The 46,654-nt window shown below is 60.8% G+C and carries 36 protein-coding genes and 1 pseudogene; 15 read left to right on the top strand and 22 right to left on the bottom strand.

Annotation, left to right across the window (positions count from 1 at the left end; genetic code table 11):
* From BSU04_RS00025 to BSU04_RS00040, 4 genes are all read right to left on the bottom strand, one after another.
* On the bottom strand, positions 1-2,885 hold a 2,885-nt coding region (locus BSU04_RS00025; RefSeq protein ID WP_256981929.1), incomplete at its 3' end, for an ESPR-type extended signal peptide-containing protein.
* Between the two features lie 654 nt (positions 2,886-3,539).
* Entirely contained in the window at positions 3,540-5,669 is a 2,130-nt protein-coding gene (locus BSU04_RS00030; protein WP_089158684.1) for a TolC family protein, read from the bottom strand.
* Between the two features lie 6 nt (positions 5,670-5,675).
* Entirely contained in the window at positions 5,676-6,953 is a 1,278-nt protein-coding gene (locus tag BSU04_RS00035) for an HlyD family type I secretion periplasmic adaptor subunit (protein ID WP_089158685.1), read from the bottom strand.
* The gene (locus BSU04_RS00040; RefSeq protein WP_089158686.1) at positions 6,950-9,259 is read right to left on the bottom strand and encodes a type I secretion system permease/ATPase; all 2,310 of its coding nucleotides are present in this window, start codon (positions 9,257-9,259) and stop codon (positions 6,950-6,952) included. Before BSU04_RS00040 ends, BSU04_RS00035 begins: the two co-directional genes overlap by 4 nt.
* 640 nt (positions 9,260-9,899) lie before the next feature.
* On the opposite strand from BSU04_RS00040, the gene BSU04_RS00045 reads away from it, so the two are divergent.
* Complete coding sequence (locus BSU04_RS00045) at positions 9,900-10,676, top strand: copper homeostasis protein CutC (RefSeq protein ID WP_089158687.1); 777 nt, start codon at positions 9,900-9,902, stop codon at positions 10,674-10,676.
* 124 nt (positions 10,677-10,800) lie between these two features.
* On the opposite strand, the gene BSU04_RS00050 is transcribed toward BSU04_RS00045, so the two are convergent.
* The 9 genes and pseudogenes from BSU04_RS00050 to BSU04_RS00090 form a co-directional block, all read right to left on the bottom strand.
* Positions 10,801-11,217 (bottom strand): CopD family protein, encoded by a 417-nt coding sequence (locus BSU04_RS00050; protein WP_089158688.1) that lies wholly within the window; start codon positions 11,215-11,217, stop codon positions 10,801-10,803.
* 19 nt (positions 11,218-11,236) lie between these two features.
* Positions 11,237-12,553, bottom strand: a pseudogene (locus BSU04_RS00055) (glutamate-5-semialdehyde dehydrogenase); the annotation flags it as partial.
* Positions 12,554-12,606: 53 nt separating this feature from the next.
* Positions 12,607-13,710 carry a DNA polymerase III subunit delta gene (gene holA, locus BSU04_RS00060; RefSeq protein ID WP_089158690.1) on the bottom strand — a complete coding sequence of 368 codons (1,104 nt, stop codon included), beginning with the start codon at positions 13,708-13,710 and terminating at the stop codon, positions 12,607-12,609.
* Positions 13,711-13,730: 20 nt separating this feature from the next.
* Positions 13,731-14,282 carry an LPS-assembly lipoprotein LptE gene (locus tag BSU04_RS00065; RefSeq protein WP_089158713.1) on the bottom strand — a complete coding sequence of 184 codons (552 nt, stop codon included), beginning with the start codon at positions 14,280-14,282 and terminating at the stop codon, positions 13,731-13,733.
* A 92-nt stretch (positions 14,283-14,374) separates the two neighbouring features.
* Positions 14,375-16,969 carry a leucine--tRNA ligase gene (gene leuS, locus BSU04_RS00070; RefSeq protein WP_089158691.1) on the bottom strand — a complete coding sequence of 865 codons (2,595 nt, stop codon included), beginning with the start codon at positions 16,967-16,969 and terminating at the stop codon, positions 14,375-14,377.
* Between the two features lie 363 nt (positions 16,970-17,332).
* On the bottom strand, positions 17,333-17,764 hold the full coding sequence (locus tag BSU04_RS00075) for an ExbD/TolR family protein (protein WP_089158692.1): 432 nt from the start codon (positions 17,762-17,764) through the stop codon (positions 17,333-17,335).
* A gap of 48 nt (positions 17,765-17,812) precedes the next feature.
* Positions 17,813-18,517, bottom strand: a complete 705-nt coding sequence (locus BSU04_RS00080) for a MotA/TolQ/ExbB proton channel family protein (protein WP_089158693.1) — start codon at positions 18,515-18,517, stop codon at positions 17,813-17,815.
* 66 nt (positions 18,518-18,583) lie between these two features.
* Positions 18,584-19,387, bottom strand: coding sequence for a 4-hydroxy-tetrahydrodipicolinate reductase (gene dapB / locus BSU04_RS00085; protein ID WP_089158694.1), 804 nt, complete (start codon positions 19,385-19,387; stop codon positions 18,584-18,586).
* 149 nt (positions 19,388-19,536) lie between these two features.
* Positions 19,537-20,391 (bottom strand): outer membrane protein assembly factor BamE, encoded by an 855-nt coding sequence (locus tag BSU04_RS00090; RefSeq protein ID WP_089158695.1) that lies wholly within the window; start codon positions 20,389-20,391, stop codon positions 19,537-19,539.
* A gap of 201 nt (positions 20,392-20,592) precedes the next feature.
* Here BSU04_RS00090 and fur point away from each other — a divergent pair, with 201 nt between their 5' ends.
* Positions 20,593-21,021 carry a ferric iron uptake transcriptional regulator gene (gene fur / locus BSU04_RS00095; RefSeq protein ID WP_089158696.1) on the top strand — a complete coding sequence of 143 codons (429 nt, stop codon included), beginning with the start codon at positions 20,593-20,595 and terminating at the stop codon, positions 21,019-21,021.
* 139 nt (positions 21,022-21,160) lie between these two features.
* On the opposite strand, the gene gap is transcribed toward fur, so the two are convergent.
* Together gap and tkt are read right to left on the bottom strand one after the other, a co-directional pair.
* Complete coding sequence (gene gap / locus BSU04_RS00100) at positions 21,161-22,171, bottom strand: type I glyceraldehyde-3-phosphate dehydrogenase (RefSeq protein ID WP_089158697.1); 1,011 nt, start codon at positions 22,169-22,171, stop codon at positions 21,161-21,163.
* Positions 22,172-22,256: 85 nt separating this feature from the next.
* Positions 22,257-24,287, bottom strand: coding sequence for a transketolase (gene tkt, locus BSU04_RS00105; RefSeq protein ID WP_089158698.1), 2,031 nt, complete (start codon positions 24,285-24,287; stop codon positions 22,257-22,259).
* Positions 24,288-24,646: 359 nt separating this feature from the next.
* On the opposite strand from tkt, the gene BSU04_RS00115 reads away from it, so the two are divergent.
* Together BSU04_RS00115 and BSU04_RS00120 are read left to right on the top strand one after the other, a co-directional pair.
* Positions 24,647-25,060 (top strand): VOC family protein, encoded by a 414-nt coding sequence (locus tag BSU04_RS00115; protein ID WP_089158700.1) that lies wholly within the window; start codon positions 24,647-24,649, stop codon positions 25,058-25,060.
* A gap of 122 nt (positions 25,061-25,182) precedes the next feature.
* Positions 25,183-25,920 carry a 16S rRNA (uracil(1498)-N(3))-methyltransferase gene (locus BSU04_RS00120; protein WP_089158701.1) on the top strand — a complete coding sequence of 246 codons (738 nt, stop codon included), beginning with the start codon at positions 25,183-25,185 and terminating at the stop codon, positions 25,918-25,920.
* Positions 25,921-26,098: 178 nt separating this feature from the next.
* Here BSU04_RS00120 and BSU04_RS00125 read toward each other — a convergent pair whose 3' ends face one another.
* Both BSU04_RS00125 and BSU04_RS00130 read right to left on the bottom strand, forming a co-directional pair.
* The gene (locus BSU04_RS00125; RefSeq protein WP_089158714.1) at positions 26,099-26,656 is read right to left on the bottom strand and encodes a barstar family protein; all 558 of its coding nucleotides are present in this window, start codon (positions 26,654-26,656) and stop codon (positions 26,099-26,101) included.
* 5 nt (positions 26,657-26,661) lie between these two features.
* Complete coding sequence (locus BSU04_RS00130; protein WP_256981931.1) at positions 26,662-27,180, bottom strand: ribonuclease; 519 nt, start codon at positions 27,178-27,180, stop codon at positions 26,662-26,664.
* 343 nt (positions 27,181-27,523) lie between these two features.
* Here BSU04_RS00130 and BSU04_RS45100 point away from each other — a divergent pair, with 343 nt between their 5' ends.
* Complete coding sequence (locus BSU04_RS45100; RefSeq protein WP_144021076.1) at positions 27,524-27,799, top strand: hypothetical protein; 276 nt, start codon at positions 27,524-27,526, stop codon at positions 27,797-27,799.
* 18 nt (positions 27,800-27,817) lie between these two features.
* Here the strand turns inward: BSU04_RS45100 and BSU04_RS00135 are convergent, their stop codons facing one another.
* Positions 27,818-30,124 carry an NADP-dependent malic enzyme gene (locus BSU04_RS00135; protein WP_089158702.1) on the bottom strand — a complete coding sequence of 769 codons (2,307 nt, stop codon included), beginning with the start codon at positions 30,122-30,124 and terminating at the stop codon, positions 27,818-27,820.
* Positions 30,125-30,369: 245 nt separating this feature from the next.
* On the opposite strand from BSU04_RS00135, the gene thiL reads away from it, so the two are divergent.
* The 4 genes from thiL to BSU04_RS00155 all read left to right on the top strand — a co-directional run bounded on the left by thiL (position 30,370) and on the right by BSU04_RS00155 (position 35,833).
* Entirely contained in the window at positions 30,370-31,374 is a 1,005-nt protein-coding gene (thiL, locus tag BSU04_RS00140; protein ID WP_089158716.1) for a thiamine-phosphate kinase, read from the top strand.
* Positions 31,364-31,900, top strand: coding sequence for a phosphatidylglycerophosphatase A family protein (locus BSU04_RS00145; protein ID WP_256981932.1), 537 nt, complete (start codon positions 31,364-31,366; stop codon positions 31,898-31,900). Before thiL ends, BSU04_RS00145 begins: the two co-directional genes overlap by 11 nt.
* 54 nt (positions 31,901-31,954) lie before the next feature.
* Positions 31,955-32,455, top strand: coding sequence for a CinA family protein (locus tag BSU04_RS00150; RefSeq protein ID WP_089158703.1), 501 nt, complete (start codon positions 31,955-31,957; stop codon positions 32,453-32,455).
* A gap of 72 nt (positions 32,456-32,527) precedes the next feature.
* Positions 32,528-35,833, top strand: coding sequence for a DEAD/DEAH box helicase (locus BSU04_RS00155; RefSeq protein WP_089158704.1), 3,306 nt, complete (start codon positions 32,528-32,530; stop codon positions 35,831-35,833).
* A 48-nt stretch (positions 35,834-35,881) separates the two neighbouring features.
* On the opposite strand, the gene purM is transcribed toward BSU04_RS00155, so the two are convergent.
* Positions 35,882-36,937 (bottom strand): phosphoribosylformylglycinamidine cyclo-ligase, encoded by a 1,056-nt coding sequence (gene purM / locus BSU04_RS00160; protein ID WP_089158705.1) that lies wholly within the window; start codon positions 36,935-36,937, stop codon positions 35,882-35,884.
* Between the two features lie 233 nt (positions 36,938-37,170).
* Between purM and hda the strand changes: the two genes are divergently transcribed.
* The 6 genes from hda (at position 37,171) to panB (ending at position 42,556) form a co-directional block, all read left to right on the top strand.
* Positions 37,171-37,896: a DnaA regulatory inactivator Hda gene (gene hda, locus BSU04_RS00165; protein WP_306427162.1), complete on the top strand. Its 726-nt coding sequence runs from the start codon at positions 37,171-37,173 to the stop codon at positions 37,894-37,896.
* A gap of 111 nt (positions 37,897-38,007) precedes the next feature.
* The gene (locus tag BSU04_RS00170; RefSeq protein ID WP_089158718.1) at positions 38,008-38,694 is read left to right on the top strand and encodes an HAD family hydrolase; all 687 of its coding nucleotides are present in this window, start codon (positions 38,008-38,010) and stop codon (positions 38,692-38,694) included.
* Positions 38,687-40,312: a polynucleotide adenylyltransferase PcnB gene (gene pcnB / locus BSU04_RS00175; RefSeq protein WP_179258143.1), complete on the top strand. Its 1,626-nt coding sequence runs from the start codon at positions 38,687-38,689 to the stop codon at positions 40,310-40,312. Before BSU04_RS00170 ends, pcnB begins: the two co-directional genes overlap by 8 nt.
* 76 nt (positions 40,313-40,388) lie before the next feature.
* Complete coding sequence (folK, locus tag BSU04_RS00180) at positions 40,389-40,916, top strand: 2-amino-4-hydroxy-6-hydroxymethyldihydropteridine diphosphokinase (protein ID WP_089158708.1); 528 nt, start codon at positions 40,389-40,391, stop codon at positions 40,914-40,916.
* A 58-nt stretch (positions 40,917-40,974) separates the two neighbouring features.
* A complete protein-coding gene (locus BSU04_RS00185) occupies positions 40,975-41,682 on the top strand; it encodes a deoxynucleoside kinase (RefSeq protein ID WP_089158709.1) in 708 nt (235 codons plus the stop codon).
* Positions 41,683-41,740: 58 nt separating this feature from the next.
* The gene (panB, locus tag BSU04_RS00190) at positions 41,741-42,556 is read left to right on the top strand and encodes a 3-methyl-2-oxobutanoate hydroxymethyltransferase (RefSeq protein WP_089158710.1); all 816 of its coding nucleotides are present in this window, start codon (positions 41,741-41,743) and stop codon (positions 42,554-42,556) included.
* Positions 42,557-42,612: 56 nt separating this feature from the next.
* On the opposite strand, the gene pabB is transcribed toward panB, so the two are convergent.
* From pabB to BSU04_RS00205, 3 genes are all read right to left on the bottom strand, one after another.
* Positions 42,613-44,406 (bottom strand): aminodeoxychorismate synthase component I, encoded by a 1,794-nt coding sequence (pabB, locus tag BSU04_RS00195; RefSeq protein ID WP_089158711.1) that lies wholly within the window; start codon positions 44,404-44,406, stop codon positions 42,613-42,615.
* A gap of 34 nt (positions 44,407-44,440) precedes the next feature.
* Positions 44,441-45,583 carry a molecular chaperone DnaJ gene (gene dnaJ / locus BSU04_RS00200; protein ID WP_089158712.1) on the bottom strand — a complete coding sequence of 381 codons (1,143 nt, stop codon included), beginning with the start codon at positions 45,581-45,583 and terminating at the stop codon, positions 44,441-44,443.
* Positions 45,584-45,916: 333 nt separating this feature from the next.
* On the bottom strand, positions 45,917-46,654 hold a 738-nt coding region (locus tag BSU04_RS00205), incomplete at its 5' end, for an Hsp70 family protein (protein WP_179258144.1).

Consider the following 46,654-nt stretch of genomic DNA (forward strand, 5'->3'; position numbering starts at 1 on the left):
ACGTTCAAACCTGCTGCCGTCAACTGGCCCAGGTTCACTGCGTCCGTTGCCGTCGTACCAGCAACCACTTGGTGAATCTGTGCGCCAACCGTGCCGTTGCCCAGCGTGACGCCGGTCTTCGATGAGTTGTCATAGGCAACGAACGAGTTCGTCACATTGCCGCTCGTGTCAACAGTGATGCCCGCTGCGGTCAACTGCGCCAGGTTCACTGCGTCCATGGCGGAAGCGCCCGCCTTCACGTTCGACAGCGTCGTACCAGCCGCACCGCCCAGCGTGACCTTGCCCTTGGTGGAGTCGTTGTACGCGACGAACGAGTTGGTGACGTGACCGCTCGTGTCGACGTTCAAACCTGCTGCCGTCAACTGGCCCAGGTTCACTGCGTCCGTTGCCGTCGTACCAGCAACCACTTGGTGGATCTGTGCGCCAACCGTGCCGTTGCCCAGCGTGACGCCGGTCTTCGATGAGTTGTCATAGGCAACGAACGAGTTCGTCACATTGCCGCTCGTGTCAACAGTGATGCCCGCCGCGGTCAACTGCGCCAGGTTCACTGCGTCCATGGCAGAAGCGCCCGCCTTCACGTTCGACAGCGTCGTGCCAGCCGAACCGCCCAGCGTAACCGTGCCCTTGGTCGAGTCGTTATAGGCGACGAACGAGTTGGTGACATGACCGCTTGTGTCAACAGTCAAGCCTGCTGCCGTCAGTTGGCCCAGGTTCACTGCGTCCGTTGCCGTTGTACCGGCCATCAGGTTCGAGATCTTCGTGCCTGCCGTACCAGCCAGCGTGACCTGAGCCTTGGTCGCGTCGTCGTAGGCCACCGCGTTAGCATCCGTACCGCCCGCGGCCGCCGTGATTGCGTCAGCAACGTCGTGATAGGTATTGCCATTGACCGTGTAGGTCGGCGCAACCACATTGCCGCTGCTGTCAACTGTCGCGTTGCCGCCCAGGAGGGTGGTGACGCCCTTCAGTTGCGCTACGTTCACTGCGTCCGTATCAGACTGGCCAGCAGCCATGTTCGTGACGCGACGTGTGTTGGCCTGATTCTGGATCGTGTATGGCTTGCCCGTTGCGTCGTACGCCGTGTACGAGCCCGTGCCGTCGCTACCCACTGAAACCGTGTTCGCTACGTTGGCAACCGATCCCGAGCCCAGTGCCACTGCGTCGCTTGCTGACGCATAGGACTGGACACCCACTGCCGTGGAGCTGGCGCCAGGGCTGAATGCGTTGGAACCAATCGCGATAGAACCTGCACCGGCAGCGCGTGCGACGTCCGAAGGCGGGGTCGAACCCGTGCTGTCACCCAGACCCGCGACTTGCGAATAGTACGCCGCTGTCTTGTATGCGATGGTCAAACCCGCGGTATTAACGCCAGAACTCGATGCACCTGCCGTCAAAAGACGCGTGGCCTTGACGTTCTGGACACCTTGCAGGCCCGAGTTGCCGTTCTCATTCATGATGTCGTAGACCTGGCCAACGTTGGCAGCGTCCGTGTCTTGCACGCCGTTTGCAACGTTGCTGATAACCGTGCCCTTAGGCAACAGACCTTCGGTACGATTGCCGTCCTTGAAGTACGCGCTGTTGCCTGTTCCTGCAGCAAGCGTAATCGCAGGAGATCCTGATGCGACCGAACCCGCTGCGTAGGTCACAGCTTGATTCGTCACGTTTCCGGTCCCGTCGAGTGTGAACCCTGCGGACTTGAGTTGGGAAACTGCGACCGCATCCGAACTATTGATACCGTTTTTCAGGTTGGTGATAGTCGTGCCTGCCGTACCGCCCAGCGAGACCATGCCCTTGGTGGAGTCGTCATAAGCGACGAACGAGTTGGTGACGTGACCGCTCGTGTCTACGTTCAAACCTGCTGCCGTCAACTGGCCCAGGTTCACTGCGTCCGTTGCCGTCGTACCAGCAACCACTTGGTGAATCTGTGCGCCAACCGTGCCGTTGCCCAGCGTGACGCCGGTCTTGGCCGTGCTGTCGTACGCCACGAATGCGTTCGTTGCCTTGCCGGTCGTATCGACATTCAAACCTGCTGCCGTCAACTGGCCCAGGTTCACTGCGTCCGTTGCTGTAGTACCAGCCTTCACGTTTGAAATCTTCGTGCCTGCGGTACCTTTCAGCGTTACCAGGTCCTGCGCCGAGGTGTCGTACGCTACGAATGTGTTCGTCACGTTGCCCGACGTGTCAACCGTGATACCCGCTTCCTTCAACTGCTTGACGTTGACCGCATCTGTATCCTGCGTGCCGCCGAGCACATTGACGACCTGACGCTCGGAGCCGGCTGCACCGACCGACACCGTATTTGAGCGGTTGGCAACCGACCCTGCACCCAGCGCAACGTTGTTGGAGTTGCTGGTCGTCGTGTTCGCGCCAAGGGCCAGTGAACCGACACCGCTCGCCGATGCATTTTCGCCAAGGGCCACTGCAAGCGTGTTGAACGAACGCGCATTGCGGCCGATCGCCGTGCTGCCACCCATGGCCGTCGCGCCGTATCCGAACGCCAGGCTTTCTGACGACGCCTGGGTATTTTCGCCAATCGCCACGCCCGAACCGGTTGCGTATGCGTTGTTACCGATTGCCAGACCGCCGTTTTCTACGCCTGGAAAGTGAATCGTGTCGGTCTCCACGTCCACGGTTGCGTCCGTGCCAATCGCAACGCCGTTGAGCACGCTAACCGATGCGCCCTGGCCGTTCACGACCTGATCGGGGGTGGCGGACATTGCTGCCGACATCCCGGCAATGCTCATACCGCCAACCGCGACTTGCGTCAGGATGGCTTTCGAGATGGCCGTCTTGGCACGCTTGCTTTTGCTACGACCCGTAGCGAGTTCTGAAACAGCGACCCATGATCCTGTCGATTCATTCCAAACTGATTTGTATGACTTGTTCATGCTGTGAGTACCTTTACAAAATAAGAAAATCGCCTTGCGGCTCGGCAGAGAGATCGATCGCCATCTTTTTTTCAGATGACCAATTCGGTTTGCAGCTTCCGCGTAACGCTCGGCATTCGATGCCTCTTTCGGTCACTTCGTACCGAAGCACTGAAACCGGGTTACTTGGGAAAGCCCGGTTGTTGTGAACGCAAACGAACTATAGGTTTTGCATCGAGGGGACTTAATGCGAAAACTCCTAATTCGAGTCTCACAAATCAAAGCGGCTTGTTACTGCAATGGAAATCTGTTCGGCTCAAACGCCGCGGTCTCTGTCGCTTACGATCAAACCCTTGCTGGATATGGATCTACCGAGGCCTTCTTATGAATGTTTCAGACAAAATCACTTGGCTCAGATTATTCTTATAAAGCGCATCTGTTGCATTGAGACAACCTAATTCACGAAATTTGAAATATAAATTCCGACACGATCGTTAAATATCCGACATATTCGTCGCTCGATCACTGGTCAGTTTTTACGTTCATAAACTTCACGGTGAAAATAAAAGAGCCATTTAACGCGGACGCGTTAAATGGCTCTTTGAAGAAGGGCAATTAAGGCCGATCTCGATTTCAATCACATTTGTCTATTGGGAGTTCTACGGTTAGATAATGTCAAGCACCCGACAACCAGCTATTCATCGTTCCATTATTAAGATGGACTTTAAGAACATCCTGATAGGCGTCGAACCGGGCAGTCGTCTCGCTGACCTGGTTGTTGTAGAAATCGCTTTCGGCCGACAGCACATCCAGCAACGTGCGACGGTTCAGGTGGTACCACTGCTCGAAGAACTGTTTGCGAATCAAGTCAGTCTCGACTGCCTGATCCTCGTACATCTTGGCGCGGGTGCTAAGCGCGATGGCATCGCGGTGGGCATCACGAACCTTGTACTCAGAATCAAGCACCAACTGATCACGCTTGTCGCTGCTCGAATCAGCGCGAGACAGCGCTGCTCGCTCAGCCGCACGCTGGCTGCCGCCCTGGAACGGCGTCCATGACAACTGAAGCATGGTTGACCAAGGCTGACGGTTACCGAACACATCCGGCGCCGTGTTCTTGTTGATGACCCAGTTCAGCTTGGGCAACCCGTCGGCACGCACGGATTTTGCGCTCAGCTTGGCGGCCTCGGCCTCGGCATTCAGCTGCTCGATCTGCGGATTCGTCGAGACGGCCGCCACTGCGTCGTCAAGACCGTCCAGCTGGAGTTGCCAGCGCGTGCCTCCCGGCATGGGCGTAGGTTCGGAACCCACCAGCTTGTTGACCGAGAGTTGCAACGAGCGAAGCTGCGCAGCCACGACTTCCTGCGACGTCTGCGCCTGCAGCAACCGGGACTTCGCCTGGGTCAGCTCACTCATGCGGCCCGGATCGATTCTTACGATCTCCACAAGCATGTCGACCAGCTGGGACATGCGCTTTACATAGCTTTCGCCAATGGCATAGATCTCACGGTTCTTGGCCAGTTCGACCAGACTCTGCGAGACGTCGTACGCGTTCTGTTGCGTGACTGTCTGGTAGTAGAACTCGGCGGCATCGGCAGTCTTTTTGCGGCTGTCGATGCTTTTGCTCGTCTTGCCCCAGTCGTAGATCATGGTCGTAATGGCGACGCTGGCGGTAGGCCGGTTGTACTGGTTGAAACTGGCGCTGTCGCCGGTAATGCTGGGCGAGTTCGCGCCCACCTGCACTTGCGGATAGCGCTGGCCCTTGACCTGATCGACGTCAAACTTCGCCGCCTCCCAATCGTTGCGCGCTTGTCTGATGGTCGGGCTACGCTCGGCGGCCGCATCGGCCGCGTTACGCAACGCAGCCCGCACCGCTTGTTCGGGAACCACGGCCTGGTTGTTGCGCATACGCGCGCCGGAGCCATCGTCCAGCCAGTCCGAGAAGCGGTCCGCCGGGCTCGCGCCGCCAGCCGTACGGCGAGTACGCGCCAGAGAACCGGCGGATACCGTGCCCGGCTGGCTGTCGAGTGCCTGCTGCTTCGAACCCGTACGTCCGGCGGACGCCGTAGCGGAATCAGTGGGCGACGTCGTGTAGTCGTCGTCGGCCACCGTGGCGACCGCTCCGGTAGCGAGCGATCCACGTAAAGATTGCAGATCGGCTTGCAGATTCGGCGCGCGGCCTCCCGCCAATGCGGGTACTGAAGCCGGAACTGAGGCACTGGTGGACCGGATCGGCCACGCCGGGGCAACCAGGCGCGGCGCTTCAACATCGCGCGCTCTTGCCGGTTCAACCGCGCTCTGGACGGGAGCGGCTGACGCCACGGTGACGGGCTGGACGGGATCGACCAGGCCCATGTCGCTGAAACCTCTGCTCCGCTGCGGTGCGCTCGACGCCGCAACCGGCGCTTGCGGCGCTGTATCGGCCATCTCCAGCTGTGGCTGCGGTGCGGCGCGGCGCTCGACAACAACCGGCGCCGCCACGGCCGCTACCGGCGTGCTCACGGCCAGCGGCTTTGCCACTGCTCCGGGAGTCATTGCGCGGGCAAGCGCCACAGCGCCGGCCATGCCATTGTCCGACGCGCTGCCTTGCGTCAAGGGAGCCTGCTGAGGCATCCACGCCATCTCGTCGAGTGCGGACTTCGCTTCAGCATCAGGCGCCGCGAACGAGAGCGCAACGACGCCCGTTGCAACCAACACGCCCATCGACGAAAACATGGTCCGGCTTGGGGTGATTTGATAGGGAAGCTTCACTTTGAGCCCCCCGTGGACACGGCTGAGCCGTGCCAGGTTTGTGGGATTAGACATGTTGGCTTATCTCTCGCGGAACGCTTCACGCGACTTGAAAATAGGTTTTAGCAAGTACGAGAGAACAGTCTTTTCCCCGGTACGAATTTCGACGTTTCCGGTCATGCCCGGAATGATCGGCAAGTGCTTGCCGGCAGCTACGAGCTCGCTCTTGTCAGTCAGGACCTGAACGCGGTAGTAGGTCGCATCCGGCTTGCCGGCGGCGGCTTTCTCGTCGGTCAGCGTGTCCGGGCTGACGTCGACCACGTGCCCCTTAAGGCCGCCATAAATGCCGAAGTCGTACGCCGAAATCTTGACCATGGCGGAAAGCCCTGGGTGAATGAAGGCCACGTCTGAAGGCTTGATACGAGCCTCCACCATCAACTGGTCGGCGTAAGGCACGATGCTCATGATCTGGGCGCCGGGCTGGATTACGCCGCCGATGGTCGTGACCTTGATGTCCTTGATCGTTCCCTTGACGGGCGCCAGCACCACGGTGCGCTTGAGCACATCCGCGCGGCCCACGAGGTTTTCCTTCGTTTGCGACATTTCCAGGTCGAGGCGCGACAGTTCGTCGTTAGCATCGGACTGGTATTTGTTGCGGCGATCAACAATCTGCGACTGCAGGTCATTGGCACTGCGCTTCATGCGAAGGATTTCTGTCACCGAGATCAGGCCGCGTTCAGCGAGCGGCTCAGTCATGTTGATTTCCTTCATGGCAAGCGAATAACTTGTTTGAAGCGATCCCACGGTATCTTCGAGTGCATGCCGACGCGCCTGATACGTCTGCGTCTCGCTCAGCACAATTGCCTTGTCTTGCATTACGTCAGCAGGAAACACGAGTGCGGTGTGATTTGCTTCGGCGCGCAGGCGCGCCACTTTCGCTTCGAGCCCGATCAGCTTCGCTTGTCCTTCGGCATACGAAGAATCGGCACGCTTTGGATCGATATTGAGCAGAAGTTGGCCCTTCTCCACCACATCGCCTTCCTTCACTTTCATGTCGGCGAGAATGCCGCCCTCAAGGCTCTGGATGATCTGTTCGCGCATGACAGGAATGACCTTGCCCTGCCCTTGCGTGACTTCCTCTACGTGAGCAAGCCTCGCCCATACCAGTCCGCCAACAATCACGGCGGCGACCAGATAAAGCACAGCCAGCGTGCCAGGGATCGACTGAGCGAGAAGCGACTCGCGCAGATCACTCAGATAGGCGAGATGGGCAGGATGAATCCCGATCTCGGCGTTCTTCCGGCGGCCCGCCGGGGTCAGCGAGCGCAGCGCGCGCACTAATTTGGTAGATAGCTTCATGACGGTTCCTTCACGGCGTTTTCAGCCCGTGTGTCGGGATGCTGTGTATGAGTGACCGCGGGTGCAGCAGCGGGTCCGCGCAAAGCGGCCAGCACAGCGTCCTTCGGTCCGTCGGTGGCGACTTTGCCGTCGTCAATGACGATGATTCGATCTACGAGCTGCAGCAACGAAGGCCGGTGCGTGACCACGACAAGCGTCGTGCCATGCGTTGCGCGGGCGAGATCGTTGATGAATGCGGCTTCAGTCTGCGTATCCATGGCGCTTGTCGGCTCGTCCATGAGCAGCAGGGCAGGACGGGCGATCAGGCAGCGGGCCAGCGCGACGAGCTGTCGTTGTCCGCCCGACAAACCGTCACCGTTTTCGCCAATCGGCATGTTCCAGCCAGCGGGATGTTTCGCCACCATGGCGTCGATGCCCGTGAGCTTGCCAACGCGCAGCAGTTCATGAATGGAGGCGTCGGGGCGTCCGATCATCACGTTTTCACGCAGCGAGCCATAGAAGAGGCGGCTGTCCTGCGCCACATACCCTACGTTCGCGCGCCAGTCGGCCGGGTCGATTTGCGAGATATCGAGGCCATCGTTGAACACTTGTCCGCTTGTCGGCCGATAAAGATTCGACATGACGCGAAGCAAGGACGACTTGCCGCTCCCTACACGGCCAAGAATGGCTACGCGTTCTCCGGCATTGATCTTGATGTTGATGCCCTTCAGGAACTCTACTTTCGGGCCATTCAATATTGGGTAGTGAAAACCCACCTGACGCAATTCGATCGAGCCATTGATGGCCGGGTTGTTCAGATAGGCGACTTCCGGGTCGCGCTCGGTCGGCAACTGCATGAGTTTGCTCAATGAACCAAGCGCGGCTTTCGACTGCTGAAAACGCACGGCAAGACCCGTAACCTGAGCCAACGGCGCCAGGGCGCGGCTTGCAAGAATCACGCTCCCGATCAGGGCGCCCTGAGTCATCTTCCCGTCGGCGATCAGGTACACGCCGGCCACCACGATCATCACTGTCTCGAACTGCGTAATCCACGAGACAAAGTTCATCGCCAGAGCGGAGAGACGCTTTGATTTCATCGACGTGTCGGAAGCTTTCGCCGAGAATAATTCCCAGCGCTCCTGCATGTAGCGCTCGCCGCCGGTTGCCTTCAGCGTTTCAAGACCTTCCACGGTTTCAATCAGGACACCTTGCTTAAGTGACGACTCACGCAGGTTCTCCTTCATTGTCTTGGCAAGAGGCCACTGAATGAACACGCTCACACCAATGATTACCGGGACCAGCAGCAGCGGAATGAATCCGATCACGCCGCCAATACCGAAGATCACCGCGATAAAAAGAAACGTGAACGGTAGGTCAGAGATAGTGGCGAGCGTCGCGGACGCCACGAAATCACGAACCGATTCGAATTCACGCAACTGGTTTGCAAACGATCCCGCCGATGCAGGCTTGTGCTCCAGGCGAATCGACACCGCTTTTCGGAACAGCATGGCGCCCATGATGAGGTCGGCTTTCTTGCCCGCAACATCCAGTACATGCGCTCGCACATTGCGTGAAATGAACTCGAACAGCATGGCAAGCGCAACGCCGATAGCCAGTGACCACAATGTCGTGAAAGCCTGGTTCGGCACCACGCGGTCGTAGACGTTCATGGTGAAGAACGTGCTGGCAAGCGCGAGTACATTGATGAGCAACGCGGCAAGCGCGGCGCTCCAGTAGTAACGTCGAAAACGCCACAAGGTGCTGAGCAGCCAATGGCCGTTGCTCTCTGCCTCCGGCTTTCCCGCGCGCTCGTCGGCTTGGCCGATCGGCTTGGCGAGCATGGCGAAGCCGGTGTAGTTCTCCTTCAACTGGCTCACGCCGATAGTCGTGACCTTCGAGCCCGACTCCGGCAGGATGACCAGGTAACCCGCTTCCATCTCATCCGGCTCGTCGGGTTTCATTTCGGTCGACGGCTTGATCTTCTTGACTCGTTCCGGCGCGCGGCCGATCAGGATGCAACCGCCGTGGTCCTTGCGAAACAACACGACCGGCAGCAGCAGCGGCGAAACTTCAGCCGGCTGGCGCTCGACGATCCCTACGGAAAAACCCGCTTGCTCCATGGCAAGCTGCGCTTGTTTCGGCGATATGAAGCGGCCTGCCGGCAGGCCCGACAGCATTGCGGCTTCGCTCGTGGGCTTACCGTGATAAGCGGTCATCCACACGAGGCTTTTCAGCAACGTGTCGTCAACCTTCGTGGTGAGCGTGAACTTTTCTTCGCCGCCATCGGGTTGAAGCGGCGACGTTGCGCCCGGTACATCTTTTTTCATGGCATTTTGACTTTTGAGCGTCCGGTAGGGAGGTCTGGCCTCCGGACCGGCCGGGGTGGATACGTCGCTCTGGACGACGTGAAAAGATTCATCGCGGGATGCATTTATTTCAGCGGGTGCATTATCTGCACGGGCTCGGACGCGGAAAATCGGAACCGTCTTAAATACAAACAGGGAAAGGAATCCGTAATTGGTGCTCTGCGCACCGTTTAATGCGATGAGTTGATTCTCGGCGTCAAGGCTTCAGAGAACCATGAGAATGGTCCTAATTAAACGGATGCCGGATTGGCGAAACGGTGGTGTTTTTTCACGCCGGATCGGCGATTTGGCGGGGAAATGCGAGCAGCGGCGGGAGTTCAGCGCGCGGGCATGGTGTGAAGCCGCTCTCCTGTCAGCGGCGTTTCGGTTATTGCAAGTATTGATCTGGATTAGAACGGCTTTCGATCAATCAAGGCGCGTGGATGAACATTGGAACCGGAAATCCACTTGCGATAAATAGCGGGCGCAGGAACGCGTGTTTTCGCGGCACGCAAACGCGGATTAACACGCGCACATGGCCAACTGCGATACCGCTTGAGCAATCAGGCGCCGCTTAACTGCTTTAAGCTGCCAGGCTAGAACTCAAAGGGAAGATCCTTCTATGTCCGTGCCCCCTCTCCTGCTGGAAATCTGTGCTGGTTCTGTTACGTCGTGTCTGGCGGCGCAAGAAGGCGGCGCAGGTCGTGTCGAGTTTTGCGACAACTTGCTGGAAGGCGGCACAACGCCGTCTTATGGCGCCATCGCCAGTGCGCGCGAGAAGTTGCACATAGCGTTGAACGTAATCATCCGCCCGCGCGGTGGCGACTTTCTCTATTCAGATGTCGAGTTTGATGTGATGAAGCGCGACATCCTCGCCTGTAAAAAACTCGGCGTGGACGGCGTGGTGATCGGACTGCTGAGCGCCGACGGCGACGTCGATGTGGCCCGTACCAAAGCGCTGGTTGAACTGGCCGCGCCCATGCCAGTCACCTTCCATCGCGCCTTCGATGTAGCGCGTGATCCGTTTAGAGCGCTTGAAGATGTCATCCTTGCCGGCTGCGTTCGGTTGCTCACCTCAGGTCAGGAAGCGAGCGCGCCCGAAGGCGCGGCGTTGATCAGCAGGCTGCGCGAGGTCGCTGGGGAGCGCCTGATCCTGATGCCCGGCGCAGGCGTGCGGTTGAACAACATTGCGCAACTCGTCTTTGAAACAGGCTGCGTCGAATATCACACTTCCGGACGTGCGCCCTTTTCCAGCGGCATGCGCTACCGCAATGAGCGCGTGAAAATGGGCGGCCCGGGGCTGGATGAATATTCAATCGTGGAGACTTCCGCTGACCTGGTGAAGCAGATCATCGCCAAGGCGAATCAAGGTTGGGAAGATCTGCACCGGGTTGGTTGATAACGCGGCGCCCGGACGTAGTCCAGCAGATCCCGGCTACGAGCGGTTCGGCCGAAGGCTCATCAGATGCAAAAACGCCGGCACGTGGGGCCGGCGATTCTTTCGTTGCAACACGCTTGTTTGCTTAGAACGGCTTGACCACGACCAGCAGTGTCGCGCCGAGCAGCCCGAGCACGGGCAATTCGTTGAACATCCGATACCACTTGTCCGAGCGCGTATTCTCACCGCGCGTGAAGCGGCGCAGCAATACGCCGCAGTAGGCGTGGTAAATAATGATCAGGACAACGATTCCCAGCTTGGCATGCATCCAGCCCTGCCCCTGACCAATGCCGACCACCAGCAACAGCCATAGACCACAAGCCAGCGCCGGCACGGCTATAAACGTCATGAACCGGAACAACTTGCGCGCCATCGTCAACAAGCGGGCCGTCGCCGCCGGCTCGGTTTCCATCGCCAAGTTGACGAAGATGCGCGGCAGGTAAAACAGGCCCGCAAACCACGAGGCCACTAATACTATATGCAGCGATTTGATCCAGAGCATCAGAGGTGTTTTCTCGCTGTTATGTTCGTACTTCGCCGTGACCTAAAACCACGTATTTCAGCGATGTCAAACCGTCCAGCCCAACCGGGCCGCGTGCATGCAGCTTGTCGTTCGAAATACCGATTTCAGCGCCGAGGCCGAATTCGAAACCATCGGCGAAACGCGTGGATGCATTGACCATCACGCTGGCCGAATCCACTTCGCGCAGGAAACGCATGGCGCGGTCGTGGTCTTCGGTGACAATGGCGTCGGTGTGATTCGAGCTGTATGTGTTGATGTGATCGATGGCTTCGTCGAGGTCCTTCACCAGCTTGATCGACAGAATGGGGGCGAGGTACTCGGTGCTCCAATCTGCTTCGGTCGCGTCAACGAGCGGGCCATCGAAGTTAGCTTTTTCAAGGACGGCGCGCGCTGCGGTGTCCACCCGCAACTCCACCTCCTTCTCCCGGAACGCCTTCGCCAATACAGGCAGCGCTTCTGATGCAATGCTTCGGGCGACCAACAGTGTTTCCATGGTGTTGCAGGTGCCGTATCTGTGCGTTTTGGCGTTATCGCAGACGTTGAGCGCCTTGGCCATATCCGCGCGATCGTCCACGTAGACGTGACAGATGCCGTCGAGGTGCTTGATCATCGGCACGCGCGCTTCGGCCATCAGGCGCGCGATCAGGCCCTTGCCGCCGCGTGGCACGATGACATCGACGTACTCGGTCATGGTGATCAGCTTGCCGACCGCCGCGCGATCCGCGGTCGCCACAACCTGCACCGCGTCCTGTGGCAAGCCGGCCGTTTCCAGCCCTTCGCCAATCAACTGCGCCAACGCGGTGTTGCACTCCAGCGCCTCGGAGCCGCCGCGCAGAATGGTCGCGTTGCCCGATTTCAGACACAGCGCTGCGGCATCGATAGTCACGTTCGGCCGCGATTCATAAATGATCCCGATCACGCCCAGCGGCACGCGCATCTGGCCGACCTGGATGCCGCTCGGACGATACTTGAGACCGCTGATTTCACCGATGGGATCTGCCAGCGTGGCCACCTGCCGCAGGCCTTCGATCATCGTGTTCATGGCTTTATCGGAGAGCGTCAGGCGGTCGATGAACGCGGCGTCAAAACCTTTATCGCGAGCGCGGGCGAGATCTCGCGCGTTCGCTTCCTTCAGCGTGGCGCGCTCGCGTTCTATTGCGTCCGCGACCGCTCCGAGCGCGGCGTTCTTCGCCACCGTCGAAGCACGCGCCATGGCGCGTGAAGCCCGTCGCGCGCGGCGGCCGAGGTCGGTCATGTATTCGTCGATGTCGGTCATCGTCATTCTCTTGGGTTTCGTTCGACGCGCGATGGTGCGCGGGTTTCGGTCTTCAGCGTTGCAGGACCGAGGGTATCGATCTTATGCCGGAGTCAGGCTGGGCGCTTGGCCGGTGGCGCCGTGCGTTGCAGCGGACTACCCGACGACGCGACGGTCATCGCCAGTTCGAACATGCCGTCCCACGGATCGGGCGGCGGATCGCCCGGGCTCGCGCTGCCTCGCGGGCCTGTGCCGCCCGACAGGCCTTTGACTTGCCGATCCAGCTTCGCCGCCAGCGACAGCGCCTTCTCCAGCGCCGTTTCCGACACTCGCGTGAGGGCAGGGCCAATCAGCCGTTCGCGCGGCCCCCACACGCGATTCTCGCGCAGCAGCGTGGCGAGCGGCTTGCCTGCCGCCACGCCACGTTTCATCCGTAGCAGCGTGCGTATTTCTTCAACCAGCGCCCAGATCACGAGCGTTCCGGCTTCGCCCTCGCCTTTCAGGCCGTCGAGCATGCGCGTCAGACGGCCGACATCGCCGGTGAGCATGGCTTCATTGAGCTTGAATACGTCATAGCGCGCGACGTTGAGCACGGCTTCATGGATCTGTTCGAATGTCAGCACGCCTGCGGGATAAAGCAGACCCAGCTTCAGGATTTCCTGATGCGCGGCGAGCAAGTTGCCCTCCACCCGTTCCGCGATAAACACCAGCGCCCGCCGTCCGTCCTCGCCGGGAGCCACCCGCTGGTTCTGCAATGTCAGGCGCTGGCCGATCCACATGGGCAACTGCGCGCGTTCAACCGGATCGATCTTCATCATCACGCCCGGGCCGCTCAGCGCCGTGAACCACCCGGACTTTTGCGTGGCGGCGTCGAGCCGTGGCAACGTGATAAGCGTGAGGACATCGGGGTTATCGGCGGCGAGGGTTTTCAGCGCCTCCCCGCCTTCCTTGCCGGGCTTGCCGGTGGGAATGCGCAATTCGACCAGTTGGCGGTCGCCGAAGAGCGACATCGACTGGCTCGCGCCCAGCAGCGAACTCCAGTCGAAGTAACGATCGACCACAAACACCGAGCGATCCGTGAAACCCTGCGCCCGGGCGCTCGCGCGAATCTTGTCGCACGCTTCCTGCGCAAGCAGATGCTCGTCGCCATAGACGACGTACAAGCCTTTCAGCCCTTTCGCGAGGTGCGCGTCGAGCGCGTCGAGTCGAAGTTGCATGGTTTGCGGCGTTTGCGCGCTTACAGCGGCGGCACAGGCAACGGCGCACGCGGCGCAATGCCCGGTAACGCCTCACTCGGCGCCGGATGCAGCGAACGTACGACGGCAAGCCGGCGCGTCAACTGGTCCACAGCGTCGAACTGCATGTCGCGATACAGCGTCTGCGCTTCAGTACCCTTCGCCAGCGTGAACTGATCGCTATACGTCAGCGCCCGGTTCAGCGAAATCACGCTCGGCGGAATCAGCAAGGTGCCGTCGGCACCCACCATCGAGTAATTCAGGTTGTAGTCGAGTTCGTACTCCTGCACGACGCCTTGCGCATTCAGGCTCAAGGTCTTCATGCCATTCCCGCCGGTCAGCGAGAGGATAGCGTCGGGTTTTTCCGACACCTTGACGATCACGGTGTCGCTGCCGCCTTCCACGACACGCTGGAGACGTCCGAGCATTTCCGGCGTGCCGCCGCTAATGGCTAGCCGCTTGAACGCGTAGTCCTGCTGCCCACGCAACTGGAAACCGCATGCCGACAGCAGCACCGCGCTGCACGCAAGCGTCAGGATGGAGCGCCGGCTGATCGCGCGCTTCGTCTTCGTGTTGGTCGAACTCAAGCTGACAGCTTTCCCGCTCAAAACGTCCTCCAGGATTTTCACGGCGCGCGATCTCCGGCTCATACGACCACGTTGACCAGTCGGCCCGGCACCACGACGACCTTCTTCGGCGCGCGCCCTTCCGAAAACTTCGCGAACATCTCATGCGCGACCGCCGCCTTTTCGATGTCTTCGCGCGACGCGTCCTTCGCCATGGTCAGCGACCCGCGCACCTTGCCGTTGACCTGCAGCACGAGTTCGATTTCGGCCTGTTCGAGCGCGGCTTCGTCGACTTTCGGCCAGGAGGCGTCGAGCAAACCACCGTGCAGTTCAGCGTAACCGAGTTCCTGCCACAACTGGAACGTGATGTGCGGCACGACCGGGTACAGGACGCGCAGCAGTACCCCAAAGGTCTCGCTGAGAACAGCAGGCGTTGCGTCCTTTGCACTATCCACAGCGTTGAGCATCTTCATGGCCGCCGAGACGACCGTGTTGTACTGCAAGCGGCCGTAGTCGAAATCGGCCTGCTTCAAGATGGTGTAGATCTCGCGGCGCAGCGTGCGGTCGGAGTCGTTGAACTTCGATGCATCGAGCTTGGCGTGCGTTTTCAGTAAGTCGGCACGGCCATGCGCGAGTTGCCACACGCGGCGCAAGAAGCGGCTCGCGCCTTCCACGCCCGTGCCCGACCACTCGAGCGACTGCTCGGGCGGCGCGGCGAACATCACGAACAGACGCGCGGTGTCCGCGCCGTAGGCATCGATCAGCAATTGCGGATCAACGCCGTTGTTCTTCGACTTCGACATCTTCTCCACGCCGCCGATCACCACCTGCTTGCCGTCGGCGTTCAGCACCGCGCCGACCGGACGGCCTTTATCGTCATGCGTGACGGTCACGTCGGCCGGGTTGATCCAGGTCTTCTTGCCCGCCGCGTCTTCGCGGAAGTAGGTTTCGTTCAGCACCATGCCCTGCGTGAGCAGGTTCTTCGCCGGCTCGCCGAACTTGACCAGGCCCAGGTCGCGCATGACCTTGGTCCAGAAACGCGAGTACAAGAGGTGAAGAATCGCATGCTCGATTCCGCCGATGTACTGGTCCATCGGCATCCAGTAATCGGTGCGTTCGTCGACCATTGTTGTTGCGTCGGGCGCGGCATAACGCGAGAAATACCAGGCTGAATCGACGAACGTGTCCATGGTGTCGGTTTCGCGCTTGGCCGGCGCGCCGCATTTCGGGCACGTGCAATTCACGAACGCTTCAGACTTGGCGAGCGGATTACCCGTGCCGTCCGGCACCAGGTCTTCCGGCAGCACAACAGGCAGATCCGCTTCCGGCACCGGCACGTCGCCGCAGGTATCGCAATGGATGATCGGGATCGGCGTGCCCCAGTAACGCTGGCGCGAAATACCCCAGTCGCGCAGGCGCCACGTAATTTTCTTGTCGCCCAGGTCCTGCGCTTTCAGGTCGGCGGCAATCGCCGTGGTCGCTTCTTCGAAATCAAGGCCGTCGTACTTGCCGCTGTTGATCAGCGTGCCCGTGCCCTTCTCGCCGTACCACTCTTGCCATTCGTCCGTGCTGTAGGTCTTGCCCTCAACGGCAACCACTTGCTTGATCGGCAGCGCATATTTCTTCGCGAACGCGAAATCGCGTTCGTCGTGCGACGGCACGCCCATCACCGCGCCTTCGCCATAGCTCATCAGCACGTAATTGCCCACCCACACTTCGACCTTTTCCTGCGTCAGCGGATGGGAGACGAAGAAGCCCGTGGGCATGCCCTTCTTTTCCATCGTGGCGACGTCGGCTTCAGCCACGCCGCCGCGTTTGCATTCTTCAATGAACGCTTGCAGACCGGGGTTATCGCGAGCAAGGCGCGTTGCCAGCGGATGTTCAGCAGCAACCGCGGCGAAGGTCACGCCCATGATGGTGTCAGCGCGCGTGGTGAACACGCGCAGCAATGAGCTTTCGCCGTCGATCTCGTACGGGAAGCCAAAATTCACGCCGAAGCTCTTGCCGATCCAGTTCTGCTGCATGACCTTCACGCGCTCGGGCCAGCCAAGGCCCTCCAGGTCGCCGAGCAGTTGATCTGCGTAGTCCGTGATGCGCATGTAGTACATCGGGATTTCGCGCTTTTCGACCAGTGCGCCCGAACGCCAGCCGCGCCCGTCGATCACCTGCTCGTTGGCCAGCACCGTCTGGTCTTCCGGATCCCAGTTCACCGTGCCGGTCTTCTTATACGCGATGCCCTTTTCCAGCATCTTCAGGAACAGCCACTGGTTCCACTTGTAGTACTCGGGCTTGCAAGACGCAATTTCCCGCGACCAGTCGATAGCCAGCCCCATCGACTGCATCTGCTTCTTCATGTAGTCGATGTTGTCGTAGGTCCACTTCGCCGGCGGTACGTTGTTCGCCATCGCGGCGTTTTCCGCAGGCATGCCGAACGCGTCCCAGCCCATAGGCATCAGCACGTTGTAGCCGTTCATGCGCAGGAACCGGTACATCACGTCGTTGATGGTGTAGTTGCGCACGTGGCCCATGTGCAGCTTGCCCGACGGATACGGCAGCATGGACACACAGTAGAACTTCGGCTTGTCGCTGGTTTCGCTCGACCGGTAGACGTCTTTCGCGCGCCAGTCGCTTTGCGCTGCGGATTCGACGTCGGCGGGTACGTATTTATCTTGCATGGTGTGGTTTTGGCGGTTTTGCCTTTCGGCGTTGCGGCAATGCTGCCTGGCGGCGAGCTTGCCTTGCGGCGGTGCTCGGCTGGCGTCGGTTCGCGGGTTTTGCCCAGGTTTTACAGGGTCTTACCGGGATCGCGGCCGTCGGGCCGCTGCCTCGCGCCATTCCAACCCCGATGGGCGCGCCCGCGCGGCCAAAGCGCAATTATACCGTTGAGGCAGAAGGTTCTGGCACTACGCGTGTCCGCTGCGTTGGACTGGCTTGAATGCGCGCAGCGCTCGATGCGAACCCTTTGGGCGAGTCCCGGGACTTTTATCCCGGCGAAGCGGTGCGCTCGCCGGTTTGGCTGGGAGCGTTGCGGGAACAGGTTATGGATGCGCCGGCTGCTTCACCTGATCCGTCACGAAGCCGATCTTGTCCAGCCCCGCGCCCTGCGCCGCCCCCATGACCTGCGCGATCACGTCATAACGGGTCGCGCTCGATGCCCGCAAGTGAATCTCCGGCGGCGTCGCGCGTTTTCCTTCAGCCACGAACTGAGTGCGCATCTGGGCGAGCGTAATCGGCTTGTCGTTCCAGTAAATCTTGCCCGTATCGTCGATGGAAAGCGTGATCGTCTCCGGCGTCTCGCGCGCCACTTGCGACGCGACCTTCGGCAAATCAAGCCGGATAGCATGCGTGAACAACGGCGCCGTGATAATGAAAATCACCAGCAAGACCAGCATGACGTCGATCAGCGGCGTCATGTTGATCTCGGCCATGAGGGCGCCGTTCGATTTCTTGTCCAGTCCGCCGAATGCCATGCTGTGCTCGTCCGGGTGCGGGGATTGAAGGGTCGGCGGGTGCCTTGATTAAACTACGCGATCTTCAACGGGCGCGCTCTTGACGCGGCGTGGCGCCACGCCGCTCGTGTAGGCGTGCAGGTCGTGGGCGAAACCGTCGAGTTCTTCCGATATCTGCCGCACCAGCCGTCCCAGCACGTTGTACGCGAGCACAGCCGGAATGGCGACGACCAGCCCGAACGCCGTCATGATCAGCGCCTCGCCCACCGGCCCCGCCACGTTTTCGATCATCGCCTGCCCACTCGCGGCAATGCTGCCCAGCGCGTGATAGATGCCCCACACGGTGCCCAGCAAACCGACGAACGGTGCCGTGCTCCCCACCGATGCCAGCAAAACCTGCCCGAATTCAAGCCGCCGTTGCGACGCGAGCAATGCATGCCGCAACGCCCGCAACACCCGTTCGCCGGGCTCCACATGAGCAATCAATGCGCCCGGCATTTCCGCCTCCGACGCCCGCCATGCAGCAACCGCGAGCGGCAGATACACGCGTTCCCTATCAGCTTTACGCAACTCCGCGATGCCTTCGGCCAGCGTCGGCGCCTGCCAGAAGCGCTGCACGGCGCGCGGCCCCTGACGTTTCGCGCGCACCAGGACCCACGCCTTCACGATGAGAAAACACCAGCTCGCCACCGACATGGCCAGCAGCACGCCCGCGACGCCATGCGTGATGCCGTCGCTGCTCTGCAAGTAATGGATGATGCCGGTTGTGGCCATCGGAAAATCCCGGGTTTGGGTGGCTCAGGCTCAAGCTCAGGCTCAAGCTCAAGCTCAGGCTCAGGCTCAGGCCAAGCGCAAACCGAGCACGTCCTGCATGTCGAAAAGCCCCCGCTCGCGGCCGGCCAGGAAGTGCGCAGCGCGCAGCGAGCCCTGCGCGTAAGACAGCCGATTGGCCGACTTGTGCGTGATCTCGATCCGCTCGCCAATGCCCGCGAACAACACAGTGTGATCGCCGACGATGTCACCGCCGCGAATGGCGGCAAAACCGATAGTGGAGGGATCACGTTCGCCGGTCACGCCTTCGCGGCCGTACACCGCGCAATCCTTCAGTTCGCGGCCGAGCGCGTGGGCGATGGTTTCACCCATCGCAAGCGCGGTGCCCGAGGGTGCGTCGACCTTGTGGCGGTGATGCGCCTCGATAATCTCGATGTCGTAACCTTCGGCGAAATGCCGCGCTGCGAACTCGAGCAACTTGAGCGTCACGTTCACGCCCACGCTCATGTTCGGCGCAAACACGATGCCGATTTTGTCACCGGCGGCACGCAATTGGGCTTTCTGTTCATCGTCGAACCCGGTGGTACCGACAACCATCTTCACGTTATGCCGCAACGCCGCTTCCAGATGCACGAGCGTGCCTTCCGGACGCGTGAAGTCGATCAGCAGATCCGCATTGGCGAAAACCTGATCGATATCGTCCGTCAGTAAAACGCCCGTCTCCTGGCCGAGGAACGCGCCTGCGTCCTGGCCGAGTTGCGGCGATCCGGTTTTGTCGAGCGCACCGGCCAGCGTGGCGTTGGCGTCCTTGAGAACAGTTTCTATGAGCATGCGGCCCATGCGGCCCGATGCGCCGGCGATGGCGATTTTCATGGCGTGTCTCGCGTGAGTTGGAGCGACGAAGTCAGAAACATGGAAGCGATGCGGCCGCCGCTTGGCTCGCGGCCGCCCGAACAGGATAGGTCATCGACGATCAAACCAGACAAAGCAGGCGGGCAACGTCTGTCGGCCCGCCGTTCTGCTTAGTTGGTAGTCGTCGCCGGCACGGAGGACGCGCCTAGACCGTTGCCCGTGTTCGCCGGGGCAGGCGACGTGCCTTGCGGACCCACAGCGGTGCTGTCCGGGATCGTGACGGGAGCCGGACGACGCTGCAACTGGATCTGCGAGTTGCCTGCGGCGCTGACGTTCGGCGGCAATCCCGGGTTCCCCGGCACAGTCGGCATGGCCGACGAGCGGGTGCGGCCCGTGGGTGCCTGCACGGCGTCGGTCGCGCGATTGGCGGCCTGGGCGGCTTGCTGGTTCGCGTCGCCGGCAAATGCGTTCGATGCATTCGATGCATCCGGCTGGATGCCCGGCGCACGTGCCGCTCCCGCGACCGCTGCGCCGCTGGCTGACGTACCCGCTGCCGCCGTTGCCGCCGCCGTTGCGCTGGCGCCGTCGGCAGAAGCGGCCGTGGCCGCAGCCGTAGCGGCGGTCAGCTTAACGCCCTTGTCGCCATCAATTTCAGCAAGCAATTCGAGATTCGACGGCAAATTCTCGCCGCCCGACCAGCTCGCCACGGTATTGCCCGCGAAGAGCACGACGAAATCACGCTGCTGCACGACCGACGTGGATCCGCGCTTGAAGTAGAAGACGTAGTCCCAGCGATCCGCGTGGAACATGTCGGCCAGCAAAGGCGTGCCGAGCAGCGTCTTCACCTGGTCGCGCGTCAGGCCGACCTTCATCTGGCTTGCCGCTTCCGCCGAAACGAAGTTCCCCTGTACCACCGTTATCCGATACGGTGTGATGTGCTGCGCGAAGCTCTGCGTAACGCTATCGTAAGTGGAACAACCGGCCAGGACGGTCATAGTGGCGGCAGCGATCAAAGTTCCGCGCATACGACGGCTCTCCCGGCTATTCAATAAAGATTTTAGAAACATTTCACCCTTCATTTCACCCTTCGCCTGGCCCATCGCCCGTAGGGGCGCAAGAATTTCGGAGTCTTTCGGAGATCGCGCCATTTCGTTCGGATGGTGACCGGAACGGTAAAAAACGCATTACTATGAGAACCTTGAATTGTACTCTAGGGATGCCTAGCGATGACCAATCCCGCCGATCTGAAAAATATCGGGCTGAAGGCGACCTTGCCCCGGCTCAAGATACTTGAGATTTTCCAGCATAGTCCTGTGCGTCACCTGACTGCAGAAGACGTGTATAGAAACCTGTTGCACGAAGAACTCGACATCGGGCTTGCCACCGTGTACCGCGTGCTCACGCAGTTCGAGCAAGCGGGCCTGCTGTCGCGCAGTAACTTCGAGTCGGGCAAAGCTGTGTTCGAGCTCAACGAAGGGACCCATCATGACCATCTGGTGTGTCTGGACTGCGGCATGGTGGAAGAGTTCTTCGACGCTGAAATCGAAAGCCGTCAGCAAGATATCGCGAAGGAACGCGGTTTCAAGCTGCACGAGCACGCGCTCGCGCTGTATGGCACGTGCACGAAGGAGCGCTGCCCGCACAGGAAGAACTGATTTTGATTGACCGTTCGTGCGTGTTATTCAGCGCGCAACGTGTGAAAAAGCCGCCGGTTCTTGCAAACCAGCGGCTTTTTTTCAGCCTGATTTCACCGCGTTACTTCGCGGCTTTACTTCGCGGCTTTACTTCGCTGCATTACTTGGCGTGAGCCAGCGCCACAGCCGTGTCCAGCATGCGGTTCGAGAAGCCCCACTCGTTGTCATACCAGCTCGACACCTTCACCAGACGGCCCGACACCTTCGTGAGCGTCGCGTCGAACGTGGACGAAGCCGGGTTGTGGTTGAAGTCGATCGACACCAGAGGCGCCGTGTTGTAGCCCAGGATGCCCTTCAACGAGCCTTCCGATGCTTCCTTCATGATCGAATTCACTTCGTCCACCGTCGTGTCGCGTGCAGCGATGAACGAGAGGTCGACAATCGACACATTGATGGTCGGCACGCGAATCGCGTAACCGTCCAGCTTGCCGTTCAGTTCCGGCAACACCAGGCCCACTGCAGACGCCGCGCCCGTCTTCGTCGGGATCTGGCTATGCGTGGCCGAGCGCGCGCGGCGCAGGTCCTCGTGATACACGTCCGTCAGCACCTGGTCGTTCGTGTACGCGTGGATCGTCGTCATCAGGCCGTTCACCAGGCCGATCTTGTCGTTGAGCGGCTTGACCAGCGGTGCCAGGCAGTTCGTCGTGCACGATGCGTTCGAGATCACCGTATCCGACGCCTTCAGCACATGGTGATTCACGCCATAAACGATGGTCGCGTCAACGTCCTTGCCGCCCGGCGCCGAGATGATGACCTTCTTCGCGCCACCCTTGATGTGCGCGCTGGCTTTTTCCTTCGTCGTGAAGAAGCCCGTGCATTCCAGCACCACGTCGACCTTCAGCTCGCCCCACGGCAGTTCAGCCGGGTTGCGGTTAGCCAGCACGCGGATGCGGTCGCCGTTGACCACGAGGTAGTCACCATCCACCGACACTTCGCCCGGGAACTTGCCGTGCGCCGTGTCGTACTGCGTCAGGTGTGCGTTCGTGGCAGCGTCGCCGAGGTCGTTGATCGCAACGATCTCGATGTCGTGCTTCTTGCCGTTTTCATAGAAGGCGCGCAGCGTATTGCGGCCGATCCGGCCGTAGCCGTTGATTGCAACGCGAATCGTCATGGTCTATCTCCTGATGGCTGAAAAAAAGTTCCAGTTCGCTGCTGCCGGGTTCGCTGGGTTTGCAACGCTTACGAAGCGCCCGATATCAGCCCGCGAGCGCGGCTTTTGCCGTCTCCACGACATGCTCGACGGTAAAGCCGAAATACTTGAAAAGTTCGCCGGCGGGCGCGGACTCGCCGAACGAATCAATACCCACCACGCCGCCTTCGAGACCCACATACTTGCGCCAGAAATCGGTCACGCCGGCTTCGATCGCCACGCGCACGACGCCCTTCGGCAGCACACGGTCACGATATTCCTGATCTTGCAGATCGAACGCATTCGTACACGGCATGGACACGATGCGCGCGCCAATACCTTCTTGCGCCAGTTTCTCACCGGCCTTCAGCGCCAGTTCGACTTCCGAACCCGTCGCGATCAGGATGATCTTGCGTGCCGGGATGTCGTCGTTCCAGTCGCGCAGCACGTAGCCGCCCTTTGCAATGTTCGCGATCTGCACGTCGTTACGCGGCGAGAACAGCAGGTTCTGACGCGTGAAGATCAACGCCGACGGCCCTTTGTGCTCAATGGCGTGGGTCCATGCCACGGCGGTCTCGACGGTATCCGCCGGACGCCACACTTGTAAGTGCGGAATCAGCCGCAAGCTCGATGTTTGCTCCACCGACTGGTGCGTGGGACCATCTTCGCCCAGGCCGATCGAATCGTGCGTGAACACGAAGATGGACGGCGCTTTCATCAGTGCAGCCACGCGCAGCGCGTTGCGGCTGTAGTCCGAGAAGGTCAGGAACGTGCCGCCAAACGGGCGATACCCGCCATGCAGCACGATGCCGTTGATGGCCGCGCTCATGCCGAACTCGCGCACACCGTAGTTGATGTGGTTGCCCCACTGGATCTCGTTCGTATTCTCACCAGCGCGCACCGGCTTCGATGCCTTCCAGTTGGTCAGGTTGGAACCCGTCAGGTCGGCGGAACCGCCAAGCAGTTCAGGCAGCGCAGCGGCGAGGCCGTCGAGCGTTTGCTGCGAAGCCTTGCGGGTGGCAATGGTTTCGCCCTTCTGATTCGCGGCTTCAATGATGTCCTTCGCGTCCTGCGCCCACTTGGCCGGCAGTTCGTCGTTCATCCGGCGCACGAATTCTGCGGCTTCGGTCGAATGCTTCGCGCGGTAGGCGTCGAATTGCTTGTTCCACTCCGCTTCCGCGTGCGCACCGGCTTCCTTCGCGTCCCATGCCGCATAGACTTCCTGCGGAATCACGAACGGTTCCCAGGTCCAGCCCATGCCGGCACGGGCATCGGCGATTTCCTTGGCGCCCAGCGGCGCGCCGTGCGAATCGTGGCTGCCTTGCTTGGTCGGCGCACCCTTGCCGATGGTCGTACGGCAGCAGATCAGCGTGGGTTTATCCGAGTTCTTGGCTTGCGCGATGGCGGCGTCCACCGCGTCCACGTTGTGGCCGTCTACCGCGCGGATCACGTTCCAGCCGTACGCTTCGAAGCGCTTCGGGGTGTCGTCGTGGAACCAGTGTTCAACGTGACCGTCGATGGAAATACCGTTGTCGTCGTACAGCGCGATCAGCTTGTGCAGCTTGAGCGTGCCCGCGAACGAACAGGCTTCGTGCGAGATGCCTTCCATCATGCAGCCATCGCCGAGGAACACGTACGTGTGGTGGTCGACGATCTTCGCGCCGTCCTTGTTGAACTCCGCCGCGAGCAGCGCTTCAGCGAGCGCCATGCCGACCGCATTCGCCAAGCCCTGGCCAAGCGGGCCGGTGGTCGTTTCAACGCCCGGCGTGATGCCGTATTCCGGGTGTCCCGGCGTCTTCGAATGCAGTTGGCGGAAGTTCTTGAGTTCGTTGATCGGCAGGTCGTAGCCGGTCAGGTGCAGCAACGAGTACAGCAGCATGGAACCATGACCGTTCGACAAGACGAAACGATCGCGGTCAGCCCAGTGCGGGTTGCTCGGGTTGTGCTTCAGGTGTCGCGACCAGAGCGCGACGCCGATTTCCGCCATGCCCATTGGCATGCCCGGGTGGCCGGAGTTGGCTTGTTGAACGGCGTCCATTGCCAGCGCACGGATTGCGTTGGCCATCAGGCTGGTCTGGCTGGAAGTCGGGGTCGTCATGTCGAGTCCGGTAGGTCCTGAAAAGATCCTGGGATGATTCTGGGCGACGCACCGGAGCAAACGATGAAACCACGTTTTCAACACCCGGAGCGACGAGAAACGAAGAGGATCGGAAGCCGGTTATTCTAGCAGACGACTTTGGAGCACTGCGGCGATGGCCGAAGGGCGCCCGGGCGGCGTCAAGAGGGGATCGTCCGCCGCAAACATAATCGTGACGAATACAGTCCGCAGGCACGCTCCCTGCATCAGCACATCGCGCGGGCGCGACGTAGCGCAGCAACAGAAATCCGCGCAGCCCTTCTGCCAAAGGGCGCCATGGCACAATGCATCCATCACGCCGAGCTCGAGGAGAAGCCCTTATGTCCGACCCCCGCCCCGCCGATGTGCCGTGGCTCACGCCTTACCTGACCGTGCGCGACGCCCGTGTCTCCACGGGCTTCTATGAACAGGCGCTGGGTTTTGCGGTGCGTGACAGCGTCAACGACGACGGCGCCGTGATCCACGTCGAGATGACGTATCGCGGGCAGTTGATCCTGATGTTCGCCCCCGAAGGCGCCTACGGTTCGCACGCGCAGACGCCGAAAAGCACGGGCCTGATGGCGCCGCAATCGTTCTATCTCTACGTCGACGATGTAGACGCCACGTTCGCACGTGCGATAGCGGTTGGCGCGAAGCCGCTGATCGAACCGCAAGACCAGTATTGGGGCGACCGTTTTGCGCAGTTCGAAGACCCGGACGGGTATCGCTGGGCAATCGCCCGGCATTTGAATTAGGCTCAGAGCGTCGCGTTCTGGATTGTTCGCCGAATCTTGAACGTTGAACGTTGATCAGGTAACGCTCAAGCATCCATCACTTTCCTGCCCGCGCGCTTCACAGCGTCCGGGCGAGTCACTTCATGCCACGTTTTTTTGTTGCCAGTCCGCTCGTCGCGGGCGAATTAATGTCCTTGCCGGACGATGTCGTCCGCCATGTTCACGTCCTGCGCCTGCAATCAGACGATACCGTTCACCTGTTCAACGGCTCGGGCGGTGAATATCGCGCGCGACTGGTTGAGATCGGGAAGCGGACGGCGATCGTGCAACTCGATGAATTCATCGACCGCGAAGCGGAGCCGCCGTATCGAATCACGCTGGCGCAAGGTGTGGCGGGCGGCGACAAGATGGATTGGCTGATCGAGAAGGCGGTGGAACTGGGGGTGTCATCCGTCGTCCCGCTCACTGCCGAGCGCGGCGTGGTGAGGCTATCGGGCGAACGCGCGGCGCGTCGGCAAGGGCATTGGCAGGCGTTGGTGCGCGCCGCGTGTGAGCAATGCGGAAGAAATCGGGTGCCGGACGTAGCGGTGCCTCAGGACCTGGATAAATGGCTCGGCAACCTGCCGCCCGCTGAAAACGGCGAGTTGCGGCTGCTGCTCTCGCCGCGAGCCCAGCTTGGGTTTGCCTCTTTGCCAACGAGCGCGCCCACCGCACCGGTGACCATCGCGATCGGGCCGGAAGCCGGATTTTCGCCGGCAGAGGAAGCGGCTATCGTCGATGCCGGTTTTGCCACTCTGGGTCTCGGACCCCGCGTCTTGCGCACGGAAACGGCCGGTATAGCAGTCCTTGGTGCGCTCGCCGCGCGCTGGGGCGGATGGTGACTTGACCGCCGCCTTGCTGCGATCCATCCCAAGTAAAACGAAAAAAGCCAGTCAGCGCCTGCGTTCAACAGACGACGACCGGCCTTCCAACTTCTTTGTGCCGACAAGGACGCAGCGCTTCGCGTGCGGAACCAGGTCCGGAACTTAAGCGCTTAGCGCTTACCTTCAGGCAAACGGCTCAGGCAAACGAGTAAAACACCCTGAACGCCACACGCCGCTCCGCCCAGAATTCCGACGCTTCACGAAACACGTCGAGCAAGGTCTCACGCCCTTCCTTGTCGAATTTCTGCGCAACTGGCAGCGCCTCCAGCACGATCACGAAACCCGGCTGCGAACCGGCTTTGTGCACGAGGTCGGTGAGACTGTCGTAGAGCGCGTCGTAGTTCTTCCCGAAGTGCTTGGGAAACAAAAAAGACGTGGCGATCGTTTCGAGCACTTCCTGCTTGCTCTGGGCCTGGCCGCAATAGGCGTAGAGAAAATGCTGACCCAGCTTGCTCGCTTCGTCGGCGAGATCCTGAACCCTGAAAGCGCGGATCGACTGCACGATATTCGATCGTACCGTCTTGAAAAGACTCATAGACCCCTCGTCCAATGATGACAGCGCCGCGCTCTGTTCGTCGTCGGGTCGATTTCCTTCTGTCGTGCGGAGTTGCAAAACTCGCTGGAACACGTTGCCATCGCCGGCGAAAAAATCACCCGCGACACCGTTGTCGTGCGCGTAGATGTTGTCGCTCATGCCGTTCATCCCGAAGTTAATCCCGCAATGCGTTTAAAACTCACGTAATGGTCGTCGGTATAGAAGCAGTTGTCGATCTGCCGACGGGCCCCGCCACATACGATCCGACGTGCACCGCGATCGCGGGCGCGCGGCGTAGGAACGGTGTATTCGTGGTAAAAGCCGCGTGGGTGCGGCGGCAGCATACGCTCGCGGTTGCCGAACACAATGCCGTCTTTCTCATACGGAAACGGCCCGCCAGCCTCGATCCGCCGCAGCGTCACAATGGCCTGTTTCGGCAATTGTGCTGCGTCGACGGTTGTCTGCGACGGTTCCGAACCCGTTGATGCGGCATCGCGCCAGCTCTCTGCGCGCGGATCGCTTTTCAGCTTGTCCTTGTCTTGCAACACGTGCGGCGGCGGCGCCTGCGACGCTCCTGCTGAGGCGTTCGCGGCCGGGCTTTGGACATCTGGCCCGCTTTTCCCGCAGCCGCTCAGCACCAAAGAAAGCGCCACGATGAACCCACAAAACCACGCGCGCTTCACGAAACCCATCCCCGCTTTGAACCCAGAAATATGACGACCATGAAAGACGTAAGGGTATCGCTAATGACACCGGGAATCAACGTTGGTTCGGAAGATGCCCGTTTTTCAGGCGCTTTTTGCCTCGCATCTGACCGTTACATGCGGCTCGCCAGCGCTTTTTCATTGATGATCTAAAAATAGGCCTCGATCACATTTAAGACCAATCTGAGATATTTTTATCTTTTTTTGGATAATAATAACTTCATGCATGGTTTGGGGAGTGGAACCAGCGTCGCCTCTCTCGAGAAACTCCCACGGTGTAAGAACCGGCACCATCGCTGTTTGGAGGAGAAAGCAAATCCCCTTGCATGCCTCATGGCGTGCCGGATCATCCGGCACGCTTTTTTTTCGTGACGGCGCCCGACGTGACCTTCAGGAATCCGATCATCAAGGCGATCGTAAATCCGACCAACCACTGCAACTAAGCGGTGCGATCGTCGCGAAAATGAAAAAGAGGGATTGCGACCACCTGTCGCAATCCCTCTTTCTATTTCTGCAATCCCTTTTCCCGGAGTTCTACTCGAACCCGCCGGCGCTGCACGGGTTCAGGTCCGGTGGATTTCAGCTCAGTGAGCTTTGAATCCCGAGCTTTGAACCGTTACCGCGCCACGGCGGTGGCATCCGCCACCAGCAACGCCGTCATGTTGACGATCCGGCGCACCGTAGCTGACGCCGTCAGTACATGCACGGGTTGAGCCGCGCCCAGCAGCATCGGCCCAATGGCGATGTTATTGCCGGCTGCCGTCTTCAACAGGTTGTACGAAATATTCGCGGCATCAATATTCGGCAGTACGAGCAAATTCGCGTCGCCTACCAGCGTTGATTCCGGCAGGACTTCGCGGCGCAGATTGGCATCCAGCGCTACGTCGCCGTGCATTTCGCCGTCGACGTCCAGATCCGGCGCACGCTCGCGCAACAATGCCAGCGTGTCGCGCATCTTGATGGCCGTCGGCGCATTGCTGGTACCGAAGTTCGAATGCGACAGCAGTGCGATCTTCGGCACGATACCGAAGCGGCGCACTTCTTCCGCCGCCATGATCGTGATCTCGCACAGCTGCTCGGGGGTCGGGTCCACGTTCACGTGCGTGTCCACAATGAAGATCTGCCGGCCTGGCAGCACCAGCGCATTCATGGCCGCATAGACGCTGCAACCTTCCTTCTTGCCGATCACCTGATCGACGAAATGCAGATGCCGGTGTGTCGTGCTGATCGTGCCGCAAATCATGCCGTCCGCTTCGCCCTTCTTGACCAGCATCGCGCCGATCAGCGTGGTGCGGCGGCGCATCTCCAGCTTCGCCATTTGCTCGCTAATACCCTTCCTGGCCATCATGGTGTGATACGTCTGCCAGAAGTCGCGATACCGCTCGTCGTGATCCGTATCCACCACCGTGAAGTCCACGCCAGCGGTCAAACGCAAGCCGTACTTCGTGATGCGCTGCGCGATCACAGCCGGCCTTCCGATCAGGATCGGCTTCGCGATCTTCTCGTCCACCGCGATCTGCACCGCGCGCAGCACGCGCTCCTCTTCACCCTCGGCGAACACGATGCGCTTCTTCTCCGGCGCCACGCTGCGTGCGAGCTGGAACACGGGCTTCATGGTCGTGCCGCTGTGATAGACGAACTGCTGCAGATGCTGTTCGTACGCGTCCATGTCTTCAATAGGACGCGTGGCCACACCTGAATCCATGGCGGCCTTGGCCACGGCCGGCGCAATCTTCACGATCAAGCGCGGGTCAAACGGTTTCGGAATCAGGTACTCGGGACCAAACGACAGGTCCTGAATGCCGTAGGCGGTTGCGACGATATCGCTTTGTTCCTGCCGTGCCAGTTCCGCGATCGCGTTCACCGCGGCAATTTCCATCTCGCGCGTGATCGTGCTCGCGCCCGCGTCGAGCGCGCCGCGGAAAATGAACGGGAAGCACAGGACGTTATTGACCTGGTTCGGATAATCCGTACGGCCGGTGGCAAGCACTGCGTCCGGACGAACTTCCAGCGCGAGTTCCGGCAGGATTTCCGGCGTCGGGTTGGCGAGCGCGAGAATCAGCGGCTTTTGCGCCATGCCCTTGACCATCTCCTGCTTCAACACGCCGCCAGCGGACAGGCCGAGGAACACGTCGGCGCCTTCCATCACGTCGGCGAGCGTACGCGCCGAGGTTTCGCGCGCAAACCGTTCCTTGTCCGGGTCCATCAGTTCCACGCGGCCCTTGTAGACCACGCCGGCCAGGTCGGTCACCATGATGTTTTCGAGCTTCATGCCGAGTTCAACCAGCAGGTCCAGACAGGCCAGCGCTGCGGCGCCCGCGCCCGAGGCGACCAGCTTCACTTCTTCAATCTTCTTGCCGACCACGACCAGGCCGTTGGTAACAGCGGCCGCGACCACGATCGCCGTGCCGTGCTGGTCGTCGTGGAACACCGGGATCTTCATGCGCTTGCGGCATTCGCGCTCAACGATGAAGCAATCCGGGGCCTTGATGTCTTCCAGGTTGATGCCGCCGAACGTGGGTTCGAGCGCGCAGATTACGTCGACGAGCTTCAGCGGGTCCATCTCGTTCAGCTCGATGTCGAACACGTCGATACCGGCGAACTTCTTGAATAGCACTGCCTTGCCTTCCATGACCGGCTTCGACGCGAGCGGACCGATATTGCCGAGCCCGAGCACCGCCGTGCCGTTCGTCACGACGCCGACCAGGTTGCTGCGCGCGGTAAAACGCGCGGCATTCAGCGGATTGGCGACGATTTCCTCGCACGCGAAAGCCACGCCCGGTGAATACGCCAGCGCGAGATCGCGCTGGTTGATCATCTGCTTGGTGGGGGCAATCGCGATTTTGCCGGGAGTGGGAAACTCGTGGTAATCGAGCGCGGCTTCGCGGAGTTTGGCTTTGGCGCTATCAGCAGGAGTGGTCATGAGGCGTCTGGCTTTAGGCGAGATTAGAATAGAAGTTCGAACGCATTGTAGCGCCAATCAACGGGCTCTCCGGATGGCAATACCGGCTATTCACAGCACATAGCCCATTCGGACAAGGCCTGGAAAAGCAGCATGACCGCTAAGCCGGCAGCGGGTTCACGCCACAAAATTCCCTTATTGAGATGAAACGCGCGTCAACAGGCGCGCATCGTCCCCAACTCTCCCCCGACATTGCCGGATCGCCGATGCTCTCAGAGTTTTCCCTGATCGAACGATATTTCTCCCAGCCCGCCGCCGCGTTTGGGGCGCCGGACGACGAGCCGAAGGCGACGCTTGGCATAGGTGACGACTGCGCGTTGCTCGCCCCGAAGCACGGACAGCACTTGGCGATCTCCACCGATATGCTCGTGTCAGGCCGCCATTTTTTCCCCGATGTCTCCCCGTGGGCGCTCGGTTACAAGGCGCTGGCGGTGAACTTGTCGGACCTTGCCGCCATGGGCGCGAAGCCGCGCGCGTTCACCCTGGCGTTGTCGATGCCGACAGCCGATGAAAGCTGGCTCGAAGCGTTCAGCGGCGGTCTTTTCGATATGGCCAATCAGCACGGCTGCGAACTGATTGGCGGCGATACAACCAGCGGCCCGCACGTGTGCATCAGCATCACCGTGTTCGGCGATGTCCCGGCTGGGGAGGCGCTGCGACGCGATTCCGCGCGCCCGGGCGATGACATCTGGGTGTCCGGCGTGCTGGGCGGCGCGCGTGCCGGGCTGGGTATTCGCCGCGGCGAATGGTCGATGAAAGATCCTGCCGACGAAGCCGTCGCAATCAAGGCGCTCGAACAGCCGGAACCGCGCGTGGCGCTCGGCATCGCGTTGCGGGGTATTGCGCACGCCGCGCTCGATATCTCCGACGGTCTTGCCGGCGACTTGTTGCATATCCTGAAGCGCTCGAACGTGCGGGCAACTGTGAATATCGATCAGATACCGCGCTGCGCCACGCTCGCCGCCCTGCCCGACGCCTCGCAGGTGCATTGCATTCTCGCGGGTGGCGATGACTACGAACTCTGCTTCACCGCGCCGGTCGCCGTCAGGGCCGAAATCGAGCGCGTGGGAACGGTGCAGAAAGTTTTGTTGACGCGTATCGGTACAATCGAGGGTCCGGCCGCCGAGGGACGAGCGGCCATCGACTGGCGCGACAACACTGGTCCGGTTTCTTTGTCAGACACGGGCTTCGACCATTTTCATGCAGACTGATCCGATCATCGACACAATCGACGACACACCACGCCCGAAACCATCGCGCCGCACGAGCGCGCGCTTCATGCTGTCGCATCCGCTGCATATCTTGTCGCTTGGCTTCGGCAGCGGTTTGTCGCCGATCGCGCCCGGCACCGTCGGCACCTTGTTCGCGTGGGTGTCGTTCGTGGTCTTCAACCCGCACCTGACGGTCGCCGAATGGGCCGTGCTGATTGCAGCGGGGTTCGTGGCCGGCTGCTGGTTCTGCGGTTTCACGGCGAAGAAAATGGGCATTTCCGATCCATCGCCGGTGGTGTGGGACGAGATCATCGCGTTCTGGCTGGTGTTGCTGTTCGTCACGCCGGCCACCTTCACCGGGCAGTTGTGGGCATTCATCGTGTTCCGTTTCTTCGACATGGTGAAACCGCCGCCCATCAGTTATTTCGACCGCCGGCTGAAAGGCGGTTTCGGCATCATGTTCGACGATATTGCCGCTGCGTTTTTCACGCTGCTCGTGATCGCGCTATGGCGCATGACCATTTGATTTCCGTCTTGCCTGCATCTCCCGTTTCCGAGCGCCCCTTCCCGAGGCTTTGCCATGGCTACCGATAAAGTCGTCCACCAACTCGCCATCCGTGCCGGCAACAAACTGCGCGACGAGCGGCTGATGCTCGCGACCGCCGAGTCGTGCACCGGCGGAATGGTCGCCGCGGCCATGACCGATATTTCCGGCAGCAGCGTGTGGTTCGAGCGCGGCTTCGTCACCTATTCGAACCTGGCGAAGACCGAGATGATCGGTGTGCCGGCCGACCTGATCGATCGCCACGGCGCGGTCAGCGAACCCGTTGCCAAAGCCATGGCAGAAGGCGCATTGAGGAACAGCCGGGCGCAGGTATCGCTATCGATTACCGGCGTGGCCGGACCGGGCGGCGGCACGGAAACGAAGCCCGTCGGCATGGTGTCTTTTGCATGGAGCAACCGCTTGCATACGGCGGTGGAAACACAGCAATTCAAGGGCGATCGCGAGCAGATTCGCACCCAGGCGGCGGCGCACGCGCTGCGCGGTTTGCTGGAACTGTTGGAACGCAGGGAACGGTGAGTAGACGGTGATCGAGCGGATGGCGGCAAGACAGGGTGAGACAGGAACGGCCATGCACGGACGGGGTTGCTGATGCCGGCGTTTGCGTACGACACGGCTCAAATCATCAAATGGCTCGGCTCGCATACCGTGGCCAAGGCACGCGGTTATGTGGACGAAGTAACGCGCCTGCACTGGGACGAAGACGTCCTGCGCGCCACCGTTCAAGGAACGCAACGCCAGCCTTATTCCGTAGAGGTGATGTTCAACGATCACAATGGCGCGCTGTCGGCGCAAGGCCATTGTTCGTGCCCGGTCGGATTCGGCTGCAAGCACGCAGCCGCCGTATTGCTCGCGAGCGCCACGGACAGACCGCGCGAATCCGAAACCGTGCGCCCTGAAGTGGCGGGCTGGCTTGAAGGATTCCGCTCGCGGTTCGCCTCCACTCGCAGCAACTCAGCAAAAAAGCCCGGTGATTCTGGGGGCGCGCTGGCGCTTGTTTATGTACTGGGAACGTCGCGCGTCATGCGCACCGCCGAAGTCGCGCTGCATAAGGTGCGGCTGAGTCCGGACGGCTCGTTCCAGACGCTTGACCGGCCCTGGACGAATCTGGACGCGGCGCTTGTCAAGCAGCCGAAGTTCGTGAGCGATGAAGACATGACCATCGTGCGGGGGCTCGTCATTGGACGCTCCCGCAACGATTTCGGTGGCTTCGGGCTGCACGGCGAAGAAGGCGCGGACCTGATGCAGCGCATGCTGGCAACAGGACGGTTGTTCAGCGCCATGCCGGCCGACCACGACGCCTCGGAGCCGCGCCGGCCGCTGCGCGAAGGTGAGCAACGGCCGGGACGAATCGAGTGGACGCCCGATCCGGACGATCGCGTGCATCCCGTGCTGCAAACCGACCCGCCCGCCACGTTGGTCATTCCCACCGAACCGCTGTGGTTCGCCGACACGCAAACGGGTGAAGCGGGCGTCGTCGAAATGCCGCAACCCGCGCGGCAACTGGCCGATTATTTATCGATGCCGCCTATCTCGCTTGCCGAAGCGCCGCTGGTCAGCGCGATGCTGCGTGAGGTCGACTCCGATCTGCCTCCGCCGCCGGAGCCCGAATCGCTGAACGTGCATATTGTCGATACGGAACCGGTGCCGGTGCTCCTGCTCGATACACGGCCCGTCAACAGCAGTTGGCGGTCACGCGACGAGCGCACCGCGGCGAACGTGCTCGACTTTGCCCTAGTGAGTTTCGATTACGACGGTTTCAGCATCGATCCCACGCGCGCCACCACGGTCATGCGCGCCGCGTCCGGTGAGATGGTTCAGGTGAGGCGCCGTCACGACGTGGAAGCGCGCTACCTGGCCTCGCTCTACGATCTTGGCTTCCGCCAGATTCCCTCGCATCAGCGTTTTGGACCCAAGCCCATTCCCAATGGCGTGCTCGGCTTGCCCGTGCCCGACGCGTGGGCCGTGTTCACCAACGACGCGTTGCCCGAGTTACGCGAGAGCGGCTGGCGCGTGAGCATGTCGCCGGAATTTCGCTTCGACTTCATTGAGATCGACGACATCCAGGGCACCGCGCGCCAGGGAACCGACGGCTGGTTCGACCTGGAACTCGGCATTGCCGTGGGCGATCGGAGCGTTCGGCTCGAACCGCTTCTGGCTGACCTGTTCCAGCGTGACCGGCGCTGGCTGGCAGGCGCAATAGACTCAATACACGACGACGAAGGCATCGAGCTCAAGACCGATCTTGGCGAACGGCTGCGAGTGCGGGCGTCGCGGATCAAGCCGGTGGTGCGGGTACTGATCGATCTCTTCGATACCCTCGGCACACATCCGCTGCGCGTCTCCGAACAGGACGCCGGGCGGCTGGAAGCACTCAGCGACACCGGCCGTTGGGAGTTTCACGGCGATCTTTCCATTCGCGAGCTTGCTCAACGTTTGCAAGAAGGCCCGGGGCTTCGGGAAGTGCCCGTGCCGCATGGCTTGAATGCCGAGCTTCGGGTGTATCAGCGCGAAGGGCTCAACTGGATGCAGTATTTGCGCGAGCGCAATCTGTCGGGCGTTCTCGCCGATGACATGGGCCTCGGCAAAACCGTGCAGGCGCTGGCGCACATCCTGGTCGAGAAGGAGTCGGGACGGCTGGACCGGCCGGTGCTGGTGGTCTTGCCGACCACGCTGGTTCACAACTGGTGTGAGGAAGCGAAAAAGTTCGCACCAGATTTGAGGGTGCTGGATCTGCATGGCCCGCAGCGCAAGGAACGTTTCGATCAGATTGACGAGCACGATCTCGTGCTGACCACGTACCCGCTGCTGTGGCGCGATCAGGCGATGTTGTCGCTGCACGAATACCACCTGCTGATCCTTGATGAAGCGCAGATAGTAAAGAACGTCGCGACCAAGGCCGCGAAGGGTATCCGCGATTTGCGCGCGCGGCATCGGCTGTGTCTGACCGGCACGCCGTTGGAAAACCACTTGGGTGAGTTGTGGGCGCAATTCGATTTCTTGCTGCCCGGCTTCCTTGGCACGCAGAAAGATTTTACGAAGCGTTGGCGCACGCCGATCGAAAAATACGACGATCCAGTGCGGCGCGATTTGCTGGTTCGCCGGATTCGGCCGTTCATGCTGCGTCGAAGGAAGGATGAGGTCGCGAAGGAATTGCCGCAGAAAACGACCATTGTGCGGACCGTGGCGCTCGAGGGTGCGCAACGTGATCTGTACGAGACCGTGCGCATCGCGATGCAGGAAAAAGTGCAGATGGCGGTGGCGGACCAGGGATTGGCGCGCAGCCATATTGTCGTGCTCGAGGCGTTGCTCAAGTTGCGGCAGGTTTGCTGCGATCCGGCGTTGGTAAAGCTGGCGCGAGCCGGGCGTGTGGAGGAGTCGGCGAAGCTCGATTTGTTACTCGATATGCTGCCGGAGCTGCTTGAGGAAGGGCGTCGGGTGCTGCTGTTTTCGCAGTTCACGGGGATGCTGGCGATTATTGCTGCCGCGCTCGATAAAGCCGGACTTCCCTACGTCACGTTGACGGGAGATACGACTGATCGGATTACGCCGGTGACGCGTTTTCAGGACGGGGAGGTACCGTTGTTCCTGATCAGCCTGAAGGCGGGGGGCGTGGGATTGAACCTGACCGCCGCGGACACGGTGATTCATTACGATCCGTGGTGGAATCCGGCGGCGGAAAATCAGGCGACGGACCGGGCGCATCGGATTGGGCAGTTGAAGCCGGTGTTTGTCTACAAGCTGATTGTGGCGGGGAGTATTGAAGAACGGATTGTGGCAATGCAGGGCCGCAAAGCCGCTCTCGCCGATAGTATTTTGCGTGAGGACGCGGCCGGAGCAGCGAAGTTTTCTGCCGAGGATATTGAGGCGTTACTCGCGCCAATGCCGGCGGTTTGAGTTCGCTGTTCTTTAGCGCCGGTGGTTTCCATCGGCGCTAAAGAAGATTTAGACCACGACAGTCTGAGCTTCGCCGGGAAGCGAATCACGTACTACGCCGATCGACCAAACCTGTTCGCCAGCCGCCGACAAAAGCCCCGTCGCGGCTTCAGCGTCGCCAGCGGCCACCACCACGACCATCCCGATCCCGCAGTTGAACACCCGATGCATTTCCGCGTCAGCCACACCGCCATGCTTCTGCAGCCACGAGAACAACGGCGGCAGCGGCCACGCCCGGTGATCCAGCTCAACCGTCAGGCCATCGCGCAGAACCCGCGGAATGTTTTCAACCAGCCCGCCGCCGGTGATGTGCGCCATCCCCTTGACGGCCATCTGCGACATCAGCGACAACAACGGCTTCACGTAAATATGCGTCGGCGCCATCAAGGCGTCGGCGAGCGAACGGCCATCGAAATCGGCATTCAGGTCAGGCTGCGCGCGCTCGATAATCTTGCGCACCAACGAATACCCATTTGAATGGATGCCGGAAGAAGCAAGGCCCAACACGACGTCGCCCGGCTGAATGGTCGAACCATCGATAATCTTGCTCTTCTCAACCGCGCCCACCGCAAACCCGGCGAGATCGTACTCACCGTCCGGATACATGCCGGGCATTTCAGCGGTTTCACCGCCAATCAACGCGCAACCAGCCAGCTCGCAACCCTGCGCAATCCCTTGCACCACGGTCGCCGCCGTATCCACGTCCAGTTTGCCGCAGGCGAAATAATCGAGGAAAAACAACGGCTCAGCACCCTGCACCAGGATGTCGTTGACGCTCATGGCGACCAGATCCTGGCCAACCGTGTCATGCTTGTTCAGTTGAAAAGCCAGCCGCAGCTTCGTACCCACGCCATCCGTGCCGGAAACCAGCACTGGCTCTTTGTATCGTTTAGGTACTTCAAACAGCGCGCCGAATCCGCCAATTCCGCCCAACACGCCGTCGCGCATGGTTTTCTTTGCAAAGGGCTTGATCCGGTCGACAAGCGCGTCGCCGGCATCGATGTCCACGCCCGCGTCGCGATAGGACAAACCTTGGGCATCTGAGGCGGATTTTGGTTGATTCATGGGGGATCGGCGAGAAGGTCGGTAAAATGAGATTTTAACCGATGCCAGCCGCCCGGCCGGATTTCTCGCAGTTCGCGGCCCTGACTCCGAAAGAGCGCACCAAACCCTTTTCGAGACTCGCGCCCATCCGGCTGGAAACTCGACCTTGCGCTCAACGCCTTTCGCCACGGCATAAACCGGGTATCGGCCAAGCTGAGCGCGCTGCTTTTCAAGATACGCCCTGACGGAACCGATTGCCCGTGCAACGCCAACTGACGCTCGATCTCGGCACGCCGCCGCTCGCCACCTTCGATAATTTTTTCGCCGCCGGCAACCACGAACTGGTGACGCGTCTGCGCGAACTCGACGGTGCGCTCGCAGCCGGCCCCGTAGCCGACCGGACCTTCTACGTCTGGGGCGAAGCGGGCAGCGGCCGCAGCCATCTGCTCCAGGCGCTGGTGCACGAAGCGAACGGCCGGGCGCACTTCCTGAGCCCGCAAGCGCCGCTGGCCGCGTTCACCTTCGACCCGAAAGTCAGCGTCTACGCCATCGACGACTGCGAGCGGCTCTCAGGCGCGCAGCAAATCGCGCTTTTCAACCTGTTCAACGAGGTGCGCGCGCATCCGGCCAGCGCGCTGGTCGCAACGGGCAATGTGGCGCCGCTGGGGTTATCGGTGAGAGAAGATCTGCGCACGCGCCTCGGCTGGGGACTTGTATTCCAGCTCACGCCCCTCTCCGACGAAAGCAAGGCCAGCGCGCTGAAACACGCGGCGCGCGAGCGCGGCATCGCGCTCGCCGACGACGTCCCTGCCTACCTGCTCACGCATTTTCGACGCGACATGCCCAGCCTGATGACCTTGCTCGATGAACTCGACCGCTTTTCGCTGGAACAAAAGCGTGCCGTGACACTGCCGTTATTACGCACGATGCTCGCCGCAAAAGAGGACGATGCACCGCGCCCGCAGACCGAGCTTTTCTAGCCGTTTTTCAAGCCCCTTTTTAGGCCCCTTTTCAAGCCCCTTTTCAAGCCGATCACTCCACCGCGAGCAGCCAGCGAACGCTTCCACCCGCTTCAAGTAAAATGCGCTCCCATGAACCTAGCCCTTTTTGATCTCGATCACACGCTCATCCCGACAGACAGCGACCACGAATGGGGTCGCTTCATGGCGAAGCTCGGCATTGTCGACGCCGCGAAGTTCGCGAAGCAAAACGACGCGTTCTACGAAGATTACAAAGCTGGCACGCTCGACATCCACGCGTACCTGAGCGCCCAGCTTTCACCGCTCGCCAAGCATCCGCGCGCTCAACTGGACGACTGGCACGCGCAATTCATGCGCGAAATCATCACGCCGGCCATTGCTCCAGCGGCACTGGAACTCGTGCGCAAGCATCAAGATGCCGGCGATCTCTGCTGCCTCGTCACCGCCACGAACGCGTTCATCACGGCGCCGATCGGCCGGGCGTTCGGGATTGAAGCGTTGATCGCGTGCGAGGTCGAAACGGTCGACAATATCCCCAACGGCGAGCTGACCGGCCGCGCAACAGGCACGCCGAGCTACCGCGAGGGCAAGATCGTGCGCACCGAAGCGTGGCTCGCGTCCTTGGGGAAAAGCCTGAACGACTTCGAACACAGCTACTTCTACAGCGACTCGCACAACGACATTCCTCTACTCGAGAAAGTCACCGACCCGATCGCGACCAATCCCGACGACACCCTGCGCGCGCATGCGCAGGTCCGGGGCTGGCGCATCCTGGAAATCTTCTCCCCACGTGATTAAAAAACTCATCCGCAAGCTGTTCGGCCAGGAAAGCGCCAAAGAAGAGACCCCGGCAACCGCCCCGCTCTCCGACGATGTAAAACCCGCCCGCAAGAGCACGCGCAAGAAAGCGGCGCCCGCCGTGGCGAAACGCGATCCCAACGTGCCGGTGATCCTGGCGGCGGACGTGCACGGCATCGACCCGGCGCTGATCTCGAAGAACGCCATTCGCGTGACTGACGGCCTGCAGCAAGGCGGGCATCGGGCGTTTATCGTGGGCGGCGCCGTGCGCGACCTGCTGCTGAACGTGGCGCCGAAGGATTTCGACGTTGCAACAGACGCCACGCCCGACCAGGTGCAGAAGCTGTTCCGGCGCGCGCGCATCATCGGCCGGCGGTTCCAGATCGTGCACGTGCAGTTCGGGCAGGACATCATCGAGACATCTACATTTCGCGCGCTCGTCGATACCCCCGCCGACGCACCCCCCTCACCGCCGCCGCCCCGCCTGCGACGCGGCGAGATGGACACGCGCACGCATGCCGTGGATGCCAGCGGCCGCGTGCTGCGCGACAACGTGTGGGGCGAGCAGCACGAAGACGCCACGCGCCGCGACTTCACGATCAACGCCATGTATTACGATCCGGCCACGCAGACCGTGCTGGATTATCACGACGGCATGGCCGACATCCGCGCGCGTTTGCTACGCATGATCGGTGACCCCGCTACGCGATATCGCGAAGATCCGGTGCGCATGCTGCGTGTCGTGCGTTTTGCAGCGAAGCTCGGCTTCGAGATCGAGCCCGCCACGCGCGCACCGATCGCGGAACTGGCCTACCTGATCAGCAACGTTCCCGCAGCACGTCTCTTCGATGAAATGCTCAAACTGCTGCTCTCAGGTCACGCGCTCGCGTGCCTGACGCGGCTGCGCGCGGAAGGTTTGCATCACGGCGTGTTGCCGCTGCTCGACGTGATTTTCGAATCGCCACATGGGGAGAAATTCATCACGCTCGCGTTGACCAATACAGACGAACGCGTGCGCGCCGGCAAAGGTGTATCACCCGGTTTCCTCTTCGCCACGCTGCTCTGGAACGACATGCAGACGCGCTGGGAGCAGTTCACGGCCGCCGGTGAATTCCCCGTGCCCGCGCTGCATCGCGCGATGGACGACGTGCTCGACATGCAGACCGAAAAACTCGCTATCCACAAGCGGTTTTCATCGGATATGCGGGAGATATGGGGTCTGCAACTTCGGCTCGAAAAACGCTCGGGCAGAAGCGCGATGAAGCTGCTGGAACACCAAAGGTTTCGGGCGGGTTATGATTTCCTCCTGCTGCGATGCGAATCCGGCGAACTGGATGCATCGGTTGGTCAGTGGTGGACGGATTTCATCGAGGGGGACGCTGCCGCGCGAGAGTCACTGCTTTCGCAAGGCGGGAAGGACCGGGCACCTGTCAAGAAACGACGGCGGCGTAGCAGCAACGCCAAAAGCCGCAGGCCGGGTGACGGAATGGAGGGCGGCGCGAGCACCGTAGAAGAAGGGTCAGCTCGCGACAATCGCGAAGAGCGTGACGTACGTGACGTACGTGACGTACGTGATGTGCGGTATGGCGACGAAAGCGGTGGCCAGCGCGACGATTGACACGGACTGTGCGCGTTTTAATTAATCAACGCGCGTGAGTCATGTTTCGCCGAACGACAGTCGTAGGATTCATGCCATGACGGTAGCTTATCTGGGCCTGGGCGCAAACCTTGGTGACGCGCGCCAGACTCTGAAAGACACAGTGGTGTGTCTTGCTCAGCAACACACGATCACCGTGCTCGCGAAATCGAGCCTCTATCGCACTGCGCCCGTGGACGCCGGTGGCGACGACTACTTCAATTACGTCGTCAAGATCGATACCACGCTGACCGCGCGCCAGTTGCTGCGGCTGTGCCACGGCATAGAAGGCCATTTCGGACGCGAGCGGCCATACAGGAATGCGCCGCGTACACTCGATATCGACATCTTGCTGTACGGCGATTCCTGCATTGAGGAAGCCGACCTCGTCGTGCCCCACCCCCGTCTCACCGAGCGCGCGTTTACACTCGTGCCGCTGGTCGAACTCGATCGCGATGTGGTCATTGCACAACGTGGCCGCGCCGATTCATTTCTCGCCTCGGTTCAGGATCAACGTATTGAAAAAGTAGCGACACATCAGTGCGCGCTATTCGCTTCCCGCTGCACTTCGCGACGCGAAGTCTAAAAATTGGCGACGCGAAGCCTTAAATCCCGCGACACGAAGCCTGAAAGGTGAATAGCCCATGAGCATGTCGCCCCTCACCGTCACCGCGCCGCAGTTGCGCCCGCCGCATCGGTATATCGCGATCGAAGGGCCCATCGGCGTCGGCAAGACCACGCTTGCACGCTTGCTCGCCGAACGCTGGTCGATGCGCACGCTGTTCGAGCGCCCGCAGGAGAACGTGTTTCTCGAGCGGTTTTATCGCGACAACACGCGTTACGCGCTGCCCACACAATTGCAGTTTGCGTTGCAGCGGGCGCAGCAAACGCAAGAGATCGCAGCGGCGCTGCTGGGCGCACCGGGGCCTCTCGGGCAAAACGCCAGTGCGCCGCTTATCACCGACTTCATCACCGATAAAACCGCGCTGTTCGCACGCCTCACGCTCCCCGACGACGAATTCGAGCTGTTCCGGGAGATCGCCAAGCGTATTGACACATCCGCGCCCGGGCCGGATCTGGTGGTGTACTTGCAGGCGAGTCCCGAGGTATTGTTCGCGCGCATTCAAAAGCGCGCAGTGCCGATGGAACTGCAGATTCCCGACGCGTATCTGCGCGCCCTCTGTGACGCCTACAATGACTTCTTTTATCACTACGACGCCACACCGCTGTTGACGGTAAACGCCGAGCATCTGAACCCGCTGGAATCGGACGCCGATCTGGCGCTGCTAGTCGATCGAATTGAAACCATGCGTGGGCGCAAGGAATTCTTTGTCAAGGGCACGTCACTTTAAGTCCGTCCGGCTTGCGCGTAGGCGCGCCGTCTCTTATCTAGTCGATGTGGAAATTTCCATGGCTTATTTGCAGGAAACCAGCCGCTCCGCGATCACCGTCCCGAAGCTCAGGACCATGCGCGAAGCCGGCGAAAAAATCACGATGCTGACGTGCTACGACGCGAGTTTTTCCGCGTTGCTGGATCGCGCGGGCGTCGATGTATTGCTGATCGGTGATTCGCTTGGAAACGTGCTGCAAGGGCATGGCACGACGCTGCCCGTGACGCTGGCCGATATTGCGTATCACACTGCAGCAGTCGCACGCGGCAACAAGAACGCGTTGGTTGTCGCCGATATGCCGTTCGGCACGGTTGGCTCACGCGAGGAAACCTATGCAAACGCCGTGGCATTGATGCGGGCGGGCGCGCAGATGGTGAAGATTGAAGGTGGAGAGTGGGTCGCCGATACGGTCAAGTTTCTCGTCGATCGCTCAATTCCCGTTTGCGGGCATGTCGGGTTGACACCGCAATCGGTGCACGCGTTTGGCGGGTTCAAGGTGCAAGGAAAAACCGACGCCGGTGCAGAGCAAATGCGCCGGGATGCCCTCGCATTTCAGAATGCCGGCGCGCAGTTGCTGGTGATCGAAGCGGTGCCTACGCTTCTGGCTAGCGAGGTGACGCAGCAGTTGGTCATCCCTACGATCGGCATTGGCGCCGGGATCGAATGTTCGGGCCAGGTGCTTGTGCTGCACGACATGCTCGGGATTTTCCCCGGCAAACGGCCGCGCTTCGTTAAGGATTTCATGCAAGGGCAGCCGAGTATTCTTGCCGCCGTCGAGGCGTATGTTCGCGCCGTCAGGGAGAAGACATTTCCCGGGCCGGAGCATACGTTTTAAGGGGCTTTTGCGGTTCTGTCAGAGGCGGCGTTTTTGTTCGTCACGCTTCCCTCTGCTTAATGCAAGCCCTTCAAACGCGCCGGCATCGCGCCGCGGAGCGCGTTGCAGATCATCAACGATTCCGCACCGTCCAGATCCTCACGCGTCAGCGTGCGTTCCTCGGCATCCAGCTCTTCGATCAAGACGCCACGCATCACGCCCGGCAACAATCCCGCGTCGAGCGGCGGCGTGTTCCAACAGCCATTGAGTCTCACGAACACGTTCGATCGCCCCCCTTCCGTCAACTCTCCGCGCTCGTTGAAAAACAGCATGTCGAACGCGCCTAGCGCTTCGGCCTCACGCCACGCGCGGTCATACTCTTCACGCGACGTCGTCTTGTGCCTGAGCAACGGATTATCCGCCGATCGCGCTGCGAAGCCATATTCCGATGCCACCAAAACGTCGACGATTGACGCCGCCAACGGCACGAGGGGCGCACTTGTCACGGTAATCTCACCGCTTTTGCTCAACGCAATCCGCAACCGATAACCCGCCTTCGCTTCGAAGCTCGCGCAGGACTCTTCAATACGTTTCTGCAGCCTCACCCGATCGAACGGAAAACCGCACCACTGCGCGCTCGCAGCCAGCCGTGCAAGATGCCGATCGCCATGACGAACCCCCTCTTCCCGCGTCGCAAAAGTTGTCTCGAAGAGCTGGAACCCCGGATCGGAGCCGGTCAGGAATTGAGCCTTCAATTCGCACTCCTCGAATTCATCGGCGGCAACGCTGTCAAGCACAATGCCCGCGCCCACGCCCATCCTGCCTCTGCCGTGCTGTATTTCAAGCGTCCGGATCGGCACCGACAAACAGAAGTTCTGGCTCTTATCCAGCCAACCGATCGCGCCCGTATAAATACCGCGCGGCGTGCTTTCCAGCGCATCGATCAGTTGCATCGTCTTGTGCTTCGGCGCGCCTGTGATCGAGCCGCATGGCATAAGCGCCCGAAGGATATGCGCGAAGGGGGTGCCGGGAAGCAACCGCGCTTCTACCGTCGATGTCATCTGCCAAACCGAGTTGTACGCCTCAACCGAAAACAAGCGCGGCACCTGCACGCTTCCCGTGACCGCGACACGCGACATGTCGTTGCGCAGCAAGTCCACGATCATCACGTTTTCGGCGCGATTCTTCGGATCGAGCCGCAGCCATTCCGGGTCCGCGCTGCGAGGCGCCGTGCCTTTCATCGGCCGCGCCTGCAGCACGTCGCCGTCGCGCTGAATGAACAACTCGGGTGAGCACGAGAGCACATCGCGTCCATCGGGCAGCGCAATCAACGCGCCGTATTGCACCGGCTGCCGCTCCCGCAGCCGTCGATACAAACCGACGACCGAACCAAAGACATCGAAGGCGAGACGGAACGTGTAGTTGATCTGATAAGAATCGCCGGCCTGCAAAGCGTCCTGAACGGCCGCGATGGCCTGCTCGAATGCATCGCCTGTCACGCTCTCTTCAACGTTCGCCACCCCCGCCACCGACGGCTGGTCAGCCAGGCCATTATCACGCGCGACAAGCCATTGATTCGCCTCTTCACGCGATAACAACGTGCACTCGCGGAACAACAAAAAGCGCAGCGCGGCATCGCCGGGCTGCGCTAACTGGAGGTTGCGGCCAAATTCGTAGTCTGCGAGCACGACGGCGTGCAGTCCGTCGCGCAGGTCTGCTTCAACACTCGCACACACTTGGTCGAGTTGCGCCGCATCATGACATGTGCGTTCGCGCAAGAAGCTGGCGTGAAGGCGACTCGACCGCCTTTCGGCGGTCGAGTCGCAATCGTCGAGCAGCGCGAAAACCTCGCTGCGTTGCTGCATGATCATTGCCTTAGTCGAAGGAGCCTTAGTCGAGGGAGCCTTAGTCGAAGAAACTCTTCACCCGATCGAACCAGCTCTTGCTTTGCGGGCTGTGACGCGCGCCGCCTTCCGTCAGTGAACGCTCGAACTGTTTGAGCAGATCGCGTTGCTGGTCGGTGAGCTTGACCGGCGTTTCAACCTGCACATGCACATAAAGGTCCCCGGCAATGCTCGAGCGCAATCCCTTGATACCCTTGCTGCGCAGCCGGAACGTCTTGCTCGACTGCGTGCCTTCCGGCACGGTGAAACTCGCGCGACCAGCAAGCGTCGGCACTTCAATCTCGCCACCAAGCGCCGCCGTAGTGAACGGAATCGGCATCTGGCAATGCAGGTCGTCGCCGTCGCGTTCGAACACCGAATGCTGCTTGATGTGAATCTCGACGTACAAGTCACCGCTCGGACCGCCGTTGATGCCCGGTTCGCCATTACCCGACGAGCGAATCCGCATGCCGTCGTCAATACCCGCCGGAATCTTCACTTCCAGCGTCTTCGTTTCCTTCACCTTGCCCGCGCCGTGGCAATGACCGCACGGCTCCGGAATGTGGCTGCCGGTGCCATGACACTTCGGGCAAGTCTGCTGGATGCTGAAAAAGCCCTGCGACATGCGCACAGTGCCTTGTCCCTGACAGGTCGGACAGGTTTCCGGCTTGGTCCCGGGCTTCGCGCCCGAGCCCTTGCAGATCTCGCAATTTACCCAGCTCGGCACGCGAATTTGCGTGTCGTAGCCATGTGCCGCCTGCTCCAGCGAAATTTCCATGCTGTAGCGCAAATCCGCGCCACGATAAACCTGCGGACCCGCACGCCCTCGACTGGCTCCCGCTGCGCCGCCGGCCGCCTGGCCAAAGATGTCGCCGAAAATATCGCCGAACGCATCGGCGAATCCGCCAAAACCTTGCTGGCCTGCACCGGCCATGTTCGGATCAACGCCGGCATGCCCGTACTGATCGTAGGCTGCGCGTTTTTGCGGATCCGAGAGCATTTCGTAGGCCTCTTTGACCTCCTTGAAACGCGCTTCCGAATCCTTGTTATCCGGATTGCGGTCGGGGTGATGCTTCATCGCAAGCTTGCGATAAGCCTTCTTGATTTCGTCGTCGCTCGCATTCTTCGCGACGCCCATAACCTCGTAGTAATCCCGTTTCGCCATATCGGTTCAGCGCCACCGCGCCTGATCGAAGATCAGGCGCGGCAGCTCCCTCTTGGATGCCTGGAGTCTTTCGACTCATGTGGTTCGTCGACGCCCGGCCTTCATGCATGATTCGCGCGATCAAAAGATGATCAACTCGCTTGGTCCATCCGCACGAAGCGCAGCGCCCTCTAAAAAAACAACGTGCCCGGGGAGCCATTTGGCTCGCCAGGCGCGCTCTTCGTCCGTACGCTCAGTCGCGCACAAGACATTTTTCGTCGCGGTCCCGTGCAAAGCCAACGTTGCACGGGACCGGTTCCTTCATCGACGAATCGCTGATGCGGTTCAATCGACTTAGTCCTTCTTCACTTCCTTGAAGTCGGCATCGACAACATCGTCGTGCTGCTCCGGCGCCGCTTGTGCACCGGCGCCGCCTGCCGCGCCCGCGCCACCTGCCGCACCCGCTGCTGCGCCCGCCGCACCCTGCGCTGCAGCCATGTCGGCGTACATCTTTTCGCCGAGTTTCTGCGACGCCGTTGACAGCGTTTCAATCTTCGCGTCAATCGCAGCCTTGTCAGCGGTGCTGCCCTTGAGCGCTTCTTCAAGATCCTTCAACGCCGCTTCGATCTGCTCTTTCTCAGCCGCTTCGATTTTGTCACCGTATTCAGCCACGGCCTTCTTCGTGCTGTGCACCAAGGCGTCGCCCTGATTGCGCGAGTCGGCCAGTTCACGCAGACGGTGATCTTCGTCGGCATTCGCTTCGGCGTCCTTCACCATCTTGTCGATCTCAGCGTCCGACAGGCCCGAGTTCGCCTTGATGACGATGCGGTTTTCCTTGCCCGTTGCCTTGTCCTTCGCGCCGACGTGCAAAATCCCGTTCGCGTCGATATCAAAGCTCACTTCGATCTGCGGCGTGCCGCGCGATGCCGGCGGAATGCCTTCGAGGTTGAACTCGCCCAGCAGCTTGTTGCCCGCTGCCATTTCGCGCTCGCCCTGGAACACCTTGATCGTCACGGCGCTCTGGTTGTCATCCGCCGTCGAATAAACCTGTGCGTGCTTGGTCGGGATGGTCGTGTTCTTGTTGATCATCTT

Source organism: Caballeronia sordidicola, from assembly GCF_002220365.1.
Lineage (GTDB): Bacteria > Pseudomonadota > Gammaproteobacteria > Burkholderiales > Burkholderiaceae > Caballeronia > Caballeronia sordidicola_C.

Excerpts from the sequence above, each read along its gene's own strand:
- BSU04_RS00115 (WP_089158700.1), top strand. The coding sequence starts at position 24,647 with ATGTCCGACCCCCGCCCCGCCGATGTGCCGTGGCTCACGCCTTACCTG.
- leuS (WP_089158691.1), bottom strand. The coding sequence starts at position 16,969 with ATGCAAGATAAATACGTACCCGCCGACGTCGAATCCGCAGCGCAAAGC.
- BSU04_RS00090 (WP_089158695.1), bottom strand. The coding sequence starts at position 20,391 with ATGCGCGGAACTTTGATCGCTGCCGCCACTATGACCGTCCTGGCCGGT.
- BSU04_RS00040 (WP_089158686.1), bottom strand. The coding sequence starts at position 9,259 with ATGAAAAAAGATGTACCGGGCGCAACGTCGCCGCTTCAACCCGATGGC.
- holA (WP_089158690.1), bottom strand. The coding sequence starts at position 13,710 with ATGCAACTTCGACTCGACGCGCTCGACGCGCACCTCGCGAAAGGGCTG.
- dapB (WP_089158694.1), bottom strand. The coding sequence starts at position 19,387 with ATGAAAATCGCCATCGCCGGCGCATCGGGCCGCATGGGCCGCATGCTC.
- gap (WP_089158697.1), bottom strand. The coding sequence starts at position 22,171 with ATGACGATTCGCGTTGCAATCAACGGCTACGGCCGGATCGGCCGCAAT.
- pabB (WP_089158711.1), bottom strand. The coding sequence starts at position 44,406 with ATGATCATGCAGCAACGCAGCGAGGTTTTCGCGCTGCTCGACGATTGC.
- BSU04_RS00045 (WP_089158687.1), top strand. The coding sequence starts at position 9,900 with ATGTCCGTGCCCCCTCTCCTGCTGGAAATCTGTGCTGGTTCTGTTACG.
- BSU04_RS00155 (WP_089158704.1), top strand. The coding sequence starts at position 32,528 with ATGCCGGCGTTTGCGTACGACACGGCTCAAATCATCAAATGGCTCGGC.
- BSU04_RS00135 (WP_089158702.1), bottom strand. The coding sequence starts at position 30,124 with ATGACCACTCCTGCTGATAGCGCCAAAGCCAAACTCCGCGAAGCCGCG.
- BSU04_RS00080 (WP_089158693.1), bottom strand. The coding sequence starts at position 18,517 with ATGGCCACAACCGGCATCATCCATTACTTGCAGAGCAGCGACGGCATC.
- dnaJ (WP_089158712.1), bottom strand. The coding sequence starts at position 45,583 with ATGGCGAAACGGGATTACTACGAGGTTATGGGCGTCGCGAAGAATGCG.
- panB (WP_089158710.1), top strand. The coding sequence starts at position 41,741 with ATGGCTTATTTGCAGGAAACCAGCCGCTCCGCGATCACCGTCCCGAAG.
- BSU04_RS00030 (WP_089158684.1), bottom strand. The coding sequence starts at position 5,669 with ATGTCTAATCCCACAAACCTGGCACGGCTCAGCCGTGTCCACGGGGGG.
- BSU04_RS00035 (WP_089158685.1), bottom strand. The coding sequence starts at position 6,953 with ATGAAGCTATCTACCAAATTAGTGCGCGCGCTGCGCTCGCTGACCCCG.
- BSU04_RS00145 (WP_256981932.1), top strand. The coding sequence starts at position 31,364 with ATGCAGACTGATCCGATCATCGACACAATCGACGACACACCACGCCCG.
- BSU04_RS00170 (WP_089158718.1), top strand. The coding sequence starts at position 38,008 with ATGAACCTAGCCCTTTTTGATCTCGATCACACGCTCATCCCGACAGAC.
- BSU04_RS00185 (WP_089158709.1), top strand. The coding sequence starts at position 40,975 with ATGAGCATGTCGCCCCTCACCGTCACCGCGCCGCAGTTGCGCCCGCCG.
- folK (WP_089158708.1), top strand. The coding sequence starts at position 40,389 with ATGACGGTAGCTTATCTGGGCCTGGGCGCAAACCTTGGTGACGCGCGC.
- thiL (WP_089158716.1), top strand. The coding sequence starts at position 30,370 with ATGCTCTCAGAGTTTTCCCTGATCGAACGATATTTCTCCCAGCCCGCC.
- tkt (WP_089158698.1), bottom strand. The coding sequence starts at position 24,287 with ATGACGACCCCGACTTCCAGCCAGACCAGCCTGATGGCCAACGCAATC.
- BSU04_RS00150 (WP_089158703.1), top strand. The coding sequence starts at position 31,955 with ATGGCTACCGATAAAGTCGTCCACCAACTCGCCATCCGTGCCGGCAAC.
- BSU04_RS00120 (WP_089158701.1), top strand. The coding sequence starts at position 25,183 with ATGCCACGTTTTTTTGTTGCCAGTCCGCTCGTCGCGGGCGAATTAATG.
- BSU04_RS00125 (WP_089158714.1), bottom strand. The coding sequence starts at position 26,656 with ATGAGCGACAACATCTACGCGCACGACAACGGTGTCGCGGGTGATTTT.
- fur (WP_089158696.1), top strand. The coding sequence starts at position 20,593 with ATGACCAATCCCGCCGATCTGAAAAATATCGGGCTGAAGGCGACCTTG.
- BSU04_RS00075 (WP_089158692.1), bottom strand. The coding sequence starts at position 17,764 with ATGGCATTCGGCGGACTGGACAAGAAATCGAACGGCGCCCTCATGGCC.
- BSU04_RS00050 (WP_089158688.1), bottom strand. The coding sequence starts at position 11,217 with ATGCTCTGGATCAAATCGCTGCATATAGTATTAGTGGCCTCGTGGTTT.
- purM (WP_089158705.1), bottom strand. The coding sequence starts at position 36,937 with ATGAATCAACCAAAATCCGCCTCAGATGCCCAAGGTTTGTCCTATCGC.